Below are 56271 nucleotides of genomic sequence, written 5' to 3'. Positions count from 1 at the left end.
GCGCAAGCTCAGCGCCCGGGACGTCCGCAGTATCGACCGCCTGCTGGTGACGGTGGAGCGCCGCATGGGCTGTCCCGTGGACATCGAGTTCGCCTTCGAGGGCGACACGCTCCACCTGCTGCAGGCGCGTCCCATGACGGTGGCCGCCGAAGAACCGAGGAGTGCCTGAAGATGTGTGGTCTGGTGGGAGCCGCGGGTTGCACCCGGATGCTGGAGCGCGTTCCCGAGGCGCTGCGCCGCCTGCGACACCGCGGCCCCGACGCCCTGCGGGAAGCCGAGTTCACCTCACCCGGCGCTCCCGTGCGCATGGGCTTCGCCCGCCTGTCGATCAGGGACCCGTCTCCGGCCGCCGACCAGCCCCTGTCCCGCGGTGATGTGACCCTGCTGTTTAACGGGGAGATCTACAACGCGGACCCGCTGCGCGACGAACTGCGCAGCGCCGGCCGTAGCTTCCTCACCACGGGTGACGCGGAGGTGGTGGCCGAGGCCGTCCGCAGCTGGGGCTTCCATCGCGCCGTCGACCGGCTGGACGGCATGTTCGCGATCGCGGCGTACGACCACACGGACGGCAGCCTGTACCTGGCCCGGGACCGGTTCGGCGTCAAGCCGCTGTATTACCACCACGGCAGGGACGGCGGATTCGCCTTCGCCAGCGACGTCGCGTCCCTGACGTACCTCAAACCCGCCCTCCGTAGCGACATCGACACGGACCTGCTGACACGCAAGATCCTCCTGGACCCCTTCATCGGCTTCCAGCCCGACCGCACCTCTTTCGCCGGAGTGCGGAGCCTTCCCCCAGGGTCCCTGCTCACCTGGCGACAGGGCCGCGTGACCCAGGATGGGTACTACGACCTGCCGGCCGCAGCACACACCGCGGGCCCCGCCCCGGACCTACGCGCGCTGTTCCAGCGAACGGTACGAGAGCATCTCGTCTCAGATGCGCCTGTCGCCTTCGCGCTCTCAGGAGGCTTCGACTCCTCCCTGATCACCACACTGGCCGCGCACCACCACGACGACATCACCGCGTTCACCGTCGATCTCGGCTCGGACGGCATCGACTACGGGGACGACGGCCACTACGCCCGCCTGCTCGCCGACGGCATCACCGGCCTGCACGGCCGCCACATCGTCCTGCGAGAGCTCAAGCCCTGGTCCCTCGACCGGATCGACCGCTGTGTCACCGCTCTGGGCGGCCCGCTGTACGACGAACGGGTCAGACTGTGGGACGAGATGTACCGGACCGTCGCCGCGCACGGCATCCGCGTCTTCCTCAACGGGCAAGGGGCGGACGAGTTCTGGTACGGCTACTATCCGAAGATCTGGAACTGGTTCACCAACCTGTACCAGGAGCCGCATGAGGAGGCCTCCTACCAGCAGTACTTCGCCGGCCGCTGGTCGTCGTCCCCGCTGCACGGCATCCTGCGGCCCGAGCACGAGTCGCGCCTCGCCGCACTCGCCACCGACGTCTACCGAAGCGTCGACGAGGGCGATCCCGGTGGCGAATCCGGGCGAAAGCTCACCCTGTTTCTGGTGCGCACGTGCCTGGGCGCGATCCTGGAGTTCGAGGACGCCCTCTCCATGCGGCACAGCGTGGAGGTACGCGTGCCGTTCGTCGACCGCGCCATGGCCGAGGCGGCGCTGGCCGTCCCGACGGCCGACCACATCGGTGACGGCAGCACCGGCAAGGCCCACCTCAAGAAGGCCTTCGCCGACCTGCTTCCGGACGGAGTGATCCGGCGCCAGAAGGCCCCCTTGCCCAAACCGCGCCACGACGGCGGCCCCCTGCGCGATCTCTATGAGCGTCATCTGCCCGACCTTGCCGACGACGACCTCGTCCAGACCCTGTACCAGCAGCAGGAGTTGCAACGCCTGCTCGAACCGGGCGAGGCCGGCACCTTCTACGGCAATCCGGGCGAGGCCATGCTCCAGGTCCTGAGCACCTGGCGATTCAACGAGGTGAACCGTGTCTGACTTCCTCCTGCAGTGGGAGTCTCCCCAACTGGACTACTACTGGTGTCATCACCTCATCCACGAGGTGTACGCCAAGAACCTCGTCAAGGCGCGACTGGGTGATCAGGAACGCGACTGGATCGCCTCGTGCGACGCGTCGGGGTTCAGCTTCCACATCAGCCAGGGCGAGATTCAGCGCCTGGCACCCGTGGCCCGCGCCTTCTACACCGACCGAACCCGGCTGGAGAACTACTTCCGTGACATCGAGATCCTCAGCCGACACGTCGACACACTGCCCTGGCACCCGGCGCCGGGCGAGGACCCGCTCGATGCCCTGGACCGCATCGAGCCGCTCTTCCACGAGGCGATCGGCCTGCACCTGTGCAGCCAGCCGCACCTGACCCAGGTCGTCGAGCAGGAACTCACCCTCGCGCTGGACGCCATCGGCATGCAGGGCGACGAGCGCCATCAGGCCATGGACTGGCTGCTGCGCCCCCGACGGCTGCCCCTGGTGCTGCAGGAACGTCTCGACTGGTACGAACAGGTGCTGTGCGTGCCCCCTGACCACACCGACCAGCGGCTCATCGACCACCTGGACACGTGGCGTTATCTGACCGCCGGGGACTCCAAGCAGCCCACCACCGAAGCCGAACTCCGCGCGCGCCTCACCGCGGATCGCCGGTGCCTCGACCAGACAGCCGAACAGGCACGGCGGCTGAGGGAGATCGCCGACGGCGACCTACCGCCCGTACCGACCGCCCTGCACAGTGCCGGGGCGGCCCTGGACTGGGCCGAGCGGGCCCGTGGCCTGGCGTACTACCGGTTCATGACCAAACAGACCTGGCTCAAGCTGTGGTACCTCATGGAACAGCACCGCGAGGTGCTGGGCCCGGAGGCGGCCGGACTCATCACCCAGGAGGCCCGCGAGACCAGCGGCGAGGACCATGACCGATCCGCGTACGTCCTACTGAGCACCGACGGATTCGTCGAACTCTTCTACAACGGCACCGACACCGCTGTACGCGGTCACCACCTCACGCCCCTGGAACCGCTCGGCGACCGGCCGCTGACCGGCAGCACCGGCTACCCCGGCCTGGTAGAGGGAACCGTGGTCGTCATCGACTGGTCCGACTCACTGGAGACCAAGAGACATCTGGTCGGTGAGGAGACCATCCTCGTCGTGCCGCAGACCACACCCGACTTCGTCCCCCTCCTCAACCAGTGCACCGGTTTGGTAGCGGACGAGGGCGGCTTGACCGGCCACGCCAGCATCATCGCCCGCGAGATGCGGCTGCCCACCCTCATCGGCTCCCGGGTCGGCACCCGGCTCCTGCGGGACGGGGACAGGATCGTCCTCAACGCGTCCGAAGGATGGGTGCGCAGGACACCGCCCCATTCGATGGAGGCGGTGTGAGGGCTCTGTTGCACGCTGGCGAAGTCGAGGTTCGCCTCGCTCAGGGAGGCGACGTTCACTTTCTCCAGCAGATCCAAGGCGTTGTCATCCAGGCCCGTGTACTGCCGCCACTCCACCGACTCCAGCTCGTCGTAAACCTCCTTGAGGATCGCCGGGTCGTCTTCGCCCGCCATCGCGTTACGCGAGAGCTGCAGCGCGATCTGCCGCTGGCGGGACAGCGGCTCGTCGATCTGCATCCACCAGATCTGTGACAGGCCGGCCTCGATCGCGGCGAGCGTGCGGTGGTTGCCCGACAGGACGACCAGCCGCCCCGTCCCGCGGTCGTTCCACACCAGCGGCGTCGAGGTCAGGCAGCCGTCCCACTCAATGTTCGTCACGAGTTGCCGGAACTGCTCGTGCGGCAGGGACCGGGCGTTGAGGTCGAGCAGGGTCAGCGTGCGGGGTCGCCCTGCACCATCTGCGGCGGGGTGAGCCGAGTAGTCTCCTCCACGGTCAGACTCCCGTCTTCGTCGTCCGGGCGCCCCACCGCTTCGCCCACGTCTCAAGGGCCTCGGCCAGCGTCCCCCTGCTCGCCCAGAGCCCCCTGTTACTGGACCTGGACTTCCAGCCGTCCTCGTTCGAGGACCGCGCTTGGTCAGCTGCACCCGCGGTACTTCGTCGACACCGGGTTGTTGCTGAACGCTGTGGTCAACTTGGACAGCCGCGGGTAGTCGGTCGGCGCGACCACGGAGTCTGACAGCAGATACACCTCATCCGGCATGAATGAGCTCGGAGCCATAGCGAACACGCGGGGGGCAAGCACCCGCCCCTTACCGTCCTTGACCGCAACGGCCAGAGTCGCGGCCCCCGGCGCGATCTTCGGGTTCAGGTACTGGGAGTGCAGGGCATTGAACTGACCCGGCTTCAACAGCGACAGGGTGAGCGGGCCGACCAGTTCGTCATCCGCTCGCAGTCGGGGAGCCTTCACGGGCTCGATCGGCTGGCGCGGGGCGACGATCCTCGTCCGGTTCTCCTCCAAGATCCTGGCCCCGTGGTGCCGCAAGTCCCCGAAGATCTCCGTGTCATGGCAGCCCGCCGGTCGTCCAGTCGCTCATCCGTCGGAAGGCGGACGTCACCGGATCCGGTGACGGCTGCGGATCCGGTGACGGCGCCGGGCGGTGCCGGTGGGCCGGGCGGAGGCCGAAGAGGGATCCTGTGGCCTCCGCCAGCCCGGCCGCGCAGCGCGCGGCCTGCTCGGCGGGGACGTCGACCCGGCCCAGTGCACCGGTGAGGACGTCCTCCATAAGGTTCAGCCGCATGGCCATACCGGCCACGCCGACAGGCCCGCCGCCTCGCGCGTGCGCCAGTGCGGTGAGTACTGCCTCGGCCCGGGTGCGGACCAGGCCGAGGGCCTCCCAACCGGACGGCTGCCGGGCGGGCGGGGTGGCCGACCCTTCTGGCGCCGGGACGCCTGCGGCGTCGCGGATCCGGCCCCCCACGGTCGTGTGCCATGGCGTCAAGGCGCCTTGCAGCTCGGCGGACAGGCCGTCGAGGAAGGCCAGTAGTCCGGCCGCGCCGTCCGGTGGAGTGTCCGCGAAGTGGGGCCTGCCTTCGCCGGAGGCCCCGGTGAGCAGAGCCGTCCGCAGCTGGTCCAGGGTCTGGGCCGCCAGTTCGGCTGCGGAGTGGCAGGCGTGGTCGGTGGGCATCACAGCCTCACCGCTGGGCCGGGTTGCCAGAGGGCGGCACCTCCGGTGCCGACCGCGCCGCGAGGGCGAGGAACTCGGCCAGGTGGATGGCCTTCGCCCGGGAGCGGCGGCTGCGCAGGCCCTGCTGCACCTGCCGCAGACAGCCCGGGTTGACGGTCACCACGTAGTCGACGTCGGCCTCCTCGGCCTCGTCCAGCTTCGGTTCGAGTACCTTCTTGCTGTCCTCCGGCCTGAGCATCGCGTATGTGCCCGCCGCGCCGCAGCATTTGCCGGCGCTGGGCAGTTCCACGTAGTCGGCGACCGCGGCGATCAGCTCGCGGGGCGGGCGGGTCACGCCCAGGCCGTTGCGCAGATGGCAGGAGTCCTGGAGCGCCGCGCGGGCCCGGCGGCCGTTCACCGTCACCTGGCCGACCGTCTGGTGCCCCTTGGCGTCGAGGTACTCGCTCAGTTCCCGCACCCTGTCCCGGCCCAGGTGGTGTGCGAGGTGTGCCGCGCAGCCGCCCGCGGTGGTGAGGATGGTGCCGGGCAGCTGCTCGCCGAGTGTGCGGGCCAGTTCGGCGCCGGTCTTGGAGTCGCCGTTGTGCGCGTGGAGCGCTCCGCAGCAGCCCTGCCGGGTGGGCACGGTGATCTCCGGGCAGAGCTGCTGTGCGGCCCGGGACACCCCGGGGTGCAGGCCGCGTTCGACGCAGCCGAGCATCAGCGACACCTGCTGTCCGGCCGACAGCTGCCCTGAGGAGTCGTCCGCGGGCGTCTCCGCGGGGTCGGGGCCGGCCGTCGCCGGTGGCGTGGACTGCGCCGGCACGGACTCGGCCGGGGTGGCTGTCGACGGCGTGGCCTTCGCCGTACCGCGCGCGTGCCGGCGCATGAGTCCCTGGAGCCGCAGCAGGCCCGGCCGGGACACCAGTGCCATCAGGGCGCGGGCGATCCACGGACGGTTCGGACCGCTCCACTGGTGGTCACGCCACTGCTCCAGCAGTTGTCCGTACTCCACGCCCGCCGGGCACACCGTTTCGCAGGCCCGGCAGCCCAGGCAGAACGACGACTCCTCGGCCAGGGTGGGGTCGTCGGGGGCGAGGTCGCCGGCCTCCAGTGCCCGCATCAGGGTGATACGGCCGCGCGGGGAGGAGGTCTCCTCGCCGGTCAGGGCGTACGTGGGGCAGGCGGGCAGGCAGAACCCGCAGGAGATGCAGCGGTCCAGCAGCTCCTTGTCGAAGATCCCCAGGCCCGGCCCCGGTGGCGCGGGTGCGGGGGTGTGGCCGGTCGGGTCCACGATGGGATGGTCGGTCATGATCCGAGCTTTCCGGGGTTGAGGATGCCTGCCGGGTCGAAGGCCCGCTTGATGCGCCGCAGCAGGGCCATCTGGTCCTCTCCCAGCCGATCGGTGAGGTAGGGCAGTTTGGCGGCGCCGACCCCGTGCTCGCCGGTGATGGTGCCGTCGAACGCGATGGCGGCCGCGAAGATCTCCGCGAACGCCTCGTGGGCGCGCCCGGCGGCGTCTGCGTCGTCCGGGTCCAGCACGCAGGTCGGGTGCAGGTTGCCGTCCCCGGCGTGGCCGAAGGTGGCGATCCGCAGGCCGTAGCGGTCGGCGATCTCGTCGATGCGGTCCACCATCTCGGCCATCCGGTGCCGCGGCACGGTGGCGTCCTCCAGGATCGTCAGCGAGCCGAGGCGGGACAGCGCGGGCAGCGAGCAGCGGCGCGCCGCGAGCAGCGCGTCGGCGCGGGCCACGTTCTCCGCGAGGGTGACCTCCAGGGCGCCCGTCTGCGCGCACACCTCCTGGATGCGGGCGAGGTTGCCGGACACGGTGGCCGGTGAGCCGTCGTCGCCGAAGATCAGCAGCGCGCCCGCGTCGCCGCGCAGGCCCAGCCCGGCGTACTCCTCGACCGCGGTGATGCACTTGCGGTCGAGGAACTCCAGCGTGGCCGGGACGATCCCGGCCGCGATGACGGCCGCCACGGCGCGGGAGGCGTCGGCGAGCGAGTCGAAGTACGCCACTCCCGTGCCGGTGTCCTGAGGTGCGGGGAGCAGGGCCACGGTGGCCTCGGTGATCACCGCGAGGGTGCCCTCGGAGCCGGTGAGCAGCCGGGTCAGGTCGTAGCCCGCGACGTCCTTCCACAGTCTGCCGCCGGTGCGGATGATCTCACCGGTGGGCAGTACCGCCTCCAGGCCGAGCACATAGTTGCGGGTGACGCCGTACTTCAGGCCGCGCAGGCCACCGGCGCAGGTGGCCACGTTGCCGCCGACCGTGGAGACTGTGCGGCTGCCCGGGTCGGGGGCGTAGAGCAGCCCCTTGGCGGCCGCGGCGTCCGCGAGTGCCGCGGTGGTGACACCGGTCTGCGCGCGGGCCAGCAGCTCCTCGGGGCTGATCTCCAGCAGCTTGTCCAGCCGGGTCAGCACCAGCACGATGCCTCCTTCCAGCGGGACGGTGCCGGCGCACAGGTTGGAGCCGGCGCCCCGCGGCACCACGGGGATGCCGCGGGCGGTGGCGTACCGCAGCACGGCCGCCACCTCCTCGGTGCTGGCGGGTAGCACCACGGCCTGCGGGCGCGCGGTGAACAGCGGGGTTGCGTCGCGGGCGTAGGCGGCGAGGGCGCCTTCGTCGACCCGGACGTGGCCGTCCCCGACGATGGCCGCGAGGTCCCTGGCCAGATCGGTTCCGGCTGGCATCAGCCCACCACCATCCAGCCGAGGACGGAGGTGGACTGCAGGTAGACGAGGGCGCAGACCGCGACGAGCAGGCCGAGGCCCCAGCCGACCACCTTGCGGAACAGCTCGCCCTCGCGGCCCTCCAGGCCGACGACCGCGGCCGCGATGGCCAGGTTCTGCGGGGAGATCATCTTCCCGAGGACACCGCCGGTGGTGTTGGCGGCGCCGAGCAGGTAGGGGGAGATGCCGGTCTGTTGGGCCGCGGTGACCTGGAGCATGCCGAACAGGGAGTTGGAGGAGGTGTCGGAGCCGGTCACGGCCACGCCGAGCCAGCCGGCGATGGGAGAGAGCAGGGCGAAGACGCCGCCCGCCTGCGCCAGGAACAGGCCGAGGGTGACGGTCTGGCCCGACAGGTTCATCACGTAGGCCAGGGCGAGCACCGCCATGACGGTGACGATGGTCCAGCGGAACTGCCGCACGGTGTCCGCGTAGGAACCGGCCGCGCGGCGGAGCCCGATGCCGTAGAGCACGGCGGTGAGCAGGCCGGCCAGGAGAAGGATCGTTCCGCCCGCGTTGAAGATGTTGAAGTTGAAGGTCAGCGCGGACAGCGGCTCGCCCTTGGCGTTGACCACGTCCAGGCCAGGCCAGGCGAACTTCCAGCCCGAATGCGCCTCCAGCCAGGTCTTGACGGGACCGGAGGTGGCCAGAGCGAAGAGGGCGACCACGATCAGGTACGGCGCGAACGCCTTCAGCGCGGAGCCCTCACCGGTCTGCCGGCGTCGCAGCACCGCGTCCGAGGCGTCGGTCGCGATGGACCCGCCGGCGATGACCGGAGTGGTCCGCTCGGCGGCCAGCACCTGCGAGGGCTGCCACACGCGCAGCGTCGCCACCACGGCCAGCGCGCCCGCGAAGGCGGCCACGATGTCGGCGATCTCGTACGACAGGTAGTTCGCGGTGACGAACTGGGCGCCTGCGAAGGCGAAACCGCCGGCCAGGGCGACCGGCCAGGTCTGCCGCACACCCCGCCGTCCGTCCACCATGAACACCAGGATCAGCGGCACGAACAGCGCGAGCAGCGGTGTCTGGCGCCCGACCATCGCGCCGAGGTCGGCCGCGTCCAGGCCGGTGATCTTGCCCAGGGTGGTGATCGGGATGGCGATGGCGCCGAACGCCACGGGTGCCGTGTTGGCGACCAGGGAGACGGCGGCGGCCTTTATCGGGCGCAGTCCGACGGCCATCAGCATCACCGAGGAGACCGCGACCGGGGTGCCGAAACCGGCCAGTGCCTCGAGCAGAGCGCCGAAGCAGAAGGCGATGATCACGGCTTGGACGCGCTGGTCGCCGGAGAGCGATCCGAAGGCGCGGCGCAGGACCGCGTCCCAGCCGGTGATCTCGGTCATCTTGTAGATCCACAGGGCGTTCAGCACGATGAAGACGATCGGGAAGAGGCCGAACACCGCGCCCTCGCTCGCCGCGAGCGCGGCCTGCCCGACGGGCATCGAGTAGGCCAGGACGGCCACCGCCAGGGCGGCGCCCAGCGAGACGAGCGAGGCCTTCCACGCCTTCCAGCGCAACCCGCCGAGCAGCACGAAGAGCGTGACCAGGGGGAGCGCCGCGCACAGGGCGCTCCACCCGAGAGAGCCCCCTACGGGGTTGAAGATCTGTTGGTAACCGGCCATGAAAGCGTCCTTGCCTTGTCCGTTGCCATTCTGTGACCCCCGTCACCCCTGGCTGCTGGGTTGGTCGATTGTCAGACAACCACTCATGACTGTCAATGGATCGTGCAAGACAGCGTGAGAGAATGTCGGGCGTTCCCTCTGGAGGTGTTCATGGCTCAGGACGCCGCTGTCCGGCTGTCCACTGTCTCCGTCGTCGACGCGCTCGCCGCATCCCTGCGCGGCCGGGTACTCGACGGACGGCTCGTCTCCGGCACCACGTTCGCGGAGACCGAGATCGCCGCCGAGTACGGCGTCTCCCGGCCCACCGCCCGCAGCGCGGTGACCGCGCTGGTCCACGAGGGGCTGCTCCAGCGGGAAGCGAACAAACCAGCCTATGTGCCGCAGCTTGCGCGCGCCGACGTCGACGACCTGTTCCTCGTGCGGATTCCACTGGAGACGCAGGTGGTCAGGGTGCTGGTCGAGCGCGGCACCGTGCCGGTGACCGCGGCGGAGGGGGCCATAGCGGATCTGGACCGGCTCGGACCCGAAGCGTCACACAGCGCGTTCGTGGAGTCCGACCTGCGCTTCCACCAGTCACTCGTGGATGCCGTCGCCAGCCCCCGGCTCAGCCGGCTCTACCGCGGCATCCAGGGCGAAGTGCACCTGTGCATGGTGCAGACCCGGCACACCCTGGGACGCGAACGCATCGTCGCCGAGCACAGCTGGGTACTGGAAGCACTGCGAGCCGGGGACGCGAAGGAGGCGGTGCGCCGGATGCGCGAGCACCTGGACGGCGCCTGCCGCTCGCTCCAGCGGCTCTTCGAGGAGAAGGGCGACTGACCGCCGGCCGCAGGGGCGGTGGCCCGGACCCGGCAACATCGAAGCGGCATGCACGAAAAAGCCCCGCGCCTGCGGCCCGCTCCAGGTCCACGTACGAGATGCTGCCCTTGCGCACGCCGCCGAGCGGTCGAAGGCCGGCGTCCTCGTCCGTCCTCGTCGAGGACCGCATCAGTTGGCTCGCACGACAGGGGTGGCAGGGGTCTGACCCGCTGGGATCTGCCGCCGGACCGCGGACGGCTGGCGCTCGGGTCGCACGCGGCCCGGCCTGCGGCTGCGGCGGGTGCTTCGGAGTCGGTGGAGGCCGAGCCAGCCGCCGCGCGAAAGAGGATCCGAAACCTGCACCGCACAGGCCGTGTCCAGGATTCGGGGGCCAAGGCCCTCGGATCAAAAACCCCTATCGCTTGCCGTCGGCGTCCGCTGTTGTGAAGACTCGCCGCAGTGAGCGGCAGGCTCCGTCGAGATGCGCCCGCATGCGGTCGGCCGCCTGGTCGGCGTTTCCGGCCCGTAGCGCCTCCAGAACCTGGCCGTGCTCGGCAACGATGCGTTCGCGTCCCAGGGTGTGCCGGGTCTGGACCATGCACAGATGCACTTCGCCCTTGATGCCCCGATACAGCCGGCTGAGCCGGGGGCTGGCGACGGTGTCGACCAAGGACTGGTGGAATCGCAGGTCCGGTTCGACAAAGGCGCTGTGAGGCGCGTCGTCCTCCAGCCGGTCCAGATCCATGATCGCACGCTCGGCGGCGGCCACCGGAACGGTGCCGCGCTCAACCAGGACCCGTACCACCTCTGCTTCCAAGGGGGTGCGGACCAGGAAGAGGTCCTCGACGTCTGTGCGGGTCAGGCGGGGAACGTAGGCGGCCTTGTTGGCTTCGCGGTGCAGGAGCCCCTCGTATACCAGGGCGGTGATGGCGCTGCGTGCTGTGGGCCGGGATACGCCGTACTCGTTCGCGATCTCGGTCTCGGCGAGGGTCGTGCCAGGGGGAAGTTGCCCGTTGAGCACCCGGTCGTGCAGTGATGCAGCGAGCGCCTCGACGACCGAGACGGTGGGCAGCCGGAGCGCGGCGTCCTGGGCCATGAAACAACCTCCGTGACCATTGTCTCATATGTCAGGTCTGAACTATTGACAGACAACATTTCATTGTCTGACAATCCAGCTGGGGGGTAACCGGGGGCCGCGAAGAGCGTCAGTGGAGACAAAAGGAGCTCGCCATGGCTGACTCCCCTTGCGATGTCGACCTTGCCGTCAGGTCTTTCGGAAGTCGCGCACCGCACACTGCACCCGTCCTGATCGCTCCGGTGATCTAGGGGTGTGCATCATGAGCAGGTCGAACGACGGTGTTACTGCACGCTCCGGATGGATGCCGCCCGAGGTCGCCGAAGAGGTCTTGCCGTTGCCACGCATCCTTGAGGCGCTTGCTGCGGTACGCCGCCGCGTCCGCGGCATCCTGATCGATTGGGACCTTTCGCCCGATGTCGCGGACGACGCCCTCGTCGTGGCCTCGGAGATGATCACGAACGCGGTCACGCATGCTCTCTCGCCGGCCACCCTGCGGCTGTCCCGCGTCAAGGGTGATGGCCGCTGCACTCTGCGTATCGAAGTCACCGACGCCGGTCCGGCGGCACAGTCCCGGCGAGGGGGCCGCGACACCCTCCCAGAAGAGCACGGCCGCGGGATCGCGATCGTTGCCGCTCTGTCCTCCCGGTGCGGCGCCCGCATCCATCCAGGCGGGGTCACTCGATGGGCGGATCTCCGCGTGGCACCCCCGAAGCCCTCGACGACTTCTTCGCCCGCTTCGCCCCACCGCCCGGCGAAGAGGAAGTGATCGTCCACACCGGAGACCTGGACGCGCTCGTGACGGCACTCTCCGAAGGTCGCCGGCGTGAGGGGGCCCGCGTACAGCAGTCGGCCCCGGCGGTGCCCCACAGCCTGGTCTTGGCCAGGGGTGTCACGCGACGGCGGCCATGGGGGCGGTACCACCGCGGCCGCGCCGCCGTCGAGCTCGCGCAGGTAGGCGCGGCGGCAGTGCGGCGGCTGCCAAAGTGGTCGGCCGGGCAGCGGCGAGATACCGCGCCCGAGCCCGTACATCGTGGACTTCAGCGGTGTGGTGCGGACGGGCCGCCTCCAGCGCGGTGTTGAGCCGGGAGGCGACGAGCGTGGAGTCGACGCGGGCGGCGTAGACAGCCCCGAGAGGCGAATCGCCGTCAGGCGACCGGGAGGACCAAGACGGCCGCTGCTACGTGCGTGACGTACCTGTTCGTCGGTCAAGGCCGGCCGTCGGCCGAGGCGGGCACCTCGGGCGCGGGCGGCGTTCAGGCCCTCGTTGGGGCCCTGGACGATGAGTTCCCAGCGGATCGGGCGGGTTAGCGCCGGCGTCAGTTGCGGGTAGGCGTCCGCCTCACCGGCTACCGGCCGGTACAGCTTCACCTTGCTGATCCGCTTGATCCTGGGCAGCAGGTCGAAGTTCAGCAGCCGGGTGATGCCGAACCCAATCTCCGACTGGCCATGGAGCGGAATGCGGGAGCAGGAGGGCGGCGGTCGGGTCGACGCACCATGCTCGGGCAGAAGTGGAGGCGGGGCGATGGTATGGGGGCCCTGATGCGGGCGGTCATCATGGGAGTGGCACCCACCTCACCGGCGGGCCTCCTCGTCACGGTCCGCGCGGCACGCGTCGAGGCCGTCCGGGATGTCCGGACGGCCTCGATCGGTTCTCTCCTGGAGCGCGGTCATTCCGCGGCCGGGCGGCCTCAGGGGATCGTCAGCTGTTGTCCCTCCTCGAGCTTGTCGGGTTGGGTGAGGTTGTTCGCCTCGGCGATCTCCGGCCAGCGCTCCCGGTCCCCGTAGAAAGTGAGGGCGATACGGGCCAGCGTGTCGCCCTTCACCACGACATAGTGCCGAGGTGGCGCCGCCGCAGGCGCGTCGTTCGGTGGCAGCGCCGGCAGCCGTTCGAGCTGCCAGCCCACCACCTGCAGGCCCGGGTTGGCGAGAACACCGTCGACGATCTGCGAGTCCACCGAGAACGGGCCGAGGTTCGTCGCCAACTGAGAGGCCGCGACGTCCTGCTGGGACCACTGCGCAGTGACCTTGAGATTCCGGATGGCCAGGAAGGCGGTCGGCAGCAAGGCCAAGCTGCCGGTCACGGCACCTCGGGTGACGCCTTCGTGGGAGACACCGGGCACGTACCAGGTGGCATCGTCGAGCAGCGGCCAGAACAGCCACGGCCGGGAGATGCGCACCAGACAGACGTCGAAGGTGATGGTGGTGTCGCTGGTGATCGTGGCCGGTTTGGTCTGGGCTGCTCCGAGCAGGCGCCTTTTCGCGAGCAGACGCTCCGGCAGGGGCAGCCCGCCGATTTTGGGAAGGATCTCGATCGGCAGCTTGGGTGGCACTCCCACCGTCGGTCCGTCCGGCATGGGCACAAGCCGCGGCGGCGTCAGGTCTCCGCGTTGAATCAGTGCGGCCCGCCGGGCCAGTTCGAGCGGCGGTATGTGCCGCAGCTCGTCGGGAGCGAGGCCGAGGGAGCTGCCCACGCGTACGTCGTCCGGCCGCAGCCGCCAGCGCAGGTCGTCCGCGGGCTGTGCCTGTGATCAGGCGCTTGTGAGCGGTTGGAACGAGCCGAGCTCTTCCGGCGGGTCGCGCCAAGGCGTGCAGGTGCGGTACTTCCACGCGATGGCCTCCAAGATGCGGCGGTGATCGGCCCATCGCCTCCCGCGGTGACCTGCCCGCGTCGGCGGCTTCGCGGGCAGAAACGGGGCCCGCGGGGCTCGCCCGATACCCGCGGGAGCGAACGACGGCTCTCGTGACACCGTGACAAGTCGGCAGTGCGGCAATCGCCTTGCAACCCAGTGGTGTGGGGGCTGGCCGGGAGAACCGGCCCGCCCACCGATGGTTACAGGTGCGCTACCGGACGTTGACTGGCCAATTTCCCATATTTCCCAATGGAGTTGCGGACCGAATGAGCAGGCCGGAACTCCGGGGCAATCCCGGCTCTCTAGGCTTGACGAGGCCGCGTAGCGCGTCAATTCCCCGCGGCCACCCGTGTCCGTCCATGTGCCAAGGGGGACATCCGAAACCGTGCCCAGTAAGCCAACACGCCTGTCCGCCCTCATAGCTCGGGCGTTACCACGCACCATCCGCGGTCGGCTGCCATTGCTGTTGGCGCTGCCTACGTGCGCCCTTGTTGTGGTCGCCACCGTGGGAGCCATCACGCAGTCCTCCCAATACGGGGCAGCGGGCCGCACCCGCGAGGAGGTCGTCCTCGTCCTCGAGGCCCAGGAGTTGGTCCACCAGTTGCAGCGGGAGCGCGGGCTGACCGCAGGGCTGCTCGGCGGTGACCAAAGCTTCCGCAGCCGGGTGGATTCCCAGCGCAAGGCCTCCGACCAGGCGCGTGCCGCGCTCGACCGGCAGCTCGCCGGGAACTCGCCCGGCGTCGGCGCTGTGCGCGAGGCTCTGGCCCAGCTGGGCAGCCTGGCCACCGTACGTGGCGAGGCCGACGGCGGGAGCGTCGGTCGTGCCGAGGCACTCGCCTTCTACACCCGCGCCATCACCGCGCTCACCGACGCGGCCTTTCACGGCGGTACGGAGCTCGAAGACCGTCAACTCACGGACGGCCTCGCCACCTTGCGCAAGCTTGGCGATGGGGCTGAAGCGGCTGCGCTGGAACGCGGTACGCTCAACGGGATCCTAGCCACCGGGTCCTTCAGCGACCGCGACTACCGGACCTTCATCACGCTGTTGGGGACCAAGGGCGATGCCCTTGCCGAGGTGCCACGTACCGCGACAGCGGCCCAGACTCACGCGCTGGACGCTGTGCTGCGCAACCGTTCCGCAGTCGCGGTCGCTCGCATGGAACAGCAGGTGCTGACCGCGCACGATGCCAAAAAGCTGCCGGTCGCTCCGGCCGACTGGTGGCAGCCCGCCACCGCGTTGGTGGACGGACTGCACCAGGTGCAGATCCGTGTCGCCGACGACACCAGCGCTCGCGCCGACCAGCTGCGCTCGGACGCACTGCGGCAGCTCCTGATGAAGGCGGTACTGGCCCTCCTGGCGATCGCCGGGGCAGCGGTTCTGGCCTTGGCGGCGACCCGTTCCATCCTGCGGCCACTGCACGCGCTCACCGAGGAGGCGCACCGGATCGCCGACCTGGCTCTGCCCCAGGCCGTGGCTCGGGTGCGGGAGGCACAGCGCCAAGCCGACCCGGCCGAGCTGGCCGAAGGCTTCACTGGATCCGCCCTGGCCGCGCGCGGCGACGAGATCGCCAACGTGGCAGGCGCGCTGGATCGGGTCGCGGACACCGCGCTGCGACTCGCCGTCGATCAGGCTGTGCTGCAGCGCACCAGTACCGAGTCCCTCGCCAACCTCGGACGCCGTAATCAGGAGCTAGTGAGCCGTCAACTCGGCTTCCTCAGTGCACTGGAACGATCTGAGGACGACCCGGGGACCCTGGCCAACCTCTTCGAACTGGACCACCTTGCCACCCGAATGCGGCGCAACGCCGAGAGCCTGCTGGTTCTGGCCGGGGAGCGCAGCCCGCGCCGCTGGGCGGATCCGGTGCCAATGGGCGATGTACTGCGGTCCGCCCTGGGCGAGGTGGACGACTACCGGCGGGTGCTGCTGCGCCACACCACCCCTGCGCTGCTCGACGGCGGAGCCGTATCCGAAGTGGCTCACCTCCTCGCAGAGTTGATAGAGAACGCTCTTGCCGCCTCGTCCCCCGAGACCGATGTGGAGATCTACGCCCAAGAGCACGGGGCGGACTACATGATCGCCGTCGTGGACCACGGCGGCGGACTTTCCGAAGCGGAGCTCGCCACGGCGAACCGGCGCTTGTCCGGACAGGAGAGCTTCCTGGTGGGGCGAACCCGACTGCTCGGCCACTATGTTGTCGGCCGGCTGGCCGTCGGGCTCGGCGCCCGAGTGTGGCTGGCGCCCTCGCCGATGGCCGGGGTGACCGCCTCCGTCCTCCTGCCCGGACGGCTGTTGTCCGGGCAGGCCGATCTGGCCGCGGTGCGATGAACCCGGCCGAAGATGCATTCGAAACCGGGCAAGTGGTCCGGCCGTTCATCGTGACGCGCGGCCGGACCCGACCGGTGAGCAATGAACTGCGGCTGGAAACACTCGTGTCGGCGGTGCCTGCGGCGTTGACCGCGCCGCTGGACTTCGAGCGGCGAGCGATCGTGGAGCTGTGCCAGTGCCCGCGTTCAGTAGCCGAGATCGCCGCCATGCTTGCGGTGCCGCTCGGGGTGGCCCGGGTACTCGTCGCCGATCTGTCGATGGATTCCCACGTCTGCGTGCACAGTCACCTGTCCGGGCACGACGACAGGCCCTCCGTCGCCCTGCTGGAACGGATCAGGGAAGGCCTGCTGCGGTTGTGACATCAGGTGGGTTCTCGGGGTGGTGCGAATTTAGAACTGGGGGCCCCTCGGGCCGTCGCAGACGTTGGCGTGATGCCCGACCGGTGGGGAGCACGCCCCACCGTGAAGCATCGTTCCGGTACAGACAATGCCGGTGAGAACGAGACTTGGGGCGCGCCGATGATGTGATCACGCTTGCCGGTTCCGGGGGCTCCTGGCGGGTCCGTGTGAGCTGTGCTGGGCGCAGTGAAGCTGCGGCACTGTCGGAGCAGGAGGGTACGGGCGAAGGCGTGGAGAAGTACCTCGCGCAGTTCTGGCCCGCAACGGTCTGAACACGGACCAAGAGCGGGAGCGCCGACAGTTCGACACTCCCGCCATCCGACACGTCAGGAGACAATCTGCCCCCCCCTTCCGGCGCCCTCCTGACCGGCTGCCGCGGGCCTTCCTCAACGTGCGCCGGGGTCATCGCTGCCGCCCGGGCTCTCCCTCGCCGGAAAGGCCCGGAGTCTACGCCGCGTCAGCTGGAAGCGTTGCGCCGCCACAGCCGTCGAAACCACACGCGCAACCCTGGCGGCTGCGGAGAAGGAAGCACTACATCGTCGCCATCGCTACGCGCGCGGACGCGATCGAGTGCAGTTTCGTAGCCCAGTAGGGCGGCGCTTTGCACCGAAAGAGGGGCCAGCTCGCACCCTCGCTGATGTCTGCGGGTGTGGCCGCAAGCCGGACAAGCATCCGCTGGTTCCGGTGGCGCCGCCGGAATACGGTCGTCATCTGTACGCGCGCTGATGCGCTCGAGTGCAGTTTCGTAGCCGAGTAGTGCGGCGGTCCTCACCGTTATCGTGGCCAGCTCGCAACCCTGGTGGTGCGTCATCCTGTGGTGGCAGGCCGGACAAGTGGCCTCTGGCGGCGCCGGAGGTCGAGGAGGCGGCGGGACGAACTTCGGGTCACCCTCCTCACCCTCGTCACGGTATACGTCTTGTGGCCGTTCGTCGCTTGTCATGGGTTCCCTCGAAGTAGTCTGCGCCGCTGTAGCCGGCGCTTGATCGACGGATACGTGCTCCATACGGCCTCGACTACGGCGGCGCCTGCCGCGACGGCGGCGGCCGCCCAGCGGAAGACCGAGTCCGGGGAACTACCCGGCGTCGGCGGCAGTAGAACCAGGGACACCCCCATCCACAGCATGACCATGCCGCCGGTGTAGGCCGCGTAAGCCCTGCGACGCCAACTCTCCCAGTACTGAAAGTCGGTGGCGTGCTCCTCACGCAGCAGGTCGTGGCGTTCTCGGGCCTCTTCCTCCGACCACCAGGCTGTGATGTCGGCGGGCGAGTACAGGTGCCGACGGGCGTGAAATCCGAACTGTACGCAGGTGACGAACAGCAGAGCCGCCAGAGTCAGGCAGAGCAGCACCGCACCGGGCCAGCGGAACTGGTCGCTGTCCGCGGCGACCACCCCGATAGCGGCCACAGCGAAACCCGCCAGCAGCGGTGCGGCCACATTGCTGACGGCGTCCACGGCAGCACCGAAGCCTAAAGGTGATGGCTTACGCCATTGCGGCCTAGGAGATCTGCTCTCGCTCAATGGGCGCCTCCCCTTAAACGCACTCTCGCCCACAGAACCTATCGGCCCGTCTTGGACTCTGTCGGGTATGCGCCCGAAGTCCCCCGACCTGAGCGCACTTCCATGTCCGGAGCGTCGGCTTCTTCGTACCTACCTACGTGTTACTGCCGAGACGGGAAGACTTCGCCGGGCACGTGAGGACGGTACGAACGTCAAAGTAACCGGGTCTTCGGGTGGCGACCTGCCGAAGCCTGAGTTCCCGATGGGCGAGAGGATCCTGCCGGGCCGTTGTGCCGCCGGGCTGATCGCCTTCCCAGTGGGCGCAAGTAGAGGCCTGCCCGTCTGTGTATGAGCCCGAGTTCGGGGGGCCCGAAGAGTGGGCGCTCCCGAAGGGGTAACGGCCGTCTCCGGTCGGGCCGGTGGCTGTGAACGCTGGTGGGTAGGCTCCGGCTCATGACTGACTTCGTGTAGGTATCCACAGCGACGGAGACCCGGGAACAGGCGGTCGAGCTGGCCCGTTCGGTCGTACAGGGCAGGCTCGCTGCGGGGGCCCAGATCATCGGTCCCGTGACTTCCGCGTTACCCTAGAAGCATGGGCCGGGAACCAGCGCTCCAGAGCCGCGTCCCTGTCCCCGGCACGCATCGAGCAGCTCTCCGCCATCGGGCATGCGCTGGACATAGCCCAGACGTACTGCGTACCCGCAGCAACGTCCGAGTTGCGTACTGAACGCGAGCAAGACCGCCACCTGCGACAGCAGGCCGTCTGTTCCAGGTCACCGTGGCCGGCTCGCAGACATACTCGCTGCGGCCCCTCCTCCTCACTGCGGGGCCGGGCAAAATGATCCTGTGCGGACCCGCTGTCGTCGGTCAGCCGAAGTCGAGCGTCGGAGGCCGTGGCTCTCGCGCCGGGTTCGGTCTGTTGGTCATTGGTGGAGGAGGGCGATGCGGATGGCTCGTTCGACGTGGGCGGCGGTGTCGGCGTGGTCTTCCGCGTTGGGGTGGACGAGGGTGACACGCTTGCCTATGAGACCGCAGTTCAGCAGCGTGCCGGGGAGTTTGGCGGGCCAGTAGTCCGCGGCGTCGCCGTAGATGCCCTCGACCCACTTGATGTCCGCGGGCTGGCAGGTGTCGTGGCCCACGCTGGAGGAGTAGAGGTCGACGTAGCGGCCGCCGAAGAACGAGGTGACCTGCTGGATCGGCAGGGCGCTTCGCCAAGCGCCATCCGAACAGCCGCGGTCTTGCCCCGGGCCAGGTCGCCGAACACACACACTGCGCCCTGGGTCGCCATCCCCTGTCCGGCCGCCTCGGCCACCGCCCGCACCGACGACGTCCGCACCATCTGCGCTCCCGCAGGCAACACCACACTCCGAGGCGCACCGCCCCCCGGCAAGTCCCCGGTCGCCTCTGAGACGAGACGCTGCGGCGGTGGCGCAGACGACTTCGCCGCGCCCCGCCCTGGGTCAGTGCGCGCCGGCCGAGCCTGGTCACGGGGGGCGGTCTGCGGTGCGCGCACCGGTGCGGTGCGGGACATCGCGTACGGCGCGCGCTGGGCGTTGCGTTCTACTGTCCCAGGGTCTTCCACCGGGGCGGGGACAGGTTGGTCCATGTGCGCAGGCCCCATTCGACGGGGCCGTAGGGGTGGCGGATGAGCCACCAGTGGCTGGCCGCTGCCTGACCGGTGAACAGCATCAGCGCGATCGCAGTGACGCCGGCGGGTGGAACGTGGCCGATGAGTGCTGCTCCGTAGCCGGTGAACAGGAGGGTGCCCACCAGGGACTGAGTGAGGTAGTTCGTCAGTGCCATCCGGCCGGCCGGAGCGAGCACTGTTTCGAGGGTGCCGGCGGGGCGGCTGTCGAGGAGGCGCAGAAGGGTGGCCGCGTACGCGGCGGCCAGGAGGGGTGCGGTGATCACGTCGATGCCGAGGGCGAGGACCTGGTAGGCGGTACCGGGGTGGGCGAGGCTGGCGTGAGCATAGACGACGCCGCCTGTGAGACCGAGGCTGAAGCCTGCGGTCTGCAGGCGCCGAAGCATGCGGCGGTGTGCCGAAATGCGGGTGAGCGCCTGCTGCTGTCCTGCGGCGAGGCCGAGGACGAAGGCGGCCAGCGCCGCGGGTGCCTGGAAGAAGACCAGCAGGAACGCGACGTCCGGCAGCTGCTCCAGGTGTGCGGTGATGACGGAGGCGGCATTCCCGCGCAGGGCGTCGGTGGCAGCGGCTGCTTCGGCTGCCGCCGCGGCCTTGTCCACACTGCCGTGGGCCGGCCACAGCGCGGCAGCGAGAAGCGCGTACGCGGCCGAGGTGACGGCCAGCAGCACTGCGGCGGTACATATCGCAGTGCGGGGGCGGATGCGGTGCAGCGCCAGCAGGACAAGGCCGAGGACGGCGTAGGTGGTGAGGATGTCGCCGGGGAAGAGCACCACGGCGTGCACTGCCCCAAGGGCGAACAGCCCGGTCAGGCGACGCAGGAACCGGGGTGTGAACCCGGTGCCGGTCCGGGCGGCGGAAGCGAGCTGCAGGGTGAAGCTGTAGCCGAAGAGGAAGGAGAACAGCAGGAAGAATTTGGCTTCGAAGAACACCGCCACCAGCGTGCGGACGGCGTTGTCGGTGGGGCTGTCGAAGCCGGGGTCCTCCACGCCGGTGCCGTGGTAGGCGGAGGCGAGGTAGGTGATGTTGACGATCAGGATGCCGAGCAGGGCGAAGCCGCGCAGTGCGTCGACGCTCATCACGCGCCCGGCCTTCGGCAGGCTCTCCGGTGCTGTTGTAGGGGTCACTGTTCCTCCCGGCTGGAGTCGACTCGCTGGACGAACCGGGCCTGGTCGCTGAGGAAGCCGTCGGTGTAGAGCCGGCGGGGGGCGGCGATCGCGGTGATCGTGAGGCGCCAGGCGGAGCTTTCCAGTTCGTGGTCGGCCAGGGAGTGGGTGGCGCCCGGGTAGTGGGTGACGGTCAGGGACGTGGGGGGAAGGATGCTGCGGTAAACGGCTTCGGTGTCGGCGACGTCCACGTTGATGTCGTGGCCGGCCAGCACCAGCAGCAGCGGCGTGCCTCGCATGGCGGCCAGGTCGGCGGTCGCGTCGGCACGGTAGTTGCGTGCGATGAATCCCCACCGTGCCGCGGTCATACCGTCCGCGTCACCGATCGCGGCCCGGTACTGCGTGAACGTGGCGCCCCGCTCCAGCAAACCCAGTACGGTCTCCCGCCTGCGTAGCGCCGCCTGCTTCTCCTGCTCGCTCGCACCGGCCCGGTCAAGTTCGGCGAGGAGGTTGTAGCGTCCCTGCCGCAGCCAGTTGACCGCCGGGGAGACGGCGATGACGAACTGCAACCGGCTGTCGCGGGCGGCGGCTTTGGGCAGGACCCAGCCGGCCTGGCTCGCCCCCCACAGCCCGATGCGGCGGCCGTCGATGTCCGGGCGGGTTCGGGCCCAGGCCACTGCGGCCAGCGTCTCGTCGGCCCGGTCGTCCATGCTCTGTTTCAGCCAGTCGCCTTCCGAAGCACCGACACCGGGCTTGCTGAACGACAACGAGGCGTACCCGGCGCGGGCGAACGATTCCCACAGCGGGCGGTAGAACGTCTCATGGGTGGCGTCGATCGGTCCGTCACCGTGCACGAACACGACCAGGCCGAATGGCCCCTGACCGTGTTTCGGCAGCGCCAGCACGCCATCGAGCAGCGCCCCGTCGTGCCGCAGCGACACCTTCTCCTCACGCAGCGAGTAGGTGTTCTGCCACGCCACCACCCCGCCGAGAGAGGCGGCCACGAGCAGCAGTCCCACCGCGCTCCACACCAGCCATCGCCGCCTGCGCCGCACCGGCGCACCCCCTGTTCGTGACACCACAACCACCAAACCGATCGATTGGAAAACGGTCGTAGCGATGATGAACGTACTAGGATCGATAGCGCAAGGTGGATCGGTGAACGGACATGGGAGGGCCTGGAGATGACCGTGGACGACAGGCTGGTGGTCCAGCGGGGGGTGCCCGGCGGCAGCGAAGGCCGGGTGGCGGCGCTGTACTGGGAGGCGTTCGACCGCAAGCTGGCGCCGGCACTGGATCCCCCCGACAAGGGACGCGCGTTCATCGCCGCCCACCTGCAGCCCGACCGGGGCGTCGTCGCCCTTCACGGCGGGCAGGTGGTCGCCGTGGCCGGCTACCGCCTTGACGGGCGGGCGCTGACAGGCGGCGGTGTCAGGGACGTCCTGTCCGCCTACGGCCCCCTTCGCGGCTTGCCCAGGCTTGCACTGCTGGCCCTGTTCGAACGCACCCCTGCGCCCGGTGAACTCGTCATGGACGGAATCGCCGTCGATGCCGCGCACCGCGGCCGCGGCATCGGCAGCCTGCTTCTGCGCCAGATCGCGGCCGTCGCCGCCGAGTCCGGCTGCCGCCGCGTCCGCCTCGACGTCATCGACGACAACCCCCGCGCCCGGGCACTGTACGAGCGGCACGGCTTCACAGCCGTACACACCGAGCAGACCCCCTACCTGCGGCGCCTGCTGGGCTTCGGCGCCGTGACGACCATGCACCGTCCGGTCACCAGGGCGGACCTCACCGCCGCACGGGAGGGTCGATGACGCCCCGCGCCCCCGGACCTGAGCAACCCCATGACCACAGGCCGGACATCCCCACCCGACTGCTCGTCCACGCCCTGGTACGCGAAGACGCAACCGTCGATGCCGGCGAACTTTACGCCGTCGCGGCACTGCTCGGCATGAGCGAGACGCAGGTCAGGCTCTGTGTCAAACGCCTGGTCACCGAGGGCCGCTTCACCCAGGACGGCCGCGGTCGCAAGGCCACGCTGCGGGCCGTGTCCGACGTCACCGGCTCCGTGGCACCCGATGCCGCCTACGTCCGCCACGCCTACCGGCAGGACGCCGGGCTCGCCCCCTGGGACGGCATCTGGCACCTGTTCGCCTTCGCCATCCCCGAATCCCGCCGCACCGCCCGCGACACCCTGCGCGAGCGCCTCCTCCACCTCGGCGCCGCCCCCATCCAGAGCGGTCTGTACGTCACCGCCAACCCGGTCGGCGAACTCGTCGACGCACACGCCCGCCACCTCGGCGTCGCCGACGCGCTCACCCGCATGTCCACCACCGACCTGCGCATCGGCGACATCACCGACCCGCTCACCCTGGCCGCAACCCTGTGGCCGCTCGACGAGATCGCCGAGCGTCACCAACGCCTGGCCGCCTTCGCCGGATCCTGCCTCGCCCAGCTCACCGAGAACGATCCTCCGTCCGAAGCCGAGCGGCTCGGCATGGCCGTCGAACTCGCCGCCCACTTCACCACAGCGATGGAGCCCGACCCACTGCTGCCACCACAACTCCTCCCCCAACCCTGGCCCGGGACCCACGCCCGCCGCCTGGCAGCCGACTGCTGGCACCACCTGCACCAGACCCCACACACCAGCGACCGCAGCCCCCTACGCCTGTTCACCCTCTACGCCGATGCACTGCACCCGGCCGACGACACGTAGGACAACCCAGGCGGCGTGGTCAGCGGCCGAGACCGGACAACCCGTCCGGACGCTTGCGCCCAGCAAGAGCAGCACGATCACCGCGATGACGGTGCTGTTGGTGACCATGAACTGTCGGACGCCCTCGAAAAACGTCACGACGCACTGCCCTCCGGCAAGGTGAACGCCGACGGCACCCGGCACCGTACAGCAGGCGACGAGGACGAAGACGGCGACTGCCACGGCCAGGTCGACGTCGCGTGCGCCTGCTTCGACGATCGAGGTGGCGGCCGACGCCGTCAACAAGGTTCTTGAGGTCGCCACCCGACAGCAGCGCCCCGGCGAGCAGCGCCCGCCCGGCCCGTACCTCCACCAGCGCGCCGCCGGCCGCATCGGATCCCTCACCCGCCCACGCAGTCGCGTCTGCGGAAGCGGACTGCGCGGATGGTCAGCGTGCGGGTGTCGGCGTCCGCCAGGGTGAACGTCCACAGATCCGCGGCCGGCACGTCCCGCAGCGGGGTGGGATCGTCCTGCCACGCCTGAAGCGGAGTCTTGCCCCGCAACGGCGCCGGGCGGTGCTCGGTGTTCCACCAGAGCGTCCAGGCCAGCAGCCGGGTGGTGAAGTCCTCAAAGCCCAGCCGCACTGCGTCCTTCGGACGGGAAGCACGCTTACCGGGGTGCGGCCGGCGGGCGTAGCCGGGCAGCGAGGCCAGGAGCATGCGGTTGCACCCAGCGGGTTCACCTCCCGGAAAAGTACGGCAACTGCAGGGGCGTCTACAACCGGCCGCGGATGTGGGCCGTCGACGGCACCTGGGAGCGGGTGTACACCACGCTGAAGGCCCACGCCGACCTCTGTGAACTCGTCAGCGAGCGGCCGGGGCGGTTCCTGATCATCACCAGCAACCGGGCGCCCAGCGACTGGTATCCCCTCTTCCCCAGCTCCGTCGTCGCCGAGTCCCTCCTCGACCGGGTCATCAACACCAGCCGCCAGGTCATCATGAACGGCCCCGGCTACCGCCCGAACAAACGCCCCGAGAACCCCACCGACAAGCCCGCCAAGCCGTCGGTCAAGTAGACGCCATCGGGCGGCGAGTTCTTCCATGACCATCCACGGGATGGCAACCCGTTCGTCGGCACGTGCACGGAGGCGCGGAGCAGGTCAGAACTGTCGCCCTCCAGGGCCTGGTTCCCCAAGATTCTGGTGACGTGGATGATCAACGCCGCTCTCCTGTCAGAACCCACCCTTGAGCCCGGCCGTATACCGAGATCAGCGGGGAGTGTCTGATCCATGGCGGAGCTGCTGATCAAGGGGACCAGTCTGATGACGGAGACCGCCGTGGAGAACGAGCAGGCCGAGCAGGTGGTTCAGGCACCGTCGAGTGCGGCGTCGGACGAGCAGCTCGTTGCGATGTTGGTGGACCGGGCCCGGAACGAGGGACCGCAGCTTATCCCACGCTGTTGACGGGATTTTGGCGATTGACGATCAGGCCTCGTCTTCGTTCCCTGCCCCGCACCGTGATGCTCTCGGTGCGGGGCAGGGCGCTTGTGTCTGAGCGTCCGCGGTTGTGCGGCAGGGTCACTCGGACGCCATGCGGTCACCCTTGGGGGTGTTCGCGAGCCAGCAGACGCCGCCCGCGGGCATCCAGTCGACCTGGTCGAGGGCGGTCACGAGCCGGGCCAGGACGGCGTCGGCGTCACCCCTCCAGGGCTCGAACCCGGTGTCGCCGAGTTCGCCGATGTCCATCAGGCCGTCCCGCATCAGTTCGGTGAGCAGCTCGATGGCCAAGGACCGGAAGTCGCCGCCCGACTGCTTGCTCTCCTCGCGCGCGAGCCAGATCAGCCGGTCCACCGGGACCCAGTCGTCCAGCCCTTCGAGGAGGAGGTCACGGATGATGGCCTTACTGTCCATCGGGCAGATGCACCTTCATTCCTTTGCCGGTGACGGGGAAGATGTCGATCGTCTCACCGCCGGACCGGGACGAGGTACGCCACTGGATGACCGTGCCGTCCGGCAGCTTGTAGACGTCAGGAATCTTCGGACCGCGGGCCGGCAGACGCTGCGCCCCGGCGGTCCACTTCTCGAAGGCCCGGCGCATCTCCGCGACGCTCGACATCTCCCTGACGTGTGACTGCTTCCCCTGCGGAAGGCTGTCGAACTCGGACTTCCATACGCCGCACCCGTTCGCGTTGTGGACCAGAAGGGGCGTACCGCCGGCCAGGACATGGAAGGTGTGCAGGTCGCCGACCGTGAGGTTGTGGACCGTCAGGCCCTGGGCCGTCCAGGCCCGGACCGCGCTGACCTGCACCCGCGTGCCCGCGCTCGTGCGCAGCCAGGCGCCCGGCTCGAGCTGTCCGGCTGTGGCCCACGCCTGAAGGTCGTCGATCCAGAACGGATGTCCTTCGGTTGCGGTGACCGTGGAGGCACCGTGATCGGTGCGCACCGTGACGTCGACGAGGCTCTTGTGTCCCTGACCGGTGATCAGGGCGGTGACCGGCTCGGCCTGAGTGCGGCCGCTGTCCGGGTCTGCGGCGAGGACCTGGTCGCCCACCCGTACCTGTTCGATGGGCCGCTGGGAGCCGTCCGCCATCAGCACCGGGGTGCCGCTGGGGAAGCTGTTGCAGGTGACGGCCTCCTCGCCCTTACGGGCCTTTCTGACATCGTCGGCGGTCAGCAGCCGGTCCCCGGCGCGCAGCCAGTGCAGGACGGACAGCCCGCCCAGGACCCGTTCCTTGGTGCCCAGCTTCTGACCGGTCACCACGTCCTTGCCGACAATCGCCTCGACGACGCCCTTGCCGTCGCCGACGCCCGGCAGCAGGTTAAGCAGCAGCGACATACGGCGCTGCTGCTCGGCGTCGTCCAGCAGCGAGGAGCCGCTGCCCCAGGTGTCCCCGATGTGGGAGAAGTCGAGGTCGAGGCCCGACATGTCGCGGAGCTTCTCCGCGCCCTTCTTGATGCCGGGTACGTGTTTGTTGGCCTCCTTGACCCCCTGGTTGGCCTGGGCGATACCCTCGTTCATCTCCTTCATGCCCTTGTTGGCCTTGGAGATGCCCTTGTTGGCCTGGGACAGTCCCTTGTTGACCTCCGCGATGCCCGCGTTCATCTCCCGCAGACCGCGGTTCATCTGCGCGAAGCCCTGGTTCATCTGGTCGAACGCGGCGTTGAGGTCGGCCAGGTCCTTCTCGAAGTCGAAGATCGGCTTTGCATCGGGGTACTTCGGCGGCGTGTAGTCCGGGAAGTAGTCGCCCAGCGCGACGGTCAGGATCGTGAGCGCCAGCAGCGAGTCGTTCTGGTCACCCAGCAGGTCATCCGCCCTGGCCAGGTTGGTGCCGAGTTTGTCCAGGTGCGGCCCGGCGCTCCTGTAGGTCTTGACAGCCTGCTCCAGGAGCTTCAACTGCTGTGCTGGGTCAGGGGCGGTGGCGGGATCCACCAGCTGCAGCGGCTTGAGCGCCCGCAGGGCCTCGACATTCTTGTCGAGCTCCTTGAAGCTCGCTCCGTGATCCTTCATGGCGTCCTGCGAGATGAACAGGAACACCCCCACGCCGGCGCCGAGTTTGACGGCCTTCCCGGCGAACTCCTTCAGACATCGGGGCCGTTCGAGCAGGGGCAGGCGGTCGCAGTTCGCGTACTGCGCCACCTTCCGCACGATCTGCGCCAGCCGCTCCGCACGGCTCTGTTCCGCGGCCGTGGCCTGGCCGGCGGATCCCACTCCCCCGGTGAAGAAGAGAGCCAGTGCGACGATGAACGTCGCCAGTCTTGATGTGAACTTGTTGTGCATGCATTCCTTGACCGGCCGTCGTCGGCGGTCCACCGACGAGCCGATCCTGATTCCCCGGGACAGGTCGGCTGTGTGTCGACTGTCATGTTACTGGCGCGTAGCCAATGGTCAGATGCACCTTACCCCACGCCACGGGATCGTCGGTCAGCCGTCGTGCAGGATGCAGGGCCCCTTGGAGCGCACTCAGCGAGTCGGTCTGCCGCCCGTAGTCCTCACGGGCCACTGGCCGCTCGCCAAGGCGAAATCGTCGAGGTCAGCGTCCTGTGCGAAACCGGCCAGTTGCTCGTCGAGTCCCTCGACCTCGGTCCAGCCGAAGGCCTGCCCGACCTTGCCAGTGCCGGCCCCGGCTGGTACCGCATCCGCGTCCACGCACAAGGCCGCAACATCAACCCCACGGCACCTACTCCGACCCGATCGAGCGCTACCTGCTGACCGCCTGGCCCGCCACCTCCGCGGCAACAGCCATCCTGAAGAGCAGCCAACGCATCACAGCAAAGCTCACCCACCACACCAACCAGCCACAGCACAGCCCTCACCTGGCTCCCCCCACCGCGCCCCCCGTGATCAAACCGGAGTGAGCCCACCCCAAGCCGAGCAACGCCCACTCCCCCACCACACAGCAAACTGCGTGAGGGGCTGACGTGGGCGTCGGTCGGAACAGAGGGCCTGCTTTCAAGCGGCTGGACAGCGTGTATGAGCCTTCGGTATGCGGGTGGCGGAAGTACAAGGTGCACGAGACCACCGAGGCGATCGTCGGCGCGATCACCGGTTCCCTGGCAGCGCCCCACACCCTGCTGCTCGGCAGGTACGACGACCATGGCCGCCTGCAGTACACCGGCCGCACCACCACTCTCGCCCAGGCGGGGAGCAGCACGGTCGCCGGGCTACTCGCTCCCGCCCGGCGCGCTCATCCGTGGACAGGCTGGTTGTTCTGGGTGGTGGAAGTCGGCGTCGCCCGCGACGCCTCCGGCCGCTGGCGCCACCCCGCACGCTGGCACCGTGCCCGCCCCCACCTCTCCCCCGCCGACGTCCCCCGCTGGTCGTCGCCGACGCGCAACCGGCTGAGCGCACCCCGATCCCCTCGCCAGCCGCCCAGCTTGCCCCGCCCACCCACTTTCCTTGTTCTTCCTGCTGTGGGGCTGGCCCGGGGGCATAGATGTCCGGCCTCCGACCACGGCCTAACCGGCGTGGTGACCTGCACGGGCACGGGGACGCTCCTGCGGGGCGCGCAACAGTAGGCGCAACCCCTGGCGCAACATCCAGCGCACCGATAGGCGCAACCTCGTGCTCGCGGTCGACCGAGGCGCCCGGTCACGCGGCCTGGACGGCTCCCCGGGCGCGGGCCAGCTGCCGCAACTTCGAACGCGCCGCCGGCACCGAGGGGGCGGGGGACCACGGTTATGGACCGTCGGACCGCAACGTCCCACCGGCATTCCCCGGCATTTGGGCACCGTGCACAGCTGACGGACGAATGTGGTCAGCGTGCACCGTGGTACCGCGAGTGCGGCTGCTTCTAACGTCCTACCTGATGGTCCGGCCGCCGGCCGGAAGGTTCTGCAAGAGAGGCCGTTCACTCATGTTCGCGTCCATCGGTCACAGACGGGCCGCCACCCTGGCGGGCTCGTTCCTCGCGCTCGCCGCCACCTGCGTATTGGTGGCATCTCCCGCCAGTGCAGGCGACTATGACGTCTTTGACGCAAAGTCGTGTTGCAGCAACGGATCGCTCGTCACGTTCACGGCGTACGGCGAGCACCTCTACGTCATGGACGGGTCCCGGGACGACCACGGTGCGGTCGGGCAGTGGCGTTACACCGTCAGCGGCGCCACGATCCACTCGTACTTCAACGGCCGTGGCTACAGCTACCAGGACGACAATGACCTGGACCTGGGAGAGAACCTGTCGATCCAGGTCCGGGGCTGTCTCCAGGACGGCTCCGGCGGCACCCCTTGGAATTGCGGCTCCTGGGTGAACGCCCACACGTGAGCCTCCCTGGGCGGCCACGGAACGGTCACGGGCTCCGTCAGAACGCGTCTGCCCGGGGGGCGGTGTGCTGGCGGCCGCCGGTCACACTCAGAGCGTGAACCAGGTCGTGGATGCCCGATCCGGTGGTCACCAGATCGCGGTTGAGGAGGCTTTCGGCGGCACGCAGATGAGCCCGGACGGTATTCCGGCTCAATCCCACGCGTGCCGCCGTCCGCCGGGCGTCGGTATCGGCGTCGATCCATGCGCTCACGGTGATGTGGAGGGTGGAGGGCCGGGCACCGTGAAGGGGGCGCAGAAAGGACTCCGCCCAGTCGACGGCGGGTTTCGTGCGCAGCAAGTCTTCCAGGTGCGGCGGCGCGAGGTGTGGCAAGCCCGGGGCAATGGGCTGGGGTCCTGTGAGGGACAGGGCCAAGTCGACGGTGGCGCGGGCGCGGACATCACTGAGGTCCACTCCCAGGGCGTCCTCCGCCCTGCGGCAGTGGGCCGCGACCGTGGTGCGGCTGATGTGCAGCAGTCGGGCCACGGCGGATCGCGGGAATGTCACGGCGAGGCGCGTGACGTCCACGGTGGTCTTCGGCAGGTCGTGCAGCGGAGCCAGGAAGGCGGTCGCCCAGGCCAGGGCCTCCTGGCGGGGCAGGAGGTGTGCCAGCGAAGGCCGACCGCGGTAGGCGGCCATCCGCCGGGGGGAGTTGCGGGCGACGGCCAGGGCGTGCAGAGCCTCACCGTATGCCGTGGCTGTCAAGGTGAGCGGGTGGGCTCTGCTGATGCCCAGTGCGTACCCGGAGTTGTCCCCTATGAGACGGCGCAGCACCTCGGCCTGGTCCGGACGGCCATCGGGCTCCGCATCCTCGGCGATCGGGCAGATCAGGTGGTCATTGAAGGCCGGGCAGTGCACCATCAGGCCCGACCCGTGGTAACCCGAAGAGTCCAGATGAGCTCTGACCAGCCGGTCCCGGTCAGCGTCCGGGCAGCTCAGCAGGTACACCCGCACGCGCTCCGCATCCAGCAGCGGCGGCACGTCGCCGGTGGTCATCCGTCTGGCCAGGGTGATATCCCCGGTCATCAGCGCGGTCAGCACGGCGAAGCGCAACTGCCGGGCCTTGTCCTCGTAATCGCGCAGGCTGCTGTCGGCCGCCGACGCCCGCCCTTGCAGCTCGAGGAGAGTGCCGACGTAGGACGCAAGCGCCGCCGATTCCCGCGACAGCGCCGAGGCTCCGACCGTGACCAGCACCGGGCGTTGTGCGCCTAGGCCGAATGCCTCGATGTGCACTGCGCGCGTACCCACGCGGAGCGTGGCCGCGGCCAACCGCCCGTCCGCCAGACGCTCCAGCTGCTCTCTCAGTGCGCCCAGGATCTCCGCAGGGAACCGGGCCGTTGCGGCCTGCACCGCCAACCCGCGCCCCACCCACGCGGCATCCACGGCGATCCGGTGCTCGAGCCAGGCCAATACCTCGTGCGGGGACGACGATCGCCTTATCAACCACAGCAGTTCGCCGAGGCTCTCCGAGTTCTTCTGCATGGTGAACAGAAAAGCAGGAAGAGAGGCGAAAGTTGCACGACTTCGCGTGGCGCCCTGGGGCGTCCCCGCATCCGCAGGCGTAGCTCGGCACTCGGCAGGCTGACCTCCGTGCTCGACGCCTCGGTTCTTGAAGCGGGTCGGCTCAGAAGCCGTGCCCCGAGCGTCAGCGGAGGGGTTGTCGGGCGCCGACCGGAACGGTTGTCGGGGGCTGGGTAGCCTTGCGACGCCTTGGCGGGGAAACGGCTTCAAAGTGCTGTGCTAGGCGCTTCCGGACGGCCGAGGATGGTCAAATGACGATCACTTCGCAGGCCCGTTCCTTCGACAGGGCAGCCGCCAGTTATGCCGCAAACCGTCCTTCGTATCCGCCCGCGCTGCTCGATGCGGTTGAGGAACTCGCCGGCCGGCCCTTGAACGGTGCCCGCGTCGCGGACATCGGTGCTGGCACTGGACTGGCGACCGCCCTCCTGCATGCCCGGGGTGCGCGCGTCATCGCGGTGGAACCCGGTTTTGGAATGGCCTCGCAGTTCCGCCTCGGACTGCCCCATGTCCCCCTCGTACGCGGTGATGGCAACAACCTGCCGCTTGCCTCCCAGTCCATCGACGTCATTACCTATGCCCAAGCGTGGCACTGGACCGACCAGTGCAAGTCCGTCCCAGAGGCCCTCCGAGTACTGCGCCCCGGTGGTGCACTCGCTCTCTGGTGGAACGACTCAGACAGCACTGTGTCCTGGATAGCCGACCAGGACTCCCGCCTGCGCCGCCTCTTTGGTGCCGAAGCAACGAACCCGACCTGATGGCCCGATTCCGCGGCTTGCCAGCCCAACTCAGCTTCGTCACCCGACAGGTCGTGTGGACCAGGAGCGTCCCGCTTGATACCCATCTCGCGAGCCTGGCCAGCTATTCCGATTTCCTTGTTCTCGGCGAGAACGGGACCAGGACGTTCCTGGCTGCTGAGCGCGATCTTCTGACCGAAGTCTTCCCGAGCGGCAGGGTCGAGGAGCACTACGTGGTCAGCTTGGCCGTTGCTGCCCGTTGAACCCCATGGCAGCCCAGCGGGCGGATCCTCCCAGAGAAACCATGGCCTGACCTGAGCCGAAGCCCCGCGCATTTTGTCATGCGGGGCTTCGACACCTGTACTCACGACTTGCGGTGCTTCTCCTGGGTCTTCTTGAAGCGGAAGCTGTCGGTGCCGGTCTCGACGATGTGCGCGTTGAAGGTCACCCGGTCCACGAGCGCCGTGCAGAGCAGGGGGTCGGTGAACGTCTGCTTGTGCGCCTCCCGGTCGAAGGCCGGTGGTCTGCGAGCTGTCCACGTCCGGCCGCCGGGTGCGCCACACCAGTCGTTGCCCCTCGGCCGTTCGGGGGATGCGGGGGCCGGCTCCGGCGCGGCTCCCACCGGCCGGCAGAGCCACCGGTTCTTTTCGAGTGCGGGCGCTCTCCGCCAGTGGCGGGAGTACGGCAGCGGGGCAGGCCGCATGCCCCGCGCAGAAGCAACAGAAGTTGGAGGCGCATGCGAGCGTCCCGGCCGCGCCGTCCTCCTGCACGGTCTGTCCCCTGAGCGGGTGCACAAGGCACCCATGAGAAATGCCGTCACTGGCATGACCGTCGACTGCGGTGGCAGCGGCGGCCCGAACATGGAAGGCAGCTTGCATTGTCCATGCCCAAGGTCTTTCCTGATCCGCTCTTCGCGTTCAGACGACGTACCAGACATGCCGCCGGTCAGCGGCGGTCGAGGAGCAGCCGGGCCGGGGCGGTAGCCGCCCTGAGCTCGGCGGTCGTGCTGTTCTGCCCGGGAGTCGCGCTGGCCGCCCCGGGCGACCTGGATCCCACTTTCGGTACCGGCGGAAAGGTGACCACCCACTTCACCGGCGACCTCGGCGCTGCGGCTGGGGCTGACGCAGTGGCCGTGCAGTCCGACGGCAAGATCATCACTGTCGGCACGCACCCCCTCGCCCCACAACTCCGATTTCGCGGTGGCCCGCTACAACACCGACGGCAGCCTGGACACCACCTTCGGCACCGGCGGCACGGTGATCACCGACTTCGGCGACGACGCCGCGGCTTTCGACGTGGCACTGCAGAGCGACGGCAAGATCATCGCTGTCGGCCGTAGCGGCGTGAACACCTACCACGACTTCGCGCTGGCACGCTACAACCCCGACGGCAGCCTGGACACCACCTTCGGCACCGGCGGGACCGTGACCACCAACTTCGAGGGCGACGAGCAAGGTGACCCGTGGGACGGCGACGACGAAGCCAACGGCGTGGCGCTGCAGCCCGACGGCAAAATCGTCGTCGTCGGCGGTGGTGCCCCAGGCGTAGGCGCTGAATTCGCGCTGGCCCGCTACAACACCGACGGCAGCCTGGACACCACCTTCGGCACCGGCGGCACGGTGACTTCCGGCTTCGGCGTGGCTTTCGGCGTGGCGCTGCAGCCCGACGGCAAGATCGTGGCAGTCGGCGTTTTTTCGAGCCAAGGCGGCTTCGCACTGGCCCGCTACAACTCTGACGGCAGCCTGGACACCACCTTCGGCACCGACGGCAAGGCAACCGCCGACTTCGGCAGCGGCTCCATTCTGTACGGAGTGGCGCTGCAGACAGACGGCAAGATCATCGCAGTCGGCAGTGGCGGCCCGAGCGACAACCGCCGTTCCGTACTGACCCGCTACAACTCCGACGGCAGCCTGGACACCACCTTCGGCACCGGCGGCACGGTAACCACCGACTTCGGCGGCCGCGACTGGACTCGCGAGGTGGCGCTGCAGACCGACGGCAAGATCATCGCAGTCGGTACTGGCGGGGCGATCGGCAACCTCGATTTTGCGCTGGCCCGCTACAACTCCGACGGCAGCCTGGACGCCACCTTCGGCACCGGCGGCAAGGTAACCACCGACTTCGGCGGCGACTCCGGGGCTTCCGGGGTGGCGTTGCAGACTGACGGGAAGATCATCGCTGTCGGCTCCAACGGGGACTTCGCGCTGGCCCGCTACCAGGGCGACAGCGGCGCCTCCGCCGGCGTGGACGTGTCCGTCGCCAAGGCCGGGCCAGCCACCGTCAAGGTGGGCCATCGCGTCTCCTACACCGTGACGGTGACCAATAACAGCACCACCGCCCCCGCCACGGGCCTCACGCTGACCGACACCCTCACCGGACCCGGTCGACTGCGGTCCGTCACACCCAGCCAGGGCACCTGCACCCGCACAACCACCAGTGCATCCTGCGTCCTGGGCACCCTCGCCCCCGGCACGAGCGCCACAGTGACCGTCGTCGTCCAACCCACGGCCACCGGCACCATCTCCGACACCGCCACGGCCCACGCCGCGGAACCCGACCCGGCGCAGGAGAACAACTCCGCCACCGCGACCACCACCGTGAGCCCCAAGAAATGCCACCCGGGCAAGCATGAGGGGCATCACAAGCCGCGGTGAGCACACGTCAGGCAAAGGCCTGGCGAGCCCGAGCGAAGAGGCGATCCCCCCGGCTTCGCTGGTCGGTGCGATCAGCCTGGCGCTGCCCGACGAGCACCGTGCCGGCCGGACGGGCGCGCCCGGCATTCCCGGACCGCCCGTCAGCGGACCGCTGGTACCGGCTCAGAAGCGAGACCTGGGTCACTGCCGTAGTGCCCAATGCTGGGCTGTAGCGCCCGCGCCACCCGACCGTCGGTGCCTTCGCCTGGAGTCCGGCTCAGCGTGCTCTCGGTCTGTTGACCGCGCGGACGGTGCGTTGACGTCCCGTTCACCGCGCGGACCGTCGTCGCCGTGACTCCCATTCCTCCCCCATCGTCAGCGCGCCTACGACGCGCCCGGTCCTGAGACAGTTGCGATGTCGCCCGCCATCCGACCCCGAAGCCGGGGTGCTACCGGACCTCGACGGAGTACGAGGCGCCTGGGAACGCCCAGCCGTCGGTGCCTTCGCCGATGTCCTCGAGGATGACGTCGTCGAGGAAGTGGTCTTCGAAGTCGTCGTCGGTGAGCTCGCCGGCGAGCCAGGGTTCCTCGATGGCGTCCCAGTTGCCCCTGCTGCCGTCAATGCGGAGAGGAGCGGCCCGCCGGTTGCCGCGTTCGCGTTCGTCGTCGCCGGTCTTGACGATGCCGCTGATCTCGTACTGGCCCCGCTGATGTGGTCGGGGAGCGGGTCGGCGGGGACGACGGCGACGTTCTCGTAGGCCGTGTGGATGAGGTAGCGGTAGGAGCGGCGGATGTTGTACTCGGAGTCTGACAGCCAGTTGATGAGGGTTTTGGTCGTCACGTGGAGGCCGACCTCCTCGAGGGCTTGCTGTCCGCGGTGGGTGGCGGTGAGCTGGCTGAGCTGGGCGTGCCAGTGCTTGGCGTTGTACGACGACAGCCGGTGGCGGGGAGTGGCCTGGGAGCGCAGGAGGTCGTTGAGGGCGGCGCCCAGGCAGTGGCCGCGGCCTGTGGGGCCGGCCATCAGTTGTCACCTTCGGGGATGATCTGGCCGGGCCCGGTGCCCAGGGCGCCGTCCGCGATCACCGTCGTGCCCGCCGCGATGGCCGGCAGGTCCGACTCGCGCCAGACATGCGCATCCGCCTTGCTGCCGGGTGCCGGCCGGGCCGATGCCACCACCAGGCGGGTGCCGGCGTCTACGATGACCTGCACATCCGCCGAGAACCGGTAGTTGCGTGAGGAGGCCGCGACCGTCCGGTCACGCACCGGGATCAGGGTGCCGTCCACGATCCATAGCCGGTCGGCGCCCGGTACCGGCCTGGGCGCCGGCTCCATCGAAAGCAAGGGCCCAAGACGCTGGACGACCCGGCAGACGGTGGCAGGTGAGCAGTCGAAGAGCGGGGTGAGCTGCCGCATGGTGACGTTCGTGCGGTAGTACACGGCGACCAGCAGCACCCGCTCGGCCAGCGGAAGACACCACGGCCGGCCACCGCCGGGGCCGTTACCGCGTCGCTCCCGCACCACCCGAAGCAGCTTCTCAAAGCGCCCCATCGGCACCCCGGTGAACGTCTCCACCCACACCGGCTCAGCCCGCAACACCCCACCTGTACAGGCAAAATGCCCGCCACCAAGCCTTCTGCAACACCCTTCAGCGTCGTTGGGACCGGCCACGCCGCGACGTGCTGCTACAGACCGGTCGAGGGTAGGTCGGCTCCGCCCGGGATGAGGGCCGGCTGAACGTCTGCCTGCTGGAGTTCGGCAAGCAGTTCGTTTTGGCCAGCGATCAGTTCGGTCAAGATGCGGCGGGCTGCGCGCAGGAGTTCGGCCACATCACCGCCGGCAAGTGCGTAGCTGACGGTCGCGCCCTCCCGGATGGAGACGACGATGCCCGAGCGGCGTAGCACGGCCAGTTGCTGAGAGAGGCTGGATGGTTCGATCTCGATCTCGCTGAGCAGGTCGCGTACCGGGACGGGGCCGTTCTGCAGCAGTTCCAAGACCCGGATCCGTACCGGGTGACCGAGCATGCGGAAGAACTCGGCCTTGGCCTGGTAGAGGGGGACCTGCATGTGAATCGCTCCCTGCCGGGTGAGGGCTGTGTCGGGGCACGGCGGCCTTCTGCGTGCCATCGCAGGCCGGTGCTGCGAACCGATCCTCGTGGATGCGGCCCCGCACACCCATGGGATTGCTCTGATATGGATGTAGCCAGTTGAAGAAATCTTCAAGTGGTGGGCGTGCGGGGTTATGGAGGACGCGGCTTGCTACACGGCCAGCCCCGCCTCGATCCGCTTGAGCTGGTGGCGGGCCATGGCCAGGTTCGATGTCTTTCTGTCGAGCACGAGGTAGAGGAACAAGCCGTTGCCACCACGGCCCTTGAGGGGCCGGAGGAGATGGTTCTGGCTGCCGAGCGTGATCAGTATGTCCTCGATTTCACCTTTGAGTCCGAGGTGTTCCATGGTGCGGACCTTGGCGCGGATCACGTCCGTGTTGCCGGCTGCCGCCACAGTCAGGTCGAGGTCCTTGCCGCCCCCCATGGTGCCCAGCGCCATACCGCTGGTGTAGTCGACCAGCGCAGTCCCCAATGCGCCCTCGATCGAAGTCATGATCTCCTTCAGGGAGACCTCCACATTGCTCATTCCAGCATCTCCTCCTGGGGTCTCTGCGCGGCTTGGGCATCATCGCCCTCCCCGCCCGTGCCCAGGACCCTATGCAGGGCCCGCGCCCGGCAGTCCTGTTGTTCCACTCTTGGACGAGGGAGCTCGAATATGGCGGATGATGCGATATTCGTGACGCATCATGTGCAGTACGTTGCCATCCTCGAATCGGTGGCGAAGGGCCCCTGACCAACCGGTTTTATGCGTGTGCGGGTGGTGTAGCCGTCGGCCGGGTCGTCGCCGGAGTTCCAGTGCTTGAACGCCTCGCGGGTGTAGCCGTGGCGGGATTCGGTGGCAAGCGGCAGGCTCCCGACGGCTTCGGCGAGCGGAATGGTCTGGGCGGCGTATGTGGGCGTGCCGGTGGCGAGGGAGGGGGCGGTGGCTTCGTCCAGGTCTTGGGTGGAGGCGGTGGACCAGGGCCGGTTGGTAGCGACCGGAGCTCGCGAGTGGGCCTTCACCGACAAGACGACCGTCGTCTGGTTTCGATCACTTCTTGCGACAGCGTTTGTTAACGAGTTTGGACAGCAGCGTCCGGTCAACGGCTTCGCGGATCGTCACGAGTTTTGAAGGCACCTGCTGATTGAGGCGAGTCGGGTCGGCGGGTTGCGGCAAGGCTGTCACAAGCTTCGAAGATCGCTTGACCTTGCCCCGGAGGGAGAGACGACAGTGTCTCTGTCGATCACCTGAGCGGGGGATCTGTGCTCGCTGGTCCAGGACGAAGAGGGGGAGTTCGCGTGACCGCGACCTGCGTCATTCTCGACATCGGTGGCGTGCTGGAGATCGCGCCGGAAACGGGATGGGTGCAACGGTGGGAGGAGCGGTTGGAGCTGCCACTGGGCACTGTCCATGAGCGGATGCACGACGTGTGGCGGGCTGGGAGTGTCGGGAGTATCAGCGAGCGCGAGGTGCACGAGCAGGTGGCGGCCCGTTTGGGTCTTGCCACTCCACAGGTTGAAGCTTTCATGGTCGATCTCTGGGCCGATTATTTGGGGACGCCGAACGAGGAGTTGATCGACTATGTGCGAGGGCTGCGCGGCAGCTGCAGGCTGGGCATCCTGAGCAACAGCTTCGTGGGCGCCCGGGAACGGGAGGCGTCGCTTTATCACTTCGACGAGCTGGTGGAGCAGATCGTCTACACGAGATCGGCATCGAGAAGCCCGACCTGCGTGCCTTCGAGGCCGCATGCGCCAGCTTGGACGTGCGGCCGGAGAACTGCCTGTTCATCGACGACGTCGCAGTCAACATTGAGGCCGCCCAGGCGGCGGGCATGCAGGCGCATCTGTTCGAGGACAACGCCCGGACTGTCACGCGCATCGCAGCTCATCTGGATGCCGGGCCCCGGGCCGCAGGGCGGGTCCCGCTTGGATGACGTCGGCCTGGCCCGTCTCCACGGTTGCCGGCCAGGCGTTGAAACGATTGATCAGCCCGCTTCTGCGTGTTCGGCCCGGGCTCGGGTGCTGGCGAGGCGGTAGGAGTCGGTGCCGGTCTCGATGATGGTTCCGTTGCAGGTCAGGCAGTCGACGATGGCCGCGCGGAAGCGGGGGTCGGTGAAGGTCTTGGTCCAGCCGCCGAAGGACTCGTTGGAGGCGATCGCGACGCTGTTCTTCTCCTCACGCTCGGTCAGGACCTGGAAGAGGAGCTCAGCACCGTGCCGGTCGAGCTCCATGTAGCCGAGTTCGTCGATGCAGAGCAGGTCAACGCGGCCGTAGCGGGCGATGGTCTTGTTCAGATGCTTCTCGTCGGCCGCCTCGACCAGTTCGTTCACCAGCTTCGTGGCGAGCGTGTAGCGGACGCGGTAGCCCTTCATTGCGGCCTCGGTGCCTAGGCGCACGGGCGGCCTGGGGTCCTCTGGGAGCAGCTGCGTGAGGTGGAGGCCGACGCTCCCCGCGCGCTGCGCTGGGCGAAGCACGCCGCCCCGGCCTGACCGAAGCGGCGTGGTCAACGAAGGCGCACTTCAGGCTCTTCGGTTCCCGGCATCAGTACTTGGCCGACGGGCCCTCGGTCTCCTCGTCATGGGGCGCCTGGTGTCCCTCCACCAACTGACCGACCTCCTGGGGAACCCCATACAGCGCGTCCAGAACCAGACCCCAGGCCCGGTCCCGCAACTCCTCCGGCACCTCGTTCTCGATCTTCTCCGCAAGCCTGTCGATCTTGGAGTGGGCGTCATACTCGGTGCCCGTGGTCGGTGGGGTCACCACTGCCCACACCAGTCGGCCCGCCCCGGCCGCCGCTCGGCCTATGCTGCCGAGCACCGATCCCACATCCATCTGCGCCCCATCCCATGGCGGTTGATGCCCTGCCGCAGCGAGAACTGCCTCAGTATGCGGGGCAGCCACCCGCGTCTCTTCAGGCGGTGGCCTGCCCCGCTCCGCAACAGAGCGGCGATCTTTCCTGCGGTGCAGGCCGGAGCAGGTCCTTGAGAACGACGACGACCTCGATCACCGCAGGGCGACCCGGGGTCTCCTGCTGTCCCGGCCTTGCGGCGTGGCACCGGAGGGTTGCCTGCTGTTCGCGTCCGCGCCTGTGTGGTCCTGTCCCCATCGAGGAGTGTGTCGTACGGCGTTTTGCCGGTGGGTGAGGACAGCTCGGTACCCGGATCGGGCGGCCCGGAGCGCTATGCCGGCCCGGCGCCCGCGGGTGCACGGGAGGTTACGACCTTCCGGCGAGCGCAGGGGGGGAACGATGACTGGGCAAGTGGTGATCCGCCGGCTTTGCCACGGCCTGGAGGCGATCACCGGCTTTATCGAGGCGGTGCGGAGCGTACGAGGTGCTGCGCGGGTTCGGGTGAAGCGCGTGGCATGCCGCTCTCGTATGCCGCACCGCGTCGCCCGGGCGCCGACGCGGCCCTGATGCACAGTATGGCGCTGCGAAAAGGCGGCTCGAGCCTTGTCAGTCCTGTCCGTAGCCCGGGCTGTCCGGGGCAGGGGGGAAGGCCAGACCGGTCGGTGTGTTGAGGCCTGTGAAGCCGAGTGTCACCTGTCCTCCTCCTGTCTCGCGGACGCGCACCACGCGGTTGTTGAACCCGTCGGCCACGTACAGGTGGCCGTTGCCGTCGAGGGCGAGTCCGAGCGGGGAGTTCAGTCCGGTGACGGGAACGGTGCTCTGCCGGCCGCTTGCGGTGGCGATCTTCACCACTCGGTTGTTGCCGCTGTCGGCGACGTACAGGTCGCCTCCGGTGCCGAGTGCCAGCCCGGTCGGCTGGGAGAGACCCGTGGTGGGCACGGTCTGCTGGCCGCCGCCGTCCACCGCGACCCTGACGACCCGGTCGTTGACGAAGTCCGAGACGTACAGATGCCCGTCAGGTGCCCAGGCGAGCCCCCAGGGGTGCAGCAGTCCCTGCGTGGCCAGCACGGTCCGGCCTCCGCCGTCGGCGGCCACTTTCACGATCCGGTCGTTGAAGCTGTCGGCGATGTACAGGTTCCCGGCCGGGTCGACCGCGAGCCCCAGTGGGCGCGACAGATCGCCCGCCGGTACGACCGACTGCTCCCCGCCGTCCGGGGGCAGGACGACGACCCGGTTGTTGCCGGTGTCGGAGACGTAGAGCCGGCCGGCGGCATCCCAGGCCATACCGGTCGGACGCACCAGGCCGTCGAGGGGGACGGTGACCTGTTCACCGCTGTACGCGGACAGGGTCAGCACCCGGTTGCCGCCGTAGTCGGACACGTACGGGGCCGGGCCGACGGGCGTGCGGGTGTCACCGGCCCGGGCGGCGTCCGTCGCTCCGGCGGGCAGCGCGCAGAGCAGGACCAGTCCCAGCGCGGCGGCCAGCCGCCGGGACCATCTCCGGGTCGGCCTGCGGCCGCTCGTGGCCGATCCGGCCGTCATCCGTTCCATGACTCACCCGTCTGTGTGCTCCGACGGTCGGCCCCGTGCCGTACCCCTCGCCGACTTTAGGAAGCGCCGCGTGCCGGTGCGGGAGACACGCCACCGGGCTGTTCGCCCGCCACTCCAATGCCCCCGGAACGTGTCGGTCGGGGGAAGCGCCACGCCGTAGCCGGCTGGGACGCTTTGGGCGCGCTCGCGCCGTAGACGATCGAGCGCATAGACCGGTCCGGCAGGTGCAGCGGGTATCAACCCGGTGTCCGGCCGGAAGCCTACGACCCGGACTTGGCAGGGGCCTGCCTCTGGTGGCCGCGGCCGGGCCGCGGGCCGGTTCGCCCGGCTTCGCGCCGTGGGCCACGCCTTTACGGACGAAGTCGTTGCCCGCCTCTGCCCACTCAAGGACCGGCACGTCGATTTCCTGGACCGCTGCCTGTTCCATATCAAAGCCAGTGGCCCCGGCCGGGGCCTGCGCTCCTTCCGGGACCCGGGCGTCGCCGAGCCGATGGGGATTGACGGGCAGCGCACCGGACCGTCCTGGTCCCTCGTTGCACCCTGCGGGGGCTTGGCGCCCAACTCTTTGTGACGCCTTCGCGGCAGGCGTTACAACACGTCGGGTGCGTTCTCCCGGGTGGGATCTTCGGGTGTCGGGTGATCTGGACCGTTGGCCAGGGCGGCGGCATGCAGCGCCGCTTCGACCCGGCGGTTGCTGTTCATGGATGCCGTGACGGTCGTCATCGCCAGGAGGAGGACGCCGGCGGCGTAGAGGGGGGTGCGGATGTCGTAGGTCGTGGCCAGCCAGCCGCCGAGGAAGGCCCCGAGGGGGGCGGCGCACATGGCCAGCATGCGGGATGTGGAGGCCACCCGGCCCATGAGGCGGGCCGGGACGATGGCCTGCCGGAGGGAGGGTCCGAGCACCATCGTGGCGCCCATGCCGGCCCCGCAGACGGCGAGTGCCAGCCCGGCCACGTACGGGTTCGGGGCAGCGGCCAAGCCCAGGATGGCAAGCCCTTCGACAGCGGCTGTGCAGGTCAGTGCGGTGCCGGTGCCGAGTCGTCGGCCAAGGTAGGAGGCGATGCCGGCACCGAGCAGGCCGCCTGTGGCCTCCGCCGTGAGGAGCAGGCCGAAGCCGTAGGTATCAATGCCGAGGCGGTCGTGCGCGAAGAGAGCGAGGACGGTCTCCACAGCGAGGAAGGCGACGTTCCCGACCGCCGGGCGGAGCGCGAGGCCGAGGAGCACCCGGTCCCGGAGAACGTACGAGGCCCCGGCCCGTGCCTGGCGAAGCAGCGACTCGCGGACCTCCGGCAGGGGCCGGGGCATGGCGGGCAGCGTACGTACGAGCAGTGCGGAGAGCATGAACGACACAGTGTCGGCGAGCAGCGGAACCGCACGCCCGAACGCGAGCAGCGCGCTGCCTGCAGGTGGCCCGGCGAAGCCGGACATGGCGGTCTGGGCTCCGCGCAAGCGGGAGTTGGCGCGCTCCAGGAGTGCGGGGTCGCGGCGGAGCAGATCGGGCAGATAGGCCGTGGCGGCCGTATCGAAGAAGAGTCCGCCGAGGCCGAGCAGGAAGGCGACGGCCGCGAGCAGCGGAATGCTGAGGACGTCGAGCGCGGCTGCCGCCGCGGGTATCGCGAGTAACACCGCACGTGCGGTGTCCGTGACCCACATCGTGCGCCGGCGGTCCCAGCGGTCCACCAGCGCACCGCCGAGCACTCCGAAGAGGAGCCATGGCAGCGTCCCCGCGGCCGTGACGGCGGCGAGCGCCATCGGATCGCGCGTCAGCGTCAAGGCAAGCAGCGGCAGCGCGGCGTGCGTCACCCCGTCGCCGAGCGAGGACACCGTCTGTGCGGTCCACAGCCGTCCGAACCCGGCCGGCAGTTTCCGAAGGTCTGAGGTCACTTGGCGTCCCCTTCGGGGTGCCGGCGCGGTGCCGGGTGGAACAGTGCGAAGACGAGTGACGCGTCCGGCAGTGACGGATCGGACAGTTCCCGGTATTCGTCGGCCAGTGCCTGCAGGCGCGCCCCCAGCTCGGTGAACTGCTCGTCGGTGAGGCGCAGATGCGCCATCCGCACGTGCCGTGCGGCATCTGCCGGCGCCGCCTCCAGGTCCGCCACCGCATGCCGCATCAGCACATCGGGCCCTCCCTCGCCCGGATCGGGCACCACGATCGTCCGCGCGGCCATCGCGTAATACCGCTCGGTGACCCCCCGTACCTTCCGCGTCCGCACGACCTTAACCAGGCCGGCTCGTTCCAGCAGTCGCACGTGATAGCTGGAACTCCCCTTCGCAAGGCCGACCCTCTCGGCGATCTGCGTAATCGTCGCCGGCTCGAAGCGGAGCACGGCCATGATCCGGTGGCGCGTGAGATTGGCGACGGCGCGCAGTTGCTCGTCAGTGGTGACGTGAAGCGTCTCGGGAAGATCATCGGTAGGCATACCAGCAATGGTCAACGATTCTTGACCATTGGGCAACGGGTTTTTCGTGCGGACTCGGGGAGATCTGCTGTCGGGCGCGCGAGACCTACAGCCAAGCCCTCCACCCGCCGCCGTCCGGGGAGCTGTCAAACCTTCGTTCTCTCAAAAGATCGCGCTGGGGGAAGGCGAGGAAGAGTCCCGTCTGTTGCTGTGTTTCGCGGCTCCGCGGGATCCGGTGATGGTCGCGGACTGGGGCAGCTGCAACGTGTCGACACCGCAGGGCAGGACCGGGCCTGGGGCTGGGCGGAGCTCAAGGCGTGCGTGGAGCGGAGGGCCATGTCCGTGTGCTCTTCGGACACCGCGAAGGAGTAACACCGGTCGGGCAGTGGGTCGCGGAGCAGCGAAGGACCTGTTCGGCTGGGGTGATGAGCGGCCAGCGTGGACTCCCCCTCCTGTCGGGCCCGCCAGTACGCCGCCGGGGCTCGAGGGAAGCACCTCGGGTGCCGGGAAAAGAGAGTCAGGCCCCGGCGGCACCGCCCTGATGAGGGGTCAGATGCTGCCGGGGCGGCCTGACCAGCAAGATCCACCCTGCCGGAGAGGGAGCCGGGTGCGGGGGTGCCCGCCGCCGAGGCGGTGGCCCCGGATGCGTTCCATGACGGGGGATGAGGTGCGGGGCATCGTCCCGCTGACCCGGCGTGATCAGCGGGGTCAGTGGGACGGCGCCAGGGGGCGTCTGCGTCGGTATTCTCGCCGCGGGCTTCGATGAGCGGGACTCTGGAAGACGGCGCACCAACCGAATCGCGCACCGGGAAGAGCCCGGGTCATCGGCCCGGGACCGCGCCGACTCGGGCCAGCACGTCAGCGGCCAGCTCTCGCGGGCTCAGCTCGCCGTCCAGGAACACGGTGTCATGGGGGAGGGTGTTCACTGCAGCCATACACGACTCGATTTTGGACTTGCACCATGTGCGGACTCGCTCATCCTGCGCGGGATCGTCCGGCGTGAAGCTCCGCCCCTCGATCCGCTTCACCAGCACCTCCTCGGAGACCTTGAGGAAGAAGTGGTGAACAACGATCCCCGCGTCCTTCAGCGCACCGAAGATCTCTGCGACATAGCCGGGGTTGACCAGCGTCATGGGCACCAGTACGGGCCGCTGATACTCCTGGACGAGTCCCACGGCCAAGGCCGCGACCTGCCGCCTCCACAGCCGCAGATCCTGGAAATCGCCGGTCGGGACCTTCACGATCTCGCGCAGCACATAGCCGACCGTCTCCGGGTCATAGACCAGCGCCCGGGGCCAGCGCGGGCGCAGTTCGTCCACCAGCGTGCTCTTCCCGCTGCCGATTGCGCCGTTCACCCAGACGATCACAGACATCTCCCCCGTCGATGGATACCCTGCCGGCACACGGCCGTTCCCTGAACCACACACCGCGACGCGAGGGTGGGGCCAAGGCTCCATGACAGATCATGCCCGAACGATCGAAGAGTGAGGGCACCCGGGCCACTGGCCCCCGTCGCTACCGTCAGTGCTCTGGTCATCGTCCATGAGCCGGTGCGCGTGTGCGCCGCTGCCTGACGCGCCGCCGGTCCAACGCCGGCGCCGCTTGATCCGGGAATTGCAGATGCCGGGGGGCGTGTTGCGAGCCGGCTCGGCTGGCTGCTTTCCCGGCGGGGAGCGATCTCATCGAGCATCAGCGGCTTGCTGTGAGCGGTGAGCAGTTGACGCTCCTGCCGGGTGCCGTGCTTCGTGGCGCATTGCCGCTGTTGACCCCTGTGTCCGCTCATGCGACGTTCAGACCGCCCTCGCGCCGGGGGTGGTCACTCGACTGAGAGGAAAACATGGTGACGACGGGCAAGAGAACGCGCAGAGGTTCAGCGGCCGTGGTCATGTTGTCGGCGCTCGCCATCGCTGCGGCCATGGCAGCACCGCCCGCGGTGGCGGCCGGGGGTACGCCTGCCCGGGAATCGCTGACAGTGACACGAAGCGCTTGGAGCGACCCGACGCCCGAGGAGCAGGAGAAGCTGCGAGAAGTGGCCGGTGCGATATGGAGCCCCACACTGGCGGCCGGCTGGAACATGAACGCGGACGTGGCCGACATCCTGTCGACCGCCACCGGAGAGATCCTCCGGTGTAGTGAAGCGTTCGCGCTCGTGCCGCGCCCGCCCGGCTTCGTCCCCGGGCTGGGCTACCTGGTCAGCTACGGGAAGAACCTGCGCGAGTACTTTCTCGCCGTCAAAAACAACCGGACGTATCGCGCCTGCGTGGTCACCGCCGCCGCCAACTATCGCTCACCCATCGAGATCGCTTCTCTGGGTGTCTGAGCCGGCGCAGGAAGAGTCCGGCACAGGTGGCCCCGGCCCTCGGCAGGCCGCCGGGCGGACACGACGGCGCGGTGGAAGTGGTGGAGGGATCGTGAGCCTGGGTGCACGGGGACGGCTTAAGTCCCCTTGCACCCACGCTCATCGCCCATGGCGGGTCGCGCTCCCGGATGCTGTGCGTCCCCGGCCGCTTGCGATGCGCGTGGGGCGGTGCAGACGAAGCCGTCGTCGGGCAGGTGCACGATGAGGTGATCGGCGGAGCCGAGCTGGGCGACGGCCTGCTGCATTTCGGCGCGCCGGGTGGTCAGGGAAGCCGGTACCGGGGGCGGTGTTGGCGGTGCGCGGGCCCGTGGGCGCTGGAGGGCGGGCCCGCGCACGTTCAGCGAGCGGGCCGGCGGTCGTGCACGCCGTGGTCGTGCACGACCTGGGCCTGGCGGGCGGCCCTGCGTCGGCGCGGCTTTGCCGATCAGGCAGTGGTGAACTCGGTGACGTGCCCATCGCGCAGCGTCAAGTGGGCGCCGTTGAAGCGGGAGCGCATGCGCCGGTCATGGGTGACCACCACGACCGTGCCCTGATAGCCGGTCAGTGCCTGCTCCAGTTCCTCGACCAGCGCGGGCGCGAGGTGGTTGGTGGGTTCGTCCAGCAGCAACAGGTCGACCGGCTCGGTCACCAGCCGGGCCAGTTCGATGCGGCGCCGCTGCCCGTACGACAGGTCCTGCACCCGCTGGCGGAGCTCGTCCGGGCTGAACAGCCCCAGGGAGAGCAGCGTTTGGGTGTGTTCGTCGATGTCGCCCGCCCGCCCGCTGCTGAACGCCTGAAGCACCGTCGTATCGTTGCGCCACGGTGTGTGGTCCTGGCGCAGGTGTCCCACCCGGCCCGGCACCCGTACGGATCCGCTGTCGGGTGCCAGCTCTGCGGAGAGCACCCGCAGCAGCGTCGTCTTGCCCGCCCCGTTGGGGCCGGTGACCAGCAGCCGTTCACCGGGCCCCAGACGCAGGGAGTCGATGCTGAGCCGGTCGCCGACCCTGACACCGGTCAGTTCGGCCACCGTCTTTTGAAGCAGTGCGGCCCCGGTGGTGATCTGTGCGGTGAAGGTGAGCGGCTCGGGCGGCGGCGCGACCGGGTTCTCGGTCAGCCGCGCCACTCGTTCCTTGGCGTTGCGGATGCGCACCATCGCCCCGTGCCCCCGCCCGCGCATGCGGAACTGGCCGGCGCCGAAGACGGCGAAGGGCAGCTTGCGCGGGATGGCGTCCAGGCGCGCCACGTTGGAGGCGACCAGGTCGCGGCTGCGGTCCAGCTCGGCGCGCCACTGCTCGTACTCCGCCAGTCTGCGCTGCCGCTGTGCCGCCTTGGCAGCCAGATAGCCTTCGTAGCCGTTGCCGTAGCGCATCACTTTGCCGGAGTCGATCTCCAGGATCGTGGTGGTGAGCCGGTCGAGGAAGAGCCGGTCGTGGGTGACCGCCACTACTGTGCCGCGGTGCTTGCGCAGGTGTTCCTCCAGCCAGCCCACCGCCCGGTCGTCCAAGTCGTTGGTCGGTTCGTCCAGCAGCAGCAGCTCCGGTTCCGAGGCCACGGTGGCGGCCAGGGCGAGGCGGGAGCGCTCGCCGCCGGACAACGTGCCCAGCCGCCGGCCGCGTTCCAGGCCGGGCAGCCCGAGCCCGTGCAGCGCGATCTCCACCCGAGCGTCGGCCTCGTAGCCGCCGCGCGCCTGGTAGCGGTCCACCAGCGCGCCGTAGCTCTCCAGGAGCCCGGCAAGTTCGGGATCCTGGCCCGTTGGGTGGGGCCGTTCGGCCAGCTGGGCCTCGGCCCGGCGCATGTCCTCCTCCAGTTCCCGAAGATCGGCCAAGGCCAGATCGACGGCGTCCTGGACCGTGGCGTCCGGTGGCAGCTCCAGTGTCTGGGCCAGATAGCCGACGCCACCGGGCGCGACCACCTTCAGCGCACCGTTGTCCGGCTGTTCCCGCCCGGCGATCAGCTTGATCAGCGTGGACTTGCCTGATCCGTTGTCCCCGATGACACCGACCTTCTCCCCCGGCTTGATGGTGAAGCCGATCCGGTCGAGTACGACGTGGTCCTGGTAGCGCTTGGTGATGTCATGCGGAGCGAGTTGCGCTGTCGACACGTGGGAGTCCTCCTGATCAGCACGGGGTCGAGTGATGTCGCCGCGCACACAGCAGAGCCTCAGGAAGACGCAGACAGCCGGATCATCCGGCAGTCAGGAGTGGTTTCGTCCAGCAAAAACAGCGCATGGCGAAACAATCGCAGCGCGTTCGCTTCCTCAGGCGTGCACGGTCGGACGCAGGAACGGAGCCAGGCTCGACGTCCCACGCCCTTGCGAACCACACGTACTGATCACAGGGAACCCATGCCGCCACCGTAGACGACACGAAGCGGCACCAGCAACCGGTTTGCGGCCGGAAGCGGGCCGGAGGGCCGGTCCTCCTGCACCCCTCCCGCCCCGGGGCACGGCCGGGGACAGGCCCGCGCAGCGCACGCCGGCTGCGGCCCCCAACCCCGCCTTCGGCACGGTGCTTTGTGCACTCGGCGGACAGCACCTCACCCGCCCGGGGAGCCGGCCCTGCAGCCAGGCCGCCCCGGTTGCAGGGCACTTCGGTCTCGATCTGCACCTCCGGGACGCGGCGGCAGGACCTCGATGCATTCCCGCAGCGCCTCGATCCCCTACGCAGTGCGCGCGCCAACCGCGATCCAGACCCGGTTCCGCGGCCACGTAGAGCCTCGGGGCGGCGGCCCGCAGCCCGTCGCTGCCGCGGCAACCGCTGCCCTGCGGTGCGGCCCGGCCGCCTCCCTGGCGCGCCGACCATGTGGCCAGGTGCGGCAGCTGTGTTGCGTGCGAGCTTGCACAGGCGGGTGGCGTCCTGGGCGAGGGGGTGGACGCCAGAGCAGGGTGGGCGTGAGGCAGGGCAGGGTGCTTCCGGCCGTTTTCTCAGCGGACTTTGAGGGCTGTCTTAAGGGTTCTTGAAGAAGACCTTCGAACAAGGGTTTGCGGCCCGGGCGGGTTCTAGGCTCTCGAGCACCCCCCACAGGGTCCGGTGGCCGCGATCGCGGCCACCGGACACAGGGGGCGCGTCAGCCGACCGAACAGACCGAGGTGTCCTTACATGGGTTCCCGCCGAGCCGCCCGCCCCTCCCGCTCGAACGCCCGCCGCCCCAGTGGGCCAAAGAGGCGCGGTCCCGCGCTGGCCATGGGAGCCGTCGCTGCGATCGCGGGCGTCGGGATCACCGTGGCCGTCGTCAGCAGTGAGGACGGCGACGCCTCGGAGCGGGTGATCGCGGACAGCGCGGACCAGCCGTCGGGCGCCCAGGGCGCCTCCGGCGGGGCGGCGCCGGATGCTTCCGCTTCGGCGCGTGCGCGTGCGAGCGCCACGGCGAGCAGCTCACCGAGCGCGAAGCCGAAGCACAAACACAAGCAGTCGGCGAGTCCCTCCCCCGGGGCACGGAAGACGACCGTTCCCACATCGAGGCCACTCGCGGGGACGGCGGCGAAGAGCGGCGGCGGGGCGGTGGCGGGCGGTTCCGGCGGTGTGCGGCCGGGCGGCAGCGGAGCGGACTCCGGGCCGGGGACGGGGTCCGGTGGCGGGCCCGAGGCGCAGGTGCTCGCGCTGGTCAACAAGGAGCGGGCCGCGGCAGGATGTGCGCCGCTCACGGCGAACGAGCGGCTCACCCGGGCCGCCGACGACTACAGCGACGTCATGGCCCGCAGCGGCGTGATGTCCCACACCGGTCCCGACGGCTCGACGATGACCACCCGCGTCGAGGCCGCAGGCTACGAGTGGTCGACCCTGGGCGAGAACATAGCCCAGGGCCAGGCGGATGCCGCCTCGGTGATGAAGTCCTGGATGAACAGCCCCGGACACCGCGCGAACATACTCAACTGCTCCTTCAAGGAACTGGGCGTGGGCGTCCACTTCGGCGACGGCGGCCCCTGGTGGACCCAGGACTTCGGCGCCGGCCGCTGACCCCACTCCCCCATGGCCGCCAGGCCGCCGGCGTCGGTCACTTGCCCCGCTCGGCTCTGTACGTGAGAACGGACAGCACTTCGACACCGGTTCAACAGACACCGGACGGCCCGGCGCAGGGCCGCAAGGTTCACCCGTTTCGACAGCACCCCGGTGCCTGCCCCGGAGCGGTTGGGCACCGCACGGTCAGCGAAGGGTCTGCACTCCGTAGAGCGCGCCGATCGCGGTGGCGAGGGCACCGAGCAGGAGCCGGAGGGCCCTCTCAGGCAGGTGCGGCTGGAGGCGTGCCCCGAGGTAGCCGCCCAGGAGGCCGCCGGCGCCGCAGGATAGGCCCAGCAGCCAGTCGGGGGCGACGTGGCCAGTGGTGGCCAGGGACAGCAGCGCGTAGGTGGCCGCGCCGACGAGGGAAGTCACGAAGGTGGAGGCCAGGGCGGCAGGTGCGACGGCCGCGACCGGTACGCCGCGGCCGACCAGGATCGGGCCCAGCAACGAGCCGCCCCCGATTCCGTAGATGCCGCCGGCTACGCCGACAGCCAGGGCCAGCGACGTCGTCGCGCGGGGCGAAGGCTGGTGCCGCGTGTGAGGTGGGGCCGGGCGTACCGTCCGCAGCCACAGCCACAACCCGAGCGGCAGCAGCAGCACCGCTACGAGGAGGCGGAAGATTCCCGGGCCGGGAACAGCGCAGACGCGGATCACGGCCCCGATGACGACGCCCGGAACGGTACCCGCGATCAAGAGCCGGGTCAGCGGTCCGCCGAACTGTCCGGCCCGCCCGTAGCGCAGGAGGGCACCGGGGCCGGCCACAACGTTGTAGAGCAGGTTCGTCGGTGTCACGGCCGGGCTGGGCACACCCAGCACACTCACCTGCACGGGCAACAGGAAAACCGCTCCGGAGACACCCACGGGCACGGTGACGACGGAAATCAGAAACCCAGCGGCGAGACCGAGCAACGCCCACGACCACTCCACGTTCCTGCCCCTCGACACTGTCCAATCGGTACCCGAAACGGGCACCGGACCAGGCGCCTTCCGCCCTCGAGACCACCGGCCCCACCTCGATCCAACCACCTCCCACAAGGTGAACGACCGCCGCCCAAACACGCGAACAAAACCACCGCTCACCGCCCCGGCCGCCAGCGCCGGCCGCAGCCCCCCTCCGCCAGCCCCTGCCGGTGCCGGCCGCTGATCCCGCTCACCTCCCCGCCCCGGCCGCCGGCGCCGGCCGCTGACCGGACCCAACTCCCCCCGGCGGCCCGGGCCGGCCGCCGCTTCCGGCGCCGGCCGCCGGCCCAGGTCACTGCTCTGCGCCGCCGGTCCCGGCCCTGTCGGCCCACGCGAACGACACCCGCACCCGGACGCCGCCCAACCGCCCCCGCATAACCGCCAGTTCGCCATCGCCCGCCCCAAGGCCCGGGCCACGACGGCTCTTCTCCAAGGCAAAGGCGACCCGGGACAAGGACGAGACCGACTCCGCGGCGGTGCTACCACTGCTCGACACATAGGCACGCGCCCTGGCTGGCGGACGCGATCAAGGTGATCGCCAACCACCCCCGGCTTCGCCGGCTCCTTCGGCACCAGCCGAACGTAAGCGGCAAAACGTCGCAGAGACCCCAGTTCCGAGAGCCGGGGCATGGTGAAGAGACGTTCAACACTCCGGGGCCGGAAGCACTTCCCACCGCACCCCACGTAATGCGCCACCACGGGAGGCCCGTCCGTCAGTTCGCCCCCGGCCCGAACCGACGCTTGTACGCCGACGGCGTGATGCCGGTCTCGCGGCGCATCAGCGCGCGCAGATTGGCAGCGGTCCCAAGCCCGCTGCTTCGCGCGACTACCTCGAACCGGGACTCGCCTCGCTCAATCAACCGGCACGCCAGAGCCAGCCGTTCCCCCGTCAGCCACGCCAGCGGCGTCGTGCCCAGTTGCGCCTGGAAGCGGCGATGCAGCGTCGCCGGACTGACCGCAGCACGCGTCGCAAGGCCGGACACCGTGAGCGGTGCGTCCAGCCGTTCCTGCGCCCAGGCCAGGACAGGCGCCAAGGACTCATCCGGCAGGTCGGGCACGGGGCGCTCAACGAACTGCCGCTGCCCACCGTCCCGGTGTGCCGCGAAGACCAGCCGTCGGCTCACCGAGTTGGCGATCTCCGCGCCGTGGTCACGCCGGACCAGATGCAGCCCGAGATCGAGCGCGGCTGCACTGCCTGCCGCGGTGAGGATGTCACCGTCGTCCACGAACAGCACGTCTGCTTCGAGCTGGACGAAGGGGTAGCGGGCCCGGAAGGAATCCGCCCACTGCCAGTGCGCGGTGGCCCGGCGCCCGTCGAGGACGCCCGCCTCGGCCAGTGTGAAGGCGCCGCTGCAGAAGCCGACCAGGCGCGCACCGCGGGCGTGTGCCCGGCGGACGGTAGCGAGCACGGCGGGACGACGGGGCACCTCTATGTCCGGCCGGTTGGGGACGATCAAGGTGTCCGCCGCGTCGGCCGCTTCCAGGCCGGCGACTCCAGTGAGCGTGAAGAATCCGTCTCGCATCAGGGTGCGGGGCTCGGGCGAACAGAGCCTGAAGTCATAGAGATCACGGCCGACTTCCGGTCTGCGCAGACCGAAGACCTCGGTGGCGCAGCCCAGCTCGAAGGGGTTGGAGTTCTCGTCCACGATCACGACGACCCTGTGCACACCCGCCGCGTGAGCTGCGTGCGAGGATTCTTTCGCCATGTGCGATTTCTAGCACTCACGGCGGCCATGCGAAACGGCTCAGGATGAACCCATGAGCAGCGAACCCATCCCCCTCAGAAAGGCTCTGGCCTCCTTCGATGCCCTGTGGAGCCCCCGCATCGTCACTCACGTCAACGACTATGACGTCCGCATCGCCAAGGTCGAGGGCGAACACGTCTGGCACGTGCACGACGACACCGACGAGTTCTTCCTGGTACTCGACGGCGAGCTGCGCATCTGCCTGCGCGAGCCCGACGGGCAGCGCACGGTCCTGCTCCCGCAGGGGGCGGTCTTCACCGTCCCCCGAGGCACAGAGCACAAGCCGTACGCTCCCTCCGGCGCCGCCATCCTCATGTTCGAGCCCACCGGGACACCGACCGTAGGCGATCGCCACGACGAGATCCCAGAGCACGTCGACTCAACAACCGGACACGCACTCAGCACCTGACCCGACAGGCTTCGCCAGGCGCCACTGTTCATGGTGTCAGCCTGCCACCGGGTCGGTTACTCGCCGACTGCCCGTCGCTGGCCACAGGCACCCCACCATCGGGCACCGGTCACTGCACTGCGGTCACCGCGCCGCGCCGCCGGTTCCGGCCGTGTCGGCCAGTGCGAACGACACCCGCACCCGGGCGCCGCCCAACGGCGCCCGGGTGATCGTCAGTTCGCCATCCGCTGCGCGGGAGGCCCGGGCCACGATGTCCAGGCCCAGCCCCGTCGAACCACCCACGCTCACCCCCCGCGTGAGCGCCGCGTCGGGGTCCGCAACGCCCGGCCCTGCGTCGTCGACCGTGAGGAGAACATGCCGCTCGGCCCGCTCCACGCGCACGGCGAAGGCGGTGCCCTCCGGGGTGTGCCGGAAGACATTGCCGATCAAGGCGTCGACGACAGCCGCCAGGTCATCATCGGGGAAGGCAACGGGCGCAGGGCGCGGCGTAAGCGAGCGCTCGTACGATCGTGCTTGCTGGGTGGCCAGGACCGACCAGAAGTCCAGGCGCATGGCGACCACCTCCGCGACGTCGCACCGCTTGGCCTGGCCTGCGGCCGCGCGGGCCGGCTGCGCCGCGGCCAGCGGGGTGCGGGCCGCGGCGATGATCGCATCCAGTTCGCTCTCCAGTTGCCCGGCCGCCGTGGCGATCCGCCGGGCGCTGGGCGTGGACCCCATCCGGTCGGCCTCCAGATAGAGAGCGGTCAGCGGGGTGCGCAGGCGGTGTGAGAGGTCGGCGACCAGTTCGCGCTCGACGGCGAGAAGGTCCAGGACGCGGTCGGCCATGGTGTTGAACGCCGCACCCGCCTCCTCAAGTTCGGGCGGGCCGTCGGGCTTAACACGCGCGTCCAGGTCGCCCGACCCCAGAGCCAGCGCCGCGCGTTTGAGGCTGCGTGAGGAGCGCACCACGCGAGCACCCAGCCGGTCGGCCACCAGGACCGACCCGGCGACCAGACCCAGCGCGAGCAGCGCCATGACACCCCAGGACGCGGCCACGCCCCGCGAGAGATCCGCCGCGGGCACGAACGCTTCCACGACCGCGACCCGCTCGCCCGGCAGGACGACGGGCTGGAGATAGACCCAGCCGCCAGCAGTGTCCACGGCAAGCGTCTCGCGCCCGCGCACCGCCCGCTCGAGCGCCTGACCGGGCGCGTGGGGGGTACCGACGAAGGCGCCGTCGGGCAGCCGTACGACGAGCTGGTCGGAGGAGCCGAGCTCGGCGACGGCCTGCTGCACATCCGCCCGCCGCGTGGTCAGGGCGAGCACCGGGGACAAGGCGGCCGCCCGCTGCTCGGCAGCCGTGGTGGCCCTGTCCCGTGCCTGTTCACGCACCAGGAGAGCCAGGGGGATCAGGAAGGACAGAGCCACCATCGAAGTGACGGCCAGGGCGATCCCCGCCAGGGCACGTCTCATGGCGAACTGACCAGCTTGATACCCAGACCGCGCACCGTATGCAAATAGCCCGGTTTTCGCGCCTTCTCGCCCATCTTGCGGCGCAGCGCGGACAGGTGCACGTCGACCGTCTGGTCCTCCACATACGGCTGCTGCCACACCTCGGCCAGAATGCGCCGGCGGGTGACGACCTGGTCGGCATGGGCGGCCAAGTAGGCCAGCAGGTCGAACTCACGGCGGGTCAGCGCCAGTTCCCGGCCCGCCAGATGTGCGGTGCGCGCCATCGGGTCGATACGCAGGTCCGCCACCTGCACAACCGGCTGCCGGGCCGCCGCGGTGTCGGCGGGCACCGACCGGCGCAGCACGGCGGCGAGCCGGGCGGCGAGCTGGCCGCCGGAGAACGGTTTGACCAGGTAGTCGTCGGCCCCCGCGTTCAGCAGCCGGATGATCTCGCTCTCGTCGTCACGGGCCGTGGCGACCAGGACCGGCACCCGGGAAATACCCCGGATCATGCGCAGCACGTCCAGACCGTCGAGATCGGGCAGCCCCAGATCCAGCACCACCATGTCCGGCGGACTCTGGGTGATCTCACGCAGCGCCTCAAAACCCAGGTGGGTGGTGCGGACCACGTAACCGTGCCCGGACAGCACCTCGATCAACGCAGCCCTGATCACCGGATCGTCCTCAACGACAAGTATGGAGGCCATGAGCAAGCACCGTAGCCGGTCCGACACCATAGTGCCGTGCCCCGCCTCCTGCGCTACCTCACCCTATGGCTCGCCTGCACCACAGCCAGCGCCACCGCCGTCATCCTCACCATCCACTTCGTCACCGGCTCCACTCGCCCCACCGCACCCGTCGCACAAACCGCACCCAGCCAACCCCCCAAAACCCCACGACCCAGCACCACCACCGCGAAAGCTTCCCCAAGCCCGTCGGCAAGCCCGCGCACACCCAGCCCACCCCCAAGCAGCAAAGCCGCGGCCGACCCCAGCCCCATACCCACCTCCACGCCGACACCCAACACCCGCACCCCGCCCCCCGCGGCGCCGACCGCCACCAACGGCCCCGACTGCCAGGACGACGACGCCGATGTCTACACCGTGCCCTCCCAAGGCGGCAAAGCCACAGTCCGATTCGGCGACGACGCCGTATGCCTCATCTCAGCGGTTCCCAACCAAGGCTTCACGGTGAGCACCCACCGCACAGGAGCTCAGACCCTCACCGTGACCTTTACCGCCAGCCACCACCGATCCGACATCACCGCCACCACCCAGCCCCAAAACCATGCCAGCATCCGCGAAACCTCCTGGTAACACACCCAACGACCAACCCTCGCCGGGCCACCGGACCCGCCCTGGTCGAGAGGCCGCCCCCGTAACAGTCCAACCGCCCCGACGGACCCCGATCCCGTACCAAAGAGTTGAAAGCAACCCACCTTCCGCATCAGCCGGACCACCCACCGACCACGAGCCCAAGCGCCCGGCTTCATAACCGACTTGCGACACCGTTTGTCACCGGGTTCGGGCAGCGCTCGGTGATCGCAGGGTAAGAAAATGTCGATGAGAACTGACACCGGTCGTGAGGGCACTGCGACACCACACTGCGAAGATCTCCGGAACCTCCACCACAGCTCGGTTGACCCACCAGACTTGTCCCAACGGAGAAGGGACGGCAAGCATGGCAAACAGCGCACTTCTGGTGATGGACGTCCAACGGGACGTCGTGGCCATCGCCGATGACGGTTCCGGGTATCTGCCTCGCTTGCGAAGGGCGATCGACGGTGCCCGGGCTGCAGGTATCACCGTGATCTACGTGGTGCTCGGGTTACGGCCGGGCGATCCAGAAGTCAGCCCCCGCAACAAGGTGATGACAAACGCCGTGCGGGCCGGCCTGTTCACCGAGGGAGCCCCTGGCACCGAGATCCATGATGACGTCGCGCCACAGCAGGGCGACGTCGTGGTCACCAAGAGGCGCGGGAGCGCGTTCTCGGGCAGCGACCTCGAGTTGGTACTCAGGGCTCGCGATATCGACAGCCTTGTTCTCACCGGCATCGCAACCAGCGCTGTAGTGCTGTCCACCCTGTGGCACGCCATCGACCTGGACTTCGGCCTCACCGTCCTGGCGGATGCCTGCCTCGACACCGACCCCGAGGTGCACCGGATGCTCACCGAGAAGCTGTTCCCGCAGTGGGCAGATGTCCTCGCGGTCGAGGACTGGGTCAAAGCCATCGCACCGCAATAGCCGAAGGCCGCTCGGCCTCTCGCAAGTGGGGCAAGC

Annotated in this window: 51 protein-coding genes and 6 pseudogenes (1 of these 57 running past the window's edge); 23 read left to right on the top strand and 34 right to left on the bottom strand. The window is 69.4% G+C overall.

From position 1 onward, the window contains the following. The 4 genes in view from ACFZDI_RS11195 to ACFZDI_RS11180 are tightly spaced (at most 2 nt apart) and all read left to right on the top strand, a layout consistent with a single transcriptional unit that may run on beyond the window. Window positions 1-169, top strand: the 3' end of a protein-coding gene (locus ACFZDI_RS11195) for a PEP/pyruvate-binding domain-containing protein (RefSeq protein ID WP_391249449.1). The gene continues 590 nt to the left of window position 1, outside the view; the window shows 169 of its 759 coding nt (coding positions 591-759); its start codon lies beyond the left edge, outside the window; its stop codon occupies window positions 167-169. A gap of 2 nt (window positions 170-171) precedes the next feature. Then, the gene (gene asnB / locus ACFZDI_RS11190; protein ID WP_391249447.1) at window positions 172-1971 is read left to right on the top strand and encodes an asparagine synthase (glutamine-hydrolyzing); all 1800 of its coding nucleotides are present in this window, start codon (window positions 172-174) and stop codon (window positions 1969-1971) included. After that, window positions 1964-3364, top strand: coding sequence for a PEP-utilizing enzyme (locus ACFZDI_RS11185; protein WP_391249445.1), 1401 nt, complete (start codon window positions 1964-1966; stop codon window positions 3362-3364). Before asnB ends, ACFZDI_RS11185 begins: the two co-directional genes overlap by 8 nt. Beyond that, window positions 3361-3615: a hypothetical protein gene (locus ACFZDI_RS11180; RefSeq protein ID WP_391249443.1), complete on the top strand. Its 255-nt coding sequence runs from the start codon at window positions 3361-3363 to the stop codon at window positions 3613-3615. The genes ACFZDI_RS11185 and ACFZDI_RS11180 overlap by 4 nt, the downstream gene beginning before the upstream one ends. Window positions 3616-3998: 383 nt before the next feature. Here the strand turns inward: ACFZDI_RS11180 and ACFZDI_RS11175 are convergent, their stop codons facing one another. The 5 genes from ACFZDI_RS11175 to ACFZDI_RS11155 are packed head-to-tail and all read right to left on the bottom strand — an operon-like array spanning window position 3999 to window position 9374. After that, window positions 3999-4382, bottom strand: coding sequence for a hypothetical protein (locus tag ACFZDI_RS11175; RefSeq protein ID WP_391249441.1), 384 nt, complete (start codon window positions 4380-4382; stop codon window positions 3999-4001). Window positions 4383-4425: 43 nt separating this feature from the next. After that, on the bottom strand, window positions 4426-5049 hold the full coding sequence (locus ACFZDI_RS11170) for a hypothetical protein (protein ID WP_391249440.1): 624 nt from the start codon (window positions 5047-5049) through the stop codon (window positions 4426-4428). Between the two features lie 7 nt (window positions 5050-5056). Continuing rightward, on the bottom strand, window positions 5057-6337 hold the full coding sequence (locus tag ACFZDI_RS11165; protein ID WP_391249438.1) for a heterodisulfide reductase-related iron-sulfur binding cluster: 1281 nt from the start codon (window positions 6335-6337) through the stop codon (window positions 5057-5059). After that, the gene (locus ACFZDI_RS11160; protein WP_391249436.1) at window positions 6334-7716 is read right to left on the bottom strand and encodes an FAD-linked oxidase C-terminal domain-containing protein; all 1383 of its coding nucleotides are present in this window, start codon (window positions 7714-7716) and stop codon (window positions 6334-6336) included. The genes ACFZDI_RS11165 and ACFZDI_RS11160 overlap by 4 nt, the downstream gene beginning before the upstream one ends. Continuing rightward, the gene (locus ACFZDI_RS11155) at window positions 7716-9374 is read right to left on the bottom strand and encodes a lactate permease LctP family transporter (RefSeq protein WP_391249434.1); all 1659 of its coding nucleotides are present in this window, start codon (window positions 9372-9374) and stop codon (window positions 7716-7718) included. Before ACFZDI_RS11155 ends, ACFZDI_RS11160 begins: the two co-directional genes overlap by 1 nt. 150 nt (window positions 9375-9524) lie before the next feature. Here ACFZDI_RS11155 and ACFZDI_RS11150 point away from each other — a divergent pair, with 150 nt between their 5' ends. Continuing rightward, window positions 9525-10193 (top strand): FCD domain-containing protein, encoded by a 669-nt coding sequence (locus ACFZDI_RS11150; protein ID WP_391249432.1) that lies wholly within the window; start codon window positions 9525-9527, stop codon window positions 10191-10193. 394 nt (window positions 10194-10587) lie between these two features. Here the strand turns inward: ACFZDI_RS11150 and ACFZDI_RS11145 are convergent, their stop codons facing one another. Beyond that, window positions 10588-11268, bottom strand: a complete 681-nt coding sequence (locus tag ACFZDI_RS11145) for a GntR family transcriptional regulator (RefSeq protein WP_234845204.1) — start codon at window positions 11266-11268, stop codon at window positions 10588-10590. 241 nt (window positions 11269-11509) lie between these two features. Here ACFZDI_RS11145 and ACFZDI_RS11140 point away from each other — a divergent pair, with 241 nt between their 5' ends. Further along, window positions 11510-12016 (top strand): ATP-binding protein, encoded by a 507-nt coding sequence (locus tag ACFZDI_RS11140; protein WP_234845205.1) that lies wholly within the window; start codon window positions 11510-11512, stop codon window positions 12014-12016. Window positions 12017-12534: 518 nt separating this feature from the next. Here ACFZDI_RS11140 and ACFZDI_RS11135 read toward each other — a convergent pair. The 3 genes and pseudogenes from ACFZDI_RS11135 to ACFZDI_RS11125 form a co-directional block, all read right to left on the bottom strand. Then, window positions 12535-12708, bottom strand: a pseudogene (locus ACFZDI_RS11135) (Tn3 family transposase); the annotation flags it as partial. Window positions 12709-12938: 230 nt separating this feature from the next. Next, the gene (locus ACFZDI_RS11130; RefSeq protein ID WP_391249429.1) at window positions 12939-13721 is read right to left on the bottom strand and encodes a LysM peptidoglycan-binding domain-containing protein; all 783 of its coding nucleotides are present in this window, start codon (window positions 13719-13721) and stop codon (window positions 12939-12941) included. A gap of 57 nt (window positions 13722-13778) precedes the next feature. Continuing rightward, a complete protein-coding gene (locus ACFZDI_RS11125) occupies window positions 13779-14300 on the bottom strand; it encodes a transposase (protein WP_391249427.1) in 522 nt (173 codons plus the stop codon). Window positions 14301-14385: 85 nt separating this feature from the next. On the opposite strand from ACFZDI_RS11125, the gene ACFZDI_RS11120 reads away from it, so the two are divergent. Both ACFZDI_RS11120 and ACFZDI_RS11115 read left to right on the top strand, forming a co-directional pair. Further along, window positions 14386-16206, top strand: a complete 1821-nt coding sequence (locus tag ACFZDI_RS11120) for a nitrate- and nitrite sensing domain-containing protein (RefSeq protein ID WP_391249425.1) — start codon at window positions 14386-14388, stop codon at window positions 16204-16206. Beyond that, a complete protein-coding gene (locus tag ACFZDI_RS11115; RefSeq protein ID WP_234845209.1) occupies window positions 16203-16565 on the top strand; it encodes a DUF742 domain-containing protein in 363 nt (120 codons plus the stop codon). Before ACFZDI_RS11120 ends, ACFZDI_RS11115 begins: the two co-directional genes overlap by 4 nt. Window positions 16566-17540: 975 nt before the next feature. On the opposite strand, the gene ACFZDI_RS11110 is transcribed toward ACFZDI_RS11115, so the two are convergent. Beyond that, a complete protein-coding gene (locus ACFZDI_RS11110) occupies window positions 17541-18056 on the bottom strand; it encodes a hypothetical protein (RefSeq protein WP_391249423.1) in 516 nt (171 codons plus the stop codon). A gap of 528 nt (window positions 18057-18584) precedes the next feature. Between ACFZDI_RS11110 and ACFZDI_RS11105 the strand changes: the two are divergent. Continuing rightward, window positions 18585-18689 (top strand): annotated as a pseudogene (locus tag ACFZDI_RS11105) (divalent-cation tolerance protein CutA); the annotation flags it as partial. A 335-nt stretch (window positions 18690-19024) separates the two neighbouring features. Here ACFZDI_RS11105 and ACFZDI_RS11100 read toward each other — a convergent pair. The 3 genes from ACFZDI_RS11100 to ACFZDI_RS11090 all read right to left on the bottom strand — a co-directional run bounded on the left by ACFZDI_RS11100 (window position 19025) and on the right by ACFZDI_RS11090 (window position 21904). After that, window positions 19025-19240, bottom strand: a complete 216-nt coding sequence (locus ACFZDI_RS11100; protein WP_391249421.1) for a hypothetical protein — start codon at window positions 19238-19240, stop codon at window positions 19025-19027. A 421-nt stretch (window positions 19241-19661) separates the two neighbouring features. Continuing rightward, window positions 19662-20822 carry a DUF418 domain-containing protein gene (locus ACFZDI_RS11095; protein WP_391249419.1) on the bottom strand — a complete coding sequence of 387 codons (1161 nt, stop codon included), beginning with the start codon at window positions 20820-20822 and terminating at the stop codon, window positions 19662-19664. Window positions 20823-20866: 44 nt separating this feature from the next. Continuing rightward, window positions 20867-21904 carry a CocE/NonD family hydrolase gene (locus tag ACFZDI_RS11090; protein ID WP_391249417.1) on the bottom strand — a complete coding sequence of 346 codons (1038 nt, stop codon included), beginning with the start codon at window positions 21902-21904 and terminating at the stop codon, window positions 20867-20869. A 129-nt stretch (window positions 21905-22033) separates the two neighbouring features. Between ACFZDI_RS11090 and ACFZDI_RS11085 the strand changes: the two genes are divergently transcribed. Then, window positions 22034-22663 carry a GNAT family N-acetyltransferase gene (locus ACFZDI_RS11085; protein ID WP_391249415.1) on the top strand — a complete coding sequence of 210 codons (630 nt, stop codon included), beginning with the start codon at window positions 22034-22036 and terminating at the stop codon, window positions 22661-22663. Continuing rightward, window positions 22660-23565, top strand: a complete 906-nt coding sequence (locus ACFZDI_RS11080) for a PaaX family transcriptional regulator C-terminal domain-containing protein (protein ID WP_391249413.1) — start codon at window positions 22660-22662, stop codon at window positions 23563-23565. The genes ACFZDI_RS11085 and ACFZDI_RS11080 overlap by 4 nt, the downstream gene beginning before the upstream one ends. On the opposite strand, the gene ACFZDI_RS11075 is transcribed toward ACFZDI_RS11080, so the two are convergent. After that, window positions 23512-23868: a hypothetical protein gene (locus ACFZDI_RS11075; RefSeq protein ID WP_391249411.1), complete on the bottom strand. Its 357-nt coding sequence runs from the start codon at window positions 23866-23868 to the stop codon at window positions 23512-23514. The two genes, ACFZDI_RS11080 and ACFZDI_RS11075, sit on opposite strands and share 54 nt — an antisense overlap. A 77-nt stretch (window positions 23869-23945) precedes the next feature. After that, the gene (locus ACFZDI_RS11070; RefSeq protein ID WP_391249409.1) at window positions 23946-24263 is read right to left on the bottom strand and encodes a hypothetical protein; all 318 of its coding nucleotides are present in this window, start codon (window positions 24261-24263) and stop codon (window positions 23946-23948) included. Window positions 24264-24334: 71 nt separating this feature from the next. Between ACFZDI_RS11070 and ACFZDI_RS11065 the strand changes: the two genes are divergently transcribed. Then, entirely contained in the window at window positions 24335-24619 is a 285-nt protein-coding gene (locus ACFZDI_RS11065) for an ATP-binding protein (protein ID WP_391249407.1), read from the top strand. Window positions 24620-24832: 213 nt separating this feature from the next. Further along, complete coding sequence (locus tag ACFZDI_RS11060) at window positions 24833-25006, top strand: hypothetical protein (protein WP_391249405.1); 174 nt, start codon at window positions 24833-24835, stop codon at window positions 25004-25006. Between the two features lie 114 nt (window positions 25007-25120). Here ACFZDI_RS11060 and ACFZDI_RS11055 read toward each other — a convergent pair whose 3' ends face one another. Both ACFZDI_RS11055 and ACFZDI_RS11050 read right to left on the bottom strand, forming a co-directional pair. Continuing rightward, window positions 25121-25453 carry a hypothetical protein gene (locus tag ACFZDI_RS11055; protein ID WP_391249403.1) on the bottom strand — a complete coding sequence of 111 codons (333 nt, stop codon included), beginning with the start codon at window positions 25451-25453 and terminating at the stop codon, window positions 25121-25123. Beyond that, complete coding sequence (locus ACFZDI_RS11050; RefSeq protein WP_391249401.1) at window positions 25443-27320, bottom strand: polymorphic toxin-type HINT domain-containing protein; 1878 nt, start codon at window positions 27318-27320, stop codon at window positions 25443-25445. Before ACFZDI_RS11050 ends, ACFZDI_RS11055 begins: the two co-directional genes overlap by 11 nt. Window positions 27321-28896: 1576 nt before the next feature. On the opposite strand from ACFZDI_RS11050, the gene ACFZDI_RS11045 reads away from it, so the two are divergent. Next, entirely contained in the window at window positions 28897-29304 is a 408-nt protein-coding gene (locus ACFZDI_RS11045) for a hypothetical protein (RefSeq protein ID WP_391249399.1), read from the top strand. A 37-nt stretch (window positions 29305-29341) separates the two neighbouring features. On the opposite strand, the gene ACFZDI_RS11040 is transcribed toward ACFZDI_RS11045, so the two are convergent. Then, complete coding sequence (locus tag ACFZDI_RS11040) at window positions 29342-30823, bottom strand: helix-turn-helix domain-containing protein (protein ID WP_391249397.1); 1482 nt, start codon at window positions 30821-30823, stop codon at window positions 29342-29344. 290 nt (window positions 30824-31113) lie between these two features. Here ACFZDI_RS11040 and ACFZDI_RS11035 point away from each other — a divergent pair. Then, window positions 31114-31859, top strand: a pseudogene (locus ACFZDI_RS11035) (methyltransferase domain-containing protein). A 101-nt stretch (window positions 31860-31960) separates the two neighbouring features. Here ACFZDI_RS11035 and ACFZDI_RS11030 read toward each other — a convergent pair. Next, window positions 31961-32218, bottom strand: coding sequence for an ATP-binding protein (locus ACFZDI_RS11030; RefSeq protein WP_391249395.1), 258 nt, complete (start codon window positions 32216-32218; stop codon window positions 31961-31963). Between the two features lie 484 nt (window positions 32219-32702). Here ACFZDI_RS11030 and ACFZDI_RS11025 point away from each other — a divergent pair, with 484 nt between their 5' ends. Further along, window positions 32703-34250 carry a hypothetical protein gene (locus ACFZDI_RS11025; RefSeq protein ID WP_391249557.1) on the top strand — a complete coding sequence of 516 codons (1548 nt, stop codon included), beginning with the start codon at window positions 32703-32705 and terminating at the stop codon, window positions 34248-34250. A gap of 425 nt (window positions 34251-34675) precedes the next feature. Then, window positions 34676-34987, top strand: coding sequence for a hypothetical protein (locus tag ACFZDI_RS11020; protein WP_391249393.1), 312 nt, complete (start codon window positions 34676-34678; stop codon window positions 34985-34987). A gap of 277 nt (window positions 34988-35264) precedes the next feature. Here the strand turns inward: ACFZDI_RS11020 and ACFZDI_RS11015 are convergent. The 4 genes and pseudogenes from ACFZDI_RS11015 to ACFZDI_RS11000 form a co-directional block, all read right to left on the bottom strand. Further along, a pseudogene (locus ACFZDI_RS11015) lies at window positions 35265-35777 on the bottom strand (transposase family protein); the annotation flags it as partial. 134 nt (window positions 35778-35911) lie between these two features. Beyond that, window positions 35912-36292 carry a helix-turn-helix transcriptional regulator gene (locus tag ACFZDI_RS11010; RefSeq protein WP_234849201.1) on the bottom strand — a complete coding sequence of 127 codons (381 nt, stop codon included), beginning with the start codon at window positions 36290-36292 and terminating at the stop codon, window positions 35912-35914. A 192-nt stretch (window positions 36293-36484) separates the two neighbouring features. Continuing rightward, window positions 36485-36859 carry a hypothetical protein gene (locus ACFZDI_RS11005; RefSeq protein WP_234849202.1) on the bottom strand — a complete coding sequence of 125 codons (375 nt, stop codon included), beginning with the start codon at window positions 36857-36859 and terminating at the stop codon, window positions 36485-36487. A 158-nt stretch (window positions 36860-37017) separates the two neighbouring features. Next, window positions 37018-37335 carry a hypothetical protein gene (locus ACFZDI_RS11000; RefSeq protein WP_391249390.1) on the bottom strand — a complete coding sequence of 106 codons (318 nt, stop codon included), beginning with the start codon at window positions 37333-37335 and terminating at the stop codon, window positions 37018-37020. Window positions 37336-37611: 276 nt separating this feature from the next. Here ACFZDI_RS11000 and ACFZDI_RS10995 point away from each other — a divergent pair. Beyond that, a pseudogene (locus tag ACFZDI_RS10995) lies at window positions 37612-38246 on the top strand (HAD family hydrolase). A 51-nt stretch (window positions 38247-38297) separates the two neighbouring features. On the opposite strand, the pseudogene ACFZDI_RS10990 reads toward ACFZDI_RS10995, so the two are convergent. From ACFZDI_RS10990 to ACFZDI_RS10965, 6 genes and pseudogenes are all read right to left on the bottom strand, one after another. Continuing rightward, window positions 38298-38708, bottom strand: a pseudogene (locus ACFZDI_RS10990) (ATP-binding protein); the annotation flags it as partial. Between the two features lie 145 nt (window positions 38709-38853). Beyond that, window positions 38854-39072 carry a hypothetical protein gene (locus tag ACFZDI_RS10985; protein WP_391249388.1) on the bottom strand — a complete coding sequence of 73 codons (219 nt, stop codon included), beginning with the start codon at window positions 39070-39072 and terminating at the stop codon, window positions 38854-38856. Between the two features lie 694 nt (window positions 39073-39766). Next, a complete protein-coding gene (locus tag ACFZDI_RS10980) occupies window positions 39767-40711 on the bottom strand; it encodes a hypothetical protein (RefSeq protein WP_391249386.1) in 945 nt (314 codons plus the stop codon). 588 nt (window positions 40712-41299) lie between these two features. Further along, a complete protein-coding gene (locus ACFZDI_RS10975) occupies window positions 41300-42595 on the bottom strand; it encodes an MFS transporter (RefSeq protein WP_391249384.1) in 1296 nt (431 codons plus the stop codon). Continuing rightward, entirely contained in the window at window positions 42592-43131 is a 540-nt protein-coding gene (locus ACFZDI_RS10970; RefSeq protein WP_391249382.1) for a helix-turn-helix domain-containing protein, read from the bottom strand. The genes ACFZDI_RS10975 and ACFZDI_RS10970 overlap by 4 nt, the downstream gene beginning before the upstream one ends. An 800-nt stretch (window positions 43132-43931) precedes the next feature. Then, window positions 43932-44477 (bottom strand): AAA family ATPase, encoded by a 546-nt coding sequence (locus ACFZDI_RS10965; RefSeq protein WP_391249380.1) that lies wholly within the window; start codon window positions 44475-44477, stop codon window positions 43932-43934. Between the two features lie 470 nt (window positions 44478-44947). Between ACFZDI_RS10965 and ACFZDI_RS10960 the strand changes: the two genes are divergently transcribed. Then, on the top strand, window positions 44948-45430 hold the full coding sequence (locus ACFZDI_RS10960; RefSeq protein WP_234849210.1) for a hypothetical protein: 483 nt from the start codon (window positions 44948-44950) through the stop codon (window positions 45428-45430). 463 nt (window positions 45431-45893) lie between these two features. Here the strand turns inward: ACFZDI_RS10960 and car(A) are convergent, their stop codons facing one another. Beyond that, window positions 45894-47549: an ABC-F type ribosomal protection protein Car(A) gene (gene car(A) / locus ACFZDI_RS10955; protein ID WP_391249378.1), complete on the bottom strand. Its 1656-nt coding sequence runs from the start codon at window positions 47547-47549 to the stop codon at window positions 45894-45896. A gap of 997 nt (window positions 47550-48546) precedes the next feature. On the opposite strand from car(A), the gene ACFZDI_RS10950 reads away from it, so the two are divergent. After that, a complete protein-coding gene (locus ACFZDI_RS10950) occupies window positions 48547-49404 on the top strand; it encodes a CAP domain-containing protein (RefSeq protein WP_391249375.1) in 858 nt (285 codons plus the stop codon). A 186-nt stretch (window positions 49405-49590) separates the two neighbouring features. Here ACFZDI_RS10950 and ACFZDI_RS10945 read toward each other — a convergent pair whose 3' ends face one another. Next, complete coding sequence (locus tag ACFZDI_RS10945; protein WP_391249373.1) at window positions 49591-50373, bottom strand: TSUP family transporter; 783 nt, start codon at window positions 50371-50373, stop codon at window positions 49591-49593. Window positions 50374-51119: 746 nt separating this feature from the next. After that, window positions 51120-52112: a helix-turn-helix domain-containing protein gene (locus ACFZDI_RS10940; protein ID WP_391249372.1), complete on the bottom strand. Its 993-nt coding sequence runs from the start codon at window positions 52110-52112 to the stop codon at window positions 51120-51122. A gap of 52 nt (window positions 52113-52164) precedes the next feature. Here ACFZDI_RS10940 and ACFZDI_RS10935 point away from each other — a divergent pair, with 52 nt between their 5' ends. Continuing rightward, window positions 52165-52560, top strand: a complete 396-nt coding sequence (locus tag ACFZDI_RS10935; RefSeq protein ID WP_391249370.1) for a cupin domain-containing protein — start codon at window positions 52165-52167, stop codon at window positions 52558-52560. A 123-nt stretch (window positions 52561-52683) separates the two neighbouring features. Here ACFZDI_RS10935 and ACFZDI_RS10930 read toward each other — a convergent pair whose 3' ends face one another. Both ACFZDI_RS10930 and ACFZDI_RS10925 read right to left on the bottom strand, forming a co-directional pair. Next, window positions 52684-54012 carry an ATP-binding protein gene (locus ACFZDI_RS10930; RefSeq protein WP_391249368.1) on the bottom strand — a complete coding sequence of 443 codons (1329 nt, stop codon included), beginning with the start codon at window positions 54010-54012 and terminating at the stop codon, window positions 52684-52686. After that, entirely contained in the window at window positions 54009-54698 is a 690-nt protein-coding gene (locus ACFZDI_RS10925) for a response regulator transcription factor (protein WP_234849217.1), read from the bottom strand. Before ACFZDI_RS10925 ends, ACFZDI_RS10930 begins: the two co-directional genes overlap by 4 nt. Before the next feature lie 36 nt (window positions 54699-54734). Between ACFZDI_RS10925 and ACFZDI_RS10920 the strand changes: the two genes are divergently transcribed. Next, window positions 54735-55307, top strand: a complete 573-nt coding sequence (locus ACFZDI_RS10920; RefSeq protein WP_391249366.1) for a hypothetical protein — start codon at window positions 54735-54737, stop codon at window positions 55305-55307. Window positions 55308-55671: 364 nt separating this feature from the next. Beyond that, window positions 55672-56235 (top strand): isochorismatase family protein, encoded by a 564-nt coding sequence (locus tag ACFZDI_RS10915; RefSeq protein WP_391249363.1) that lies wholly within the window; start codon window positions 55672-55674, stop codon window positions 56233-56235. Window positions 56236-56271: the final 36 nt, after the last annotated feature.

The organism is Streptomyces sp. NPDC007907, from assembly GCF_042959365.1.
Classification (GTDB): domain Bacteria; phylum Actinomycetota; class Actinomycetes; order Streptomycetales; family Streptomycetaceae; genus Streptomyces; species Streptomyces indiaensis.
This window is presented reverse-complemented; position numbering and strand designations above follow the sequence as displayed.

Excerpts from the sequence above, each read along its gene's own strand:
- asnB (WP_391249447.1), top strand. The coding sequence starts at position 172 with ATGTGTGGTCTGGTGGGAGCCGCGGGTTGCACCCGGATGCTGGAGCGC.
- ACFZDI_RS11125 (WP_391249427.1), bottom strand. The coding sequence starts at position 14,300 with ATGAGGGCGGACAGGCGTGTTGGCTTACTGGGCACGGTTTCGGATGTC.
- ACFZDI_RS11095 (WP_391249419.1), bottom strand. The coding sequence starts at position 20,822 with ATGAGCGTCGACGCACTGCGCGGCTTCGCCCTGCTCGGCATCCTGATC.
- ACFZDI_RS11045 (WP_391249399.1), top strand. The coding sequence starts at position 28,897 with ATGTTCGCGTCCATCGGTCACAGACGGGCCGCCACCCTGGCGGGCTCG.
- ACFZDI_RS11005 (WP_234849202.1), bottom strand. The coding sequence starts at position 36,859 with ATGAGCAATGTGGAGGTCTCCCTGAAGGAGATCATGACTTCGATCGAG.
- ACFZDI_RS10950 (WP_391249375.1), top strand. The coding sequence starts at position 48,547 with ATGGGTTCCCGCCGAGCCGCCCGCCCCTCCCGCTCGAACGCCCGCCGC.
- ACFZDI_RS10930 (WP_391249368.1), bottom strand. The coding sequence starts at position 54,012 with ATGAGACGTGCCCTGGCGGGGATCGCCCTGGCCGTCACTTCGATGGTG.
- ACFZDI_RS11070 (WP_391249409.1), bottom strand. The coding sequence starts at position 24,263 with ATGCTCCTGGCCTCGCTGCCCGGCTACGCCCGCCGGCCGCACCCCGGT.
- ACFZDI_RS11065 (WP_391249407.1), top strand. The coding sequence starts at position 24,335 with ATGTGGGCCGTCGACGGCACCTGGGAGCGGGTGTACACCACGCTGAAG.
- ACFZDI_RS11060 (WP_391249405.1), top strand. The coding sequence starts at position 24,833 with ATGGCGGAGCTGCTGATCAAGGGGACCAGTCTGATGACGGAGACCGCC.
- ACFZDI_RS11150 (WP_391249432.1), top strand. The coding sequence starts at position 9,525 with ATGGCTCAGGACGCCGCTGTCCGGCTGTCCACTGTCTCCGTCGTCGAC.
- ACFZDI_RS10935 (WP_391249370.1), top strand. The coding sequence starts at position 52,165 with ATGAGCAGCGAACCCATCCCCCTCAGAAAGGCTCTGGCCTCCTTCGAT.
- ACFZDI_RS11055 (WP_391249403.1), bottom strand. The coding sequence starts at position 25,453 with ATGGACAGTAAGGCCATCATCCGTGACCTCCTCCTCGAAGGGCTGGAC.
- ACFZDI_RS11155 (WP_391249434.1), bottom strand. The coding sequence starts at position 9,374 with ATGGCCGGTTACCAACAGATCTTCAACCCCGTAGGGGGCTCTCTCGGG.
- ACFZDI_RS11085 (WP_391249415.1), top strand. The coding sequence starts at position 22,034 with ATGACCGTGGACGACAGGCTGGTGGTCCAGCGGGGGGTGCCCGGCGGC.
- ACFZDI_RS10940 (WP_391249372.1), bottom strand. The coding sequence starts at position 52,112 with ATGGCGAAAGAATCCTCGCACGCAGCTCACGCGGCGGGTGTGCACAGG.
- ACFZDI_RS11050 (WP_391249401.1), bottom strand. The coding sequence starts at position 27,320 with ATGCACAACAAGTTCACATCAAGACTGGCGACGTTCATCGTCGCACTG.
- ACFZDI_RS10970 (WP_391249382.1), bottom strand. The coding sequence starts at position 43,131 with ATGCCTACCGATGATCTTCCCGAGACGCTTCACGTCACCACTGACGAG.
- ACFZDI_RS11010 (WP_234849201.1), bottom strand. The coding sequence starts at position 36,292 with ATGCAGGTCCCCCTCTACCAGGCCAAGGCCGAGTTCTTCCGCATGCTC.
- ACFZDI_RS10915 (WP_391249363.1), top strand. The coding sequence starts at position 55,672 with ATGGCAAACAGCGCACTTCTGGTGATGGACGTCCAACGGGACGTCGTG.
- ACFZDI_RS11115 (WP_234845209.1), top strand. The coding sequence starts at position 16,203 with ATGAACCCGGCCGAAGATGCATTCGAAACCGGGCAAGTGGTCCGGCCG.
- ACFZDI_RS11140 (WP_234845205.1), top strand. The coding sequence starts at position 11,510 with ATGAGCAGGTCGAACGACGGTGTTACTGCACGCTCCGGATGGATGCCG.
- ACFZDI_RS10980 (WP_391249386.1), bottom strand. The coding sequence starts at position 40,711 with ATGGAACGGATGACGGCCGGATCGGCCACGAGCGGCCGCAGGCCGACC.
- ACFZDI_RS11080 (WP_391249413.1), top strand. The coding sequence starts at position 22,660 with ATGACGCCCCGCGCCCCCGGACCTGAGCAACCCCATGACCACAGGCCG.
- ACFZDI_RS10960 (WP_234849210.1), top strand. The coding sequence starts at position 44,948 with ATGGTGACGACGGGCAAGAGAACGCGCAGAGGTTCAGCGGCCGTGGTC.
- ACFZDI_RS11160 (WP_391249436.1), bottom strand. The coding sequence starts at position 7,716 with ATGCCAGCCGGAACCGATCTGGCCAGGGACCTCGCGGCCATCGTCGGG.
- ACFZDI_RS11170 (WP_391249440.1), bottom strand. The coding sequence starts at position 5,049 with ATGCCCACCGACCACGCCTGCCACTCCGCAGCCGAACTGGCGGCCCAG.
- ACFZDI_RS10925 (WP_234849217.1), bottom strand. The coding sequence starts at position 54,698 with ATGGCCTCCATACTTGTCGTTGAGGACGATCCGGTGATCAGGGCTGCG.
- ACFZDI_RS11165 (WP_391249438.1), bottom strand. The coding sequence starts at position 6,337 with ATGACCGACCATCCCATCGTGGACCCGACCGGCCACACCCCCGCACCC.
- ACFZDI_RS11040 (WP_391249397.1), bottom strand. The coding sequence starts at position 30,823 with ATGCAGAAGAACTCGGAGAGCCTCGGCGAACTGCTGTGGTTGATAAGG.
- ACFZDI_RS11145 (WP_234845204.1), bottom strand. The coding sequence starts at position 11,268 with ATGGCCCAGGACGCCGCGCTCCGGCTGCCCACCGTCTCGGTCGTCGAG.